Below are 57671 nucleotides of genomic sequence, written 5' to 3'. Positions count from 1 at the left end.
CGAGTGATAACTAGAACACATAAAAGGCAAAAGGTTTAAAAGCCGGGGTTAGAAAATGACGATTGGTGGTGCCTGGAAAAGATCGCAGCCTGCGGCAGCTCCTACAGGGAAATGCGATCTTCTGTAGGAGCTGCCGCAGGCTGCGATCTTTTAACGCGCCTTGGGCGTCGCCACTTTATCGCGCAGATACACCGGCTGTGCCTCGTCGGCCACGATCGCCTCACCACGTTCCCAGGCGAACCGCGCCAGGGTCAGCAAATCTTCAGCGTGAGGCAGCATGCCTGCGTCCTGCCCAATCAGGTTGACGGCGATACGCTCGCCATAACCCCAACCAGTGCCGGCGCCGAACCACTCGCCGCCGACATCGGCCGGCAATGCCGCGGACTCCGGCGGCAGTACCGCTTCGGCGCCCACCAGGCGCATCTCCCCGGCCGTTTCGCGGTAGCACCCCCAATACACTTCATCCATGCGCGCATCGATGGCAGCAGCGACCTGAGTGGCGCCGTGTTCGCGCAATGCACGTTGCGCCAGCACGGCCAGGTTCGACACCGGCAGCACCGGGCGATCCAGAGCAAACGCCAGGCCTTGCACCACGCCGATGGCGATGCGCACACCGGTGAAGGCTCCCGGGCCACGACCGAACGCAATGGCATCGACCGCTTGCAGGGTGGTGCCAGCATCGGCCAGCAATTGCTTGATCATCGGCAACAGCTTCTGCGCGTGCAGGCGCGGGATCACCTCGTAATGGCTCGTGACCTTGCCGTCATGCAGCAAGGCAACGGAGCAAGCTTCAGTCGCGGTGTCCAGGGCCAGCAAGGTGCTCATCGATGTATCCGTAACAAGAGGTCAGAAAAAGTGCGTCAGTATAAACAACTACGGCCCGCAAGCGGGCCGTGGAAGATGAAGCGATTCAGACTTTTCAGCTCAAGGCTTCAAGCACCTTGGCGGTGATCGCTTCAACCGAACCGACGCCTTCGATATGGCTGTACTGCGGCTTGCCATTGGCGGCCGACAGCTTCTGGTAGAAATCCACCAGCGGCTTGGTCTGGGAGTGGTAGACCGACAGGCGATGACGCACGGTTTCTTCGGTGTCGTCCTTGCGCTGTACCAGCTCTTCACCGGTGATGTCGTCCTTGCCGGCGATTTTCGGCGGGTTGTAGACGATGTGGTACACGCGGCCGCTGGCCTCGTGAACACGACGACCGGCGATACGCTGGACGATTTCTTCGTCCTCGACGGCGATTTCAACCACTGCGTCCAGCTCGACGCCGGCAGTCACCAGGGCTTCAGCCTGGGGAATGGTGCGCGGGAAGCCGTCGAACAGGAAACCGTTGGCGCAGTCGGACTGGGCGATGCGGTCCTTGACCAGTGCGATGATCAGGTCATCGGACACCAGGCCACCGGCATCCATGATGCTCTTGGCCTTGATGCCCAGCTCGGTGCCGGCCTTGACCGCTGCACGCAGCATGTCGCCGGTGGAGATTTGCGGAATGCCGAATTTTTCGGTGATGAACTTAGCCTGAGTACCTTTACCGGCCCCGGGAGCTCCCAGCAGAATGACGCGCATCGATGTGCTCCTCAATTTTTTATATGGATAACGTCAGATTCGCCTCGTGGGGCCAATCTCAAAAAAAGGGTCGTGGCCGCCCAAACGGCCAAAGGCTGATCAAGATACACAGCAGGCTGCGCCCACACAAGACGCCAAAAGTCGGAGAAACCGCTGCCTCCTGCGACCATTGCGCACGGTTCCCCAAGTCGCAACCCCAACATTAACTGTCGCCTGACAGCACTTTTCAACCCGTCCTGCAGCGGCATCCGCCTCACCTGCCGAATGCCTGACCCCACGGCAAAAACCTTAGCCGGTGTTACGCAAACCTGCGGCAATCCCCGCGACAGACACCAGCAGGGCCTGTTCTACCGGGCTGCCCTGCGCTACATCCTGCAATCGTGAACGGGCCAGCAACTCGGCCTGCAATAGATGAAGCGGGTCGAGGTAGGTGTTACGCAAGCGGATGAATTCAAGGGTCGCTGGGCTATGTGCCAGCAGCTGCGACTGCCCGGTCAGGCCGAGAACGATGGAGCACGCCTGCGACAATAGGTCGCGTAAGTGCGCACCCAATGGCAACAGATTCGGCTCCACCAGACGCTCGTCATAGGACCGGGCAATGTCGGCATCCGCCTTGGCCAGGACCATCTCCAGCATATCGATGCGGGTGCGGAAGAACGGCCATTGCTCACGCATCTGCCCCAGCAGTTCACCTTCACCCCGCTCCAGTGCCTTGCTCAGGGCGGCTTCCCAACCCAGCCAGGCCGGCAGCATCAGCCGCGTCTGGGTCCAGCCGAAGATCCACGGAATCGCCCGCAGGCTTTCGATCCCCCCGGCCCGGCGCTTGGCCGGGCGACTGCCCAGGGGCAAACGACCGAGTTCCTGTTCCGGCGTGGACTGGCGGAAATACTCCACGAACTGCGGATTTTCCCGCACCACGGCGCGGTAAGCGCTGACACCATCGGCGGCCAGTTCGTCCATCAAATGGCGCCACTCGGGCGTCGGTGGCGGCGGCGGCAGCAAGGTCGCCTCAAGCACGGCGGCCAGGTACAGGTTGAGGTTTTGCTCGGCGATGTCCGGCAAGCCGAATTTGAATCGAATCATTTCACCCTGTTCAGTGGTGCGGAACCGCCCCGCCACCGAACCCGGCGGCTGCGACAGGATCGCCGCGTGGGCCGGTCCGCCGCCACGCCCCACGGTGCCGCCGCGACCGTGGAACAGCAGCAGCTCCACTTGTTGTTCGCGGCAGATATCCACCAGTCGTTCCTGCGCCCGGTACTGCGCCCAGGCCGCCGCGGTGGTGCCGGCGTCCTTGGCCGAATCGGAATAGCCGATCATCACTTCCTGCGGCCCTTGCAGACGCGAGCGATAGCCCGGCAACAGCAGCAGTTTCTCGATCACCGGGCCGGCGTTGTCGAGATCGGCCAGGGTTTCGAACAGCGGCACCACGCGCATCGGCCGCAGCACGCCGGATTCCTTGAGCAACAATTGCACCGCCAGCACATCGGAAGCGGCACCGGCCATCGAGATCACATAGGAACCGAGGGACGCCCCCGGTGCAGCGGCAATTTCCCGGCAGGTCGCCAGCACCTCGGCGGTATCGGCGGAGGGCTTGAAGTACGCCGGCAGCAACGGCCGGCGGTTATTCAGTTCACGTATCAGGAAGGCGATGCGTTCTTCCTCGCTCCAGTCCTCGTAGCGCCCCAGGCCGAGGTAGTCGGTGATTTCGGTCATGGCTGCGGTGTGTCGCGACGAGTCCTGGCGCACATCCAGACGAACAAGGAACAGACCGAAGGTCACCGCCCGACGCAGGCAGTCGAGCAACGGTCCGTCGGCGATCACGCCCATGCCGCATTCATGCAGCGAGTGGTAGCACAGCTCCAGCGGGTCGAGCAGTTCGCGGTTGTTTTGCAGCACGTCGGCCGGTGCCGGCGTGGGTGTCGACAGCGAGGTGTGCGCCCAGTTGCGCGTCGCCCGCAGGCGTTCGCGCAACTGTTTGAGCACTGCCCGGTAAGGTTCGGCGCTGTCACCCGCCTTGGCCTTCAATTCATCGCTGGCCTGCTGCATCGAGAGCTCAGCCGCCAGGTGATCGACATCGCGCAGGTACAGATCAGCCGCCATCCAGCGCGCCAACAGTAAAACCTCTCGGGTAACCGCCGCCGTCACATTGGGGTTGCCGTCGCGGTCGCCGCCCATCCACGAGGCAAAGCGAATCGGCGCCGCCTCCAGTGGCAAGTGCAGGCCGGTAGCAGCATGCAGGGCCTGGTCGGCCTTGCGCAGGTAATTGGGAATGGCCTGCCACAGCGAATGCTCGATCACCGCGAAACCCCACTTGGCTTCGTCCACCGGTGTCGGACGCGTGCGGCGGATTTCCTCGGTGTGCCAGGCTTCGGCGATCAGGCGCTGCAAGGTGGTTTTGATCTGCTCGCGCTCGGCACTGGTCAAGTCGCGGTGATCCTGAGCCGCCAGTTGCGCGGCGATGGCGTCGTACTTCTGGATCAGCGTGCGGCGCGCGACTTCGGTCGGGTGCGCGGTCAGCACCAGCTCAATCTCCAGTCGCCCCAATTGCCGGGCCAGTGCTTCGGCACCATGGCCCTCGGCGCGCAGGCGAGCGAGCAATTCGGGCAACACCCGGGCTTCGAACGGCGCCGGTTGAGACGCCTCCCGACGGTGAATCAATTGGTATTGCTCGGCGATATTGGCCAGGTTGAGAAACTGATTGAACGCCCGCGCTACCGGCAACAGTTCATCTTCGGTCAACTGGTTGAGGCTGGCGCTGAGCTCGGCGTCCATGGAGCCGCGCCGGTCCGCCTTGGCGCCCTTGCGGATCTGCTCGATCTTGTCGAGAAAACCATCGCCATACTGTTCACGAATGGTGTTGCCCAACAGCTCACCCAACAGGTGAACGTCCTCGCGCAAGCGTGCATCAATATCGGTCATCAGCAGGTCTCCAGCAAAAAATCCGGGCGGCTTGGAACCTAGAGAGTGCCGCCCCAGACAGGTTCTTACAAGCAAGACGACGAAGGGCCTTCAAACCTTGCCTGTTGAAGCTAGTCTGAAGATAAACCGTACAACGGCTGTCGCCGGCCAACGCCGGACACTCACCCTGCCCGCCACGAGCGGTCGCGCCATGAGGTCACTATGAAAATCCGCGAGCTTGCCCACCACTGGGAAGAAAACGCCAAGGGTCGCCTGACCGACACCGGCTACTCGATTCATCTGGATGTGGAGTCTGCCGCACGGCTGGCCGCGCTCGTCGAGATGTACCCCAAGCGGCATCCCGAAGAACTGCTCGGCGATCTGATCGGCGCCGCGCTCGAAGAGCTGGAAAGAAGCTTTCCGTACGTCAAAGGCTCGACCGTGGTCGCCACTGACGAAGAAGGTGATCCGCTGTACGAAGACATCGGGCCGACCCCGCGTTTTCTGGCGCTGTCCCGCCGGCATCTGCACGATATGTCAGTGCCTGACGACAAACAGAAACACTGAGGTTGCCTTGAACCCTGTGGGAGCGGGCTTGCTCGCGAAAGCGGTGTATCAGTCAACATTATTGTTGAATGTTAAACCTCATTCGCGAGCAAGCCCGCTCCCACATTGGCCCGTATTTCACTTCAAGAATTGCGTTACTCCGGGCCTGTAAAAGGTCCGGTATACCGCTGTGCGTGACGCAAATCTCCGACTTAGAGCCCTGTCGATTCGGTCAAAGTTTTTTCGATAGCTGGCTAAATTCTCTGAACTTTCAAAAAAAGCCTCGGGTCAACCCAAGTAACCATGCCTGGGACGAGCGTTTCAAAACACCCCGCAATTGATGGCTTCAGCGCCCTGCCCAGGATGGATTCAACGCTTTTCAGGAGTTAGCCCAATGGAGTTGAAGACCATGAAAACCCGAACCGGCACATCCTCGTTCACTCATTCGCGCGGCCTCCAGCTGGCGGCGCTGGCCCTCGGCAGCAGCCTGATCCTGGCCGGTTGCGCCGGCAACCCGCCGACCGAGCAGTACGCGGTGACCCAATCGGCCGTCAACGACGCCGTGAGCGCCGGCGGCACCGAGTTCGCCGCTGTGGAAATGAAGTCGGCCCAGGACAAGCTCAAGCAAGCCGAAATCGCCATGCACGACAAAAAATATGACCAGGCCCGGATGCTCGCCGAACAGGCCGAGTGGGACGCTCGTGTCGCAGAGCGCAAGGCCCAGGCGATGAAGGCCGAACAATCCGTGAAGGACGCGCAGAAAGGCGTTCAGGAATTGCGTCAGGAAAGCCAGCGCACCGTTCAGTAAGCGGCGCGGCCCCACGCATTCCCACTCGACTAAAAGGACGAAATCATGAAACGCAATCAACTGATGATCCCTGCCCTGCTGGCTGCCACCGTAGCCCTGGCGGCCTGCTCCACGCAGCCCAACGCCAACCTCGAACAGGCCCGCACCAACTACACCGGCCTGCAGGCCGACCCGCAGGCCAGCAAAGTCGCAGCTCTGGAAACCAAGGAAGCCAGCGATTATCTGGACAAGGCCGACCAGGCCTACAGGGACAAGGAAGACGCAGCAAATGTTGACCAGCTTGCCTATCTGACCAACCAGCGGGTTGAAGTGGCCAAACAGACCATTGCCCTGCGCACCGCTGAAGCCAATCTGAAAAACACCTCGGCACAACGGGCCGAGGCCCGCCTGGCAGGCCGCGATCAGCAGATCAAACAACTGAAGGACAGCCTCAACGCCAGGCAGACCGAGCGCGGGACGCTGGTGACCTTCGGGGATGTGCTGTTCGCCACGGAAAAGGCCGAACTGAAATCCAACGGCCTGATGAACATCAACAAACTGGCGCAGTACCTCCAGGAAAACCCCGACCGCAAAGTGATTGTCGAGGGTTATACCGACAGCACCGGTACGGCGTCGCACAACCAGTCGCTGTCGGAACGTCGTGCGGACTCCGTGCGAGCAGCCCTGGTGAAGATGGGCGTCGATCCGGCGCGTATCGTTGCGCAGGGGTACGGCAAGGAGTATCCGGTGGCGGATAACTCAAGCACCTCGGGCCGGGCGATGAACCGTCGGGTGGAGGTGACCATTTCCAATGACAATCAGCCGGTGATGCCGCGTTCGGCGGTGAGCGCGAACACTCAATAGCTGGCCGGTGAATCAAACAAAAGCCCCGCCTGATCTGTTCAGCCGGGGCTATTTGTTTTTACGCCGCTGGTCGTCACTGTTATTTCTGACAGCAGATAAAACTCCTCGCAAAAGTTATGAAGGGTCCTCAGAACTTTGAGGAAGGAACCATGAAACTGTCAGCTGCTTTATTACTGCCCTATTTGATCGCAACTACAATGGCTTACGCGAACACACCAGATGCCATGGACGACGATGCGATTCTCACCGACATCCCCTTGCCTAAAGCCGGCGTTAATCAGCGGCCCGTTGTTGGGGAAAAAACAGTCTTGTTGGTGGCAACACACTGGCTAGACAGTAAAGAAGTCGATATGCGAAAGCTTTATGCAGATACCGCATCGGAGGAACCCGGATCTTACAGTGATTACCTAAAACAATCCTCGATGGGAAAGTTAACGCTTAAATGGACAACAATTTCGGTCAGAATCGACAAACCATACCCTCAAAACTTCAGCGGCGCTCTTAGTGACGCTGAAGAAGCCGCCCTGAAGCAGGGTTATGATCAAAAATCATACGACTATTTTTTTGTTCTCGAAAACAGCGTCAGTGGAGGTCAAGCATATATGCCGGGAAGGGCATTGATTGTGCGAGGGCAGTATAAGGGCCACCACAGGGGGGGGCACTACATATGGGCACATGAGTTCGGTCATAACCTCGGATTCAACCACGGAGAAACCTACACGAAATGTCCAAAAGACAACGATACGGTCTTTGCTCCCGATCAATGCGAGATCGCCCCGGCTATCCCCGCAACCGACACCGGGGACCCGGTATCACAGGGCAGAGGCCTCTATCCTGCAAATTATCGCTGGTATGCCAGTTGGCTGGATAACTCACAGGTGGCGGTAATCGAGCGCTCAGGCCTATATCGCCTGGGTGTACTGGGCCAAAGTGGACCGCAACTGTATCTCATCAATCGCACTGGATTGACGCCCAGGCAAATCGCGCTTGAGTACCGCCAGCCCACCCACTACGACAATTTCCCGCCGACTGATAATCGAGCGAACGGTGTTTGGGTGAGGTACACAACCATGGGAGGGACCGTAAAAAACTTACAGCTCGATGCTACACCGGAAACTGCCACGACGAGTGACCCAACATTACAACCGGGAAGAACATTGGTTGACGACAGCGCCAAAATAAAAGTCAAGGTTTGCTCCACTGATACATCGGGTGCCTCGATAGCTGTCTCCGTCGGCGGAGAAACATTACCTGACTGTGATCCCCCAACATAAGTATCCACTGCAGGATGCAATTACCGGTCCTGTCCCGATGTTTTCCGGCGACTCTTCATTACCAGGGGTCACAACTACTGTAATTACAGGGACTGGTACATTGGAAAGCCTGTCACTAACAGACAGGCCTTCCTCATCCTCAGCTAAAAACCCTAGGGCTCCAGCTTCTGCGGCGTCTCCTGCCCCATGCAACGCACGGCTTTTTTCTTGCTGTCGACCAGCACGCCGGTCAGGCCTTTCTGTTCCATGTCAAACAGCACCAGCACGCCATCGATGCACTGCGCCACTTGCGCGGCCGGCTCCAGTGAGACTTTGTAGTCTTCGCCCGGAATCGTCTTGAGCATGGTGAATTCGTTGAGCAGCAACGCATCCTCGGGCTTGGCGAAATGCAGGTAGCCGTACCACCACAGGGCACCGACGGTGCCAAGGATGCTGCAGATACCGGTGATGATCAGCGGGATTGCGTTACGTTCTTCACTCATTGCGGACTCTCTGGTGGTTCATCTTCAGAATTCGGGGGTGCCGGGTAATTGGGGATTTCACCCAGGCGGCGCAGGCCGTTGAAATGCTGCGGGTCATCGAGATAGCGCAGCATGACGTTACGCCAGACCGGGTCGGCGAACGTCTGCACATGACCGCCACGAGTCAGTTGCAGCACCCGCGGCGGCGGCGCAGCTTGATACAGTCGGATGCCGTTGGAAAGAGGCACGATCGGATCGTCGATGCTGTGGTAGATCAGTTTCGGCACATCTTTAAGCTGCGCCATGGAGTTGATCGCGCTGTCGCCGTCCGGTACCAGCCAAGATAACGGCACCTGGAACGTCCAGAACACCCATGAATTACTCAGCGCATAGCGGCCGACACTGCGATAACTGGCGGGCACACCGTCGAGGACGAAAGCCTTCAGTTGCTTCTGCCGTTGCGGGTGCTGGACCAGGTAATGCACGGCCATCGAGCCACCGAGACTCTGGCCGAGCAGGATCAGCGGCTTGCCTTGAACCTGCGGCGCCTTGTCCAGCCAGGCGAACGCCGCATCGATGTCCTGGTAGATGGCCGGCAGGCTCGGTTCGCCTTCGGACAGGCCGTAACCGCGATAGTCCAGAAGCAATACCTGGTAACCATTTTTCGGCAACCAGAAGCTGCCGCCGAGATGCATGGGCAGGTTTCCGCCATTGCCGTGCAAGTGCAGCACCGTGCCCTTGACCTCAACCCCCTGCTTCACCGGCAGCCACCAGGCATTCAGCTTGAGGCCATCGGCGGTGTTCAGAGTGACGGTGCGGTATTCAAGCCCGGCCTTTTCCGGGGTGAACAACTGGCCGGGTTCCGGATAGAACAGCAGCGAGCTGCAACCGCTCAAGGTCAGGAGAAGGCAGAGGATGCCGAGGATTCTCATCCGTTGAAACCTCGCAGAAAAGGGGTGGAACACGGTTCAATGTGGGAGCGGGCTTGCTCGCGAATGCGGTTTAACATTCAACATCTCAGTTGGCTGACACACTGCCTTCGCGAGCAAGCCCGCTCCCACATTCGGATCTCACCAGCCTTAAAGGATATTGGAATAATCCGCCTCGATCCGGTCCAGGCTCAGGTGGTTGAGGAAGTTGGAGAAGCACATCCACGCCGACAACGCGTTCATGTCGCGGAACTGTTCCGGCAGGTACTTGGGCGGTACCACCAGGCCTTCGTCCACCAGCTGACGCAAGGTACGCATGTCTTCCAGGGTGGTCTTGCCGCAGAACAACAGCGGTATCTGCTCCAGCTTGCCTTTGCGCACGGCCAGTTGAATGTAGTTGTAAATCATGATGAAGCCCTTGAGGTAGGACAAGTCTTTGGTAAATGGCAGACCTGTCGGCACCGAGCCGCGGAACACGCGGCTGGCGTTGCTGTAGCTCTCGGGCATCTCGAAGCCTTGTTCACGGAAGAACTCGAACACCTGCAGGAAATCCGCGCCCTCCTCCACCATGTGAATCGCGCGAGTGCGGTTGGTGAGCTTGCGCAGGCGACTGGGGTAGGAGGCGAAGGTGATGATCTCCATCAGGATCGCCAGGCCTTCCTGGGTCACCGTCGACGAGGGCGGGCCTTTGGCCAGGAAGGTGCAGATCGGCTGGTTCAGGCCGTTGAGGGTGGTGCCGACGTGCACCAGCCCTTCGTGGACCTCCAGGGCGCGCACATCGCGCTGGTTGAACATCGCGTCGGAGCGGATCTTGATGTAGTCGGCGCCGGCCGCCGCATCGGCGACGATGCCGTCGGACTCGAACACCCGAATGGTTTCCTCGGCTTCGCCAAACACCTTGTTCAACCGGTGCTGCAACAGGTCGACCGCCTCCTTGGCCGTCAGCGTCTTCGGTTCGTCCTTGAGGTCGCCACGGCCGTCGATGTTGTTCAGGTATTCGGACAGCATCATGCCCAGGTCGGACAGGGTCGGGTCGCCGGCATGGAACGCGTCGGACGCGGCGCCGTACAATTCCTGGGAAATCAGGCCGAAATCCTCGGTACCGCGCGCTTCGAGCATGCGCACCACCATGCGGTACTCCTTGCACATGCGCCGCATGATCTGGCCGACGGGGTTGAACTGGCCGAGCTGGCGGGTGATGTCGCGCTCGATGTTCTGGAACTCCAGCTTCACTTTGCTGGAGTCGAACGCCAGCGGCCGGTTGAGGTAGTAGTCGCGGTCCACCGCCGGCATTTCCTTGCCCTTGGCCTTGAGGAAACCCTTGCGAATGTTGTCGTCCCATTTGACCGCATCGAGTACGCGGATCGGCGTCTGTGCCAGCACGATGCGATCGGACAAAATGCGTATCGACTGTTGGTAATCGTCCACGCGAAACTCCTGTAGAAACCTGTGGGTGCTGCTTACTTGGCTTTGGCCTGGCGCTGATAGCGCACCGCTTCGACGAACACATCGGAATTGGCCGGGTCGTCGAGGTAGGCGGCGACTTGATCCATGTGGCTGTCGATCAATACGCCATCGCCATCGCGGGTCTGGAAACTTTCTCCGCTCAGGACTTTTTGCTTGATGGCCTGATTGATCTGTTCGAGGTCGAGGTTGTAAACCACCAACTCATGTTTGTCGGTCAGCTCAAAACCGCCGAGGGTGAAGTACCCTCCGAACTGCGCCGGCACCTTCGCCGACAGGTACCAGCGGCTGCCATGACGCGACACCGTGAAAGGATAGGCCTCCCGCTCCCCGGGCCTGGCCCGGTAATAGCTGACGGCCTGATAACGATTGTCGCCAATGCGAGTCAGTTCGAGGTTGAGCGCTTCGCCCCAGGCATTGGTGCTGGTCCATTTGCCGAGTAATCCTTTGGGCGCGGGGTCGCTTGCAGGCAGCGGCTCCTTGAAGGACACCAGACAGCCACTGAGCAGCAAGAACGACAAGGCGATCACAACGACACGCCAGGCTTTCATTCAATACTCCCTTTGAACACACACCGCCCTAAGGTGGACACATTCCCCTGTGGGAGCGAGCTTGCTCGCGATGACGGTGTGTCAGACAACATTAATGTTGAATGGTAAACCGCTATCGCGAGCAAGCTCGCTCCCACAGGGGAAAGCACCAGCCGGGACTACACCGACGCCAGCACCAGGTGCATGTAGCGCGTCAGGATGCCGAGCATTTCCTCTTCGGCGGCAGGCTCGTCTACGTTGAGCAGGCCCTGATATTCCATCCGGCCGATAATCGCCGTCAACACCTTGGCATCCTGATGCGGCTCGCGCGAGCCCAGCACCTGGAACAGCTGGCAAGAGCCCTGCAACAGGATTTGCTGATGCGAACGCACCAGTTCGGCCAGGCGCGGGTTGAGCAACGCTTCCTGGCGGAACGCCTGCTCGGCCATCAGGTGTTCGCGGCGATTGATCAGTTGCCGGTGAACGTAATCGGTCATCAGCCGTGCAATATCGTCCGCCAGTTTCGAGCGCGCCTGCGGGCTGCCATCGCCACTGGCGATCATGTCACGCAGCAGGCCCTCGTTGTTCACCCACAGCTTGCCCATGTACGCGGCACTGCGTTCCACGTATTGGGCGAAGGTATCGGTTAGCAGGTCATCGATATCCTTGAAATAGTAAGTGGTCGCCGACAACGGCACCTGCGCCTCGGCAGCCACCGCACGGTGCCGTACGGCGCGCACGCCATCGCGCACGACAATGCGCATCGCGGCGTCGAGAATGTCCTGTCGACGCTGCTCACTGCCCTGTCGGCTGGCCTTGCGACCCTGGTACTGAACACTTTCAGCGACCGCAGTGGCGATACCCGCTGCACCTTCTTGAGCCATTGCACGAATCACGACAGGTATTTCCTCTCAGATGAAACTAACAAGTTGATACGTTTGTACCAGACAGGCAATAAAAAAGCCGCCTGAAAAGGCGGCTTTTTAGTCGAAACACTTACGCTTGCGGCCGCATGTGCGGGAACAGGATCACGTCGCGGATCGACGGGGAGTTGGTCAGCAGCATCACCAGACGGTCGATACCGATGCCTTCACCCGCCGTTGGCGGCATGCCGTACTCCAGCGCACGCACGAAGTCAGCGTCGTAGTGCATGGCTTCGTCGTCGCCGGCGTCCTTGTCGGCCACCTGGGCCATGAAGCGCTCGGCCTGGTCTTCCGCGTCGTTCAACTCGGAGTAGGCGTTGGCGATTTCACGACCACCGATGAACAGCTCGAATCGGTCGGTGACGTTCGGGTTCTCGTCGTTACGACGTGCCAGTGGCGACACTTCGAACGGATACTGGGTAATGAAGTGCGGCTGTTCCAGCTTGTGCTCGACCAGCTCTTCGAAAATCATCACCTGCAGCTTGCCCAGGCCTTCGAAGCCCAGCACCTTGGCGCCGGCTTTCTTGGCAATGGCGCGAGCCTTGTCGATGTCGTTCAGGTCGTCAGCGGTCAGCTCGGGGTTGTACTTGAGGATCGAGTCGAATACCGACAGGCGCACGAACGGCTCGCCGAAGTGGAACACCTTGTCGCCGTACGGCACGTCGGTGCTGCCCAGAACCAGCTGAGCCAGTTCACGGAACAACTCTTCGGTCAGGTCCATGTTGTCTTCGTAGTCGGCGTAGGCCTGGTAGAACTCCAACATGGTGAATTCAGGGTTGTGACGAGTCGAAACGCCTTCGTTACGGAAGTTGCGGTTGATCTCGAACACTTTTTCAAACCCGCCGACAACAAGCCGCTTGAGGTACAACTCAGGCGCAATGCGCAAGAACATTTCCATGTCCAGCGCGTTGTGGTGGGTTTCGAACGGCTTGGCTGCCGCGCCGCCCGGAATGGTCTGCAGCATCGGCGTTTCCACTTCCAGGAAGTCACGCTTCATCAGGAAGCTGCGGATGTGGGCGATGACTTGCGAACGCACGCGGAACGTCTGGCGCACGTCTTCGTTGACGATCAGGTCAACGTAGCGCTGGCGGTAGCGCTGTTCGGTGTCGGTCAGGCCGTGGTGCTTGTCCGGCAGCGGGCGCAGGGATTTGGTCAGCAGGCGCACGTTGGTCATTTCAACGTACAGGTCACCCTTGCCGGAACGGGCCAGGGTGCCTTCGGCGGCAATGATGTCGCCCATGTCCCAGGTTTTCACCGCGGCCAGGGTTTCTTCGGACAGGGTCTTGCGGTTGACGTAGACCTGGATACGACCGGTCATGTCCTGGATCACCATGAACGAGCCACGGTTGAGCATGATACGACCGGCAACCTTGACCGGGATCGCAGCCTCTGCCAGCTCTTCCTTGGTCTTGTCCGCGTACTGTTTCTGCAGTGCATCGCAGTAGTTTTCGCGGCGGAAGTCGTTCGGGAAGGCATTGCCCTTGGCGCGCTCGGCAGCAAGCTTTTCCTTGCGCAGGGCGATCAGGGAGTTTTCTTCCTGTTGCAGGGCTTGCGGGTCGAGTTCTAGGTCGCTCATGTCTTTAAATATTCCATCTGGTTCGTTTTCCCCGGCCTGCGGCCGGGGATCGCCGGCAAGCCGGCTCCTACAGGTGATCGCGGTGTGTCAGTAACTTACAGCCCGGACTTCAGGCTCGCTTCCAGGTATTCGTCGATGTCGCCATCGAGCACCTTGTCACAGTCGCTGCGTTCGATGTTGGTGCGCAGATCCTTGATCCGCGAGGCATCGAGCACGTACGAACGGATTTGATGACCCCAGCCGATATCGGACTTGGTGTCTTCCAGCGCCTGGGACGCCGCGTTGCGCTTCTGCATTTCCTGCTCGTACAACTTGGCCCGCAGCATTTTCATGGCGGTGTCCTTGTTGGCGTGCTGGGAACGTTCGTTCTGGCAGCTGACCACGGTATTGGTCGGTACGTGGGTGATACGTACGGCCGAGTCGGTGGTGTTTACGTGCTGACCACCGGCACCCGAGGAACGATAGGTGTCGATCCGCAAGTCTGCCGGGTTGATTTCGATTTCCACCTTGTCATCGATCTCTGGCGAGACGAACACCGCGGAAAACGAGGTGTGGCGACGGTTGCCGGAGTCGAACGGGCTCTTGCGCACCAGGCGGTGCACGCCGATCTCGGTGCGCAACCAGCCAAACGCGTATTCGCCCTTGATGTGCACGGTCGCGCCCTTGATCCCGGCGACTTCACCGGCGGACAGTTCCATGATGGTCGCGTCGAAACCACGTTTGTCGGCCCAGCGCAGGTACATGCGCAGCAGAATGTTGGCCCAGTCCTGGGCTTCGGTGCCGCCGGAACCGGCCTGGATGTCCAGATAGGCGTTGTTCGGGTCCATTTCGTGGCTGAACATGCGACGGAATTCCAGCTTGGCCAGACTTTCCTCGAGTCGGGCCAGCTCGGCGACGACATCGTCCACTGCACCTTCGTCGTTTTCTTCGACGGCCATGTCCAGCAGGTCGCGGCAATCGGCCAGACCGGTGTTCAGTTCGTCCAGGGTATCGACGATTTGCGCCAGCGCAGCGCGCTCGCGGCCCAACTCCTGGGCGTATTCTGGTTTGTTCCAGACACTCGGATCTTCAAGCTCGCGATTGACTTCGGTCAGACGCTCATGCTTTTGATCGTAGTCAAAGATACCCCCGAATGGTTTCGGAGCGCTCGGACAGGTCCTTGATGGTGTTCAGGATCGGGTTGATTTCCATGACGGGCAGCACTCGTTGGCGAACTTTTGAAAGCCGGCGAGTATACCGGGAAACAGCCGAAAACGGCAGTCCGCTTGGCCGAAATGCCAAGTCCCTGTAGGAGCGAGCTTGCTCGCGAGAAACGCTCAGGCACCGCGTTTATTCAGATAGCCGTCGTCATCGTTAACGGCCATCGCGAGCAGGCTCGCTCCTACAGGGGGGAGGCTGTTCAGCCGATCCCCACCTGATTGCGCCCATTATTCTTCGCCAAATACAGCCCCTTGTCCGCCGCCAGGATCAGGTCGCGGCAGTTGCTGCCCGCTTTCGGGGTGATGGTCGACAGGCCGATGCTGATGGTCAGGCTCGACCCTTCGGTTGGCGAGTTATGCGGGATCTTCAGGGCTGCCACGGTCTGGCGCAGCTTCTCGGCGACAAGCCGCGCGCCGCCCTGGGAGGTGTTGGGCAGCACCAGGGCAAACTCTTCGCCGCCGTAGCGGGCCGGCAGGTCCGAAGGCCGGGCACTGGCCTCCTTGATCGCCGTGGCAACCTTGCGCAGGGCTTCATCGCCTTCCAGGTGGCCGAAGCTGTCGTTGTAGGTCTTGAAGTAGTCGACATCGATCATCAGCAACGACAACTGGCTCTGCTCACGCAGCGAGCGGCGCCACTCCAGTTCCATGTACTCGTCGAAGTGTCGACGGTTCGACAATCCGGTCAGACCATCGGAGTTCATCAGGCGTTGCAGGACCAGGTTGGTGTCGAGCAGTTGCTGCTGGCTGACCCGCAACGCGCGGTAGGCCGCGTCCCGTTGCAGCAACGTCATGTAGGACCGCGAGTGATAGCGGATGCGCGCGACCAGTTCGATGTTGTCCGGCAGCTTGACCAGGTAATCGTTGGCCCCGGCCGCGAAGGCCGCGCTCTTGATCAGAGGGTCTTCCTTGGTCGACAGGACGATGATCGGAATGTCCTTGGTCGCCGGGTGATTGCGGTATTCGCGCACCAGGCTCAGGCCATCAAGGCCGGGCATGACCAGATCCTGCAGGATCACCGTCGGCTTGATGCGCACCGCGTGGGCGATGGCCTGGTGCGGGTCGGCGCAGAAGTGGAAATCGATATTCTCTTCGTTCGACAGGCCGCGGCGCACGGCTTCGCCGATCATGGCCTGATCGTCCACCAGCAACACCATGGCGGCGTTTTCGTCGGTCTTGAAGTCGTCGAGCTGTAATTCATTCATGTGCGGTCACCTGAGTACTACTTGAGCCAGGAATGAGGAAAAATGTGCTCATTTGGCGAAAATCTCCAGCAATCGTGGCGCTATCTTGTCCAGCGGGCGAATCTCCACGGCAGCGTCGATGGCTGCGGCCGCCTTCGGCATGCCGTACACCGCACTGCTGCCCTGGTCTTGTGCGATGGTCAGGTAGCCCTGTTGGCGCATGAGTTTAAGCCCCTGGGCGCCATCACGCCCCATGCCGGTGAGTAAAACCCCCACGGCGTCACCGTTCCAGTAACTGGCCACGCTTTCGAAGAACACATCGATGGAGGGCCGGTAGATTTCGTTGACCGGTTCGGCGGTGTAGGCCAGCGTGCCGTTTTTCAGCAAGCGAATATGGTGATTGGTGCCGGCCAGCAATACCGTGCCGCTTTGCGGCTTCTCGCCTTCCTCGGCCAGGCGCACGTTGAGGCCGCTGGCGCTGCCGAGCCATTCAGCCATGCCGGCGGCAAACACCTGGTCAACGTGCTGCACCAGCACGATGGCCGGAGAGAAATCGCGCGGCAGGCCCTTGAGCAAGACTTCCAGCGCCGCCGGCCCACCGGCAGATGATCCAATGGCGATCAGGCTCTGGCGTGAGCCCGAACTGCGCAACGGTGCCGGCGCCGGGCGCGGGCGGTTGCCCTTGTCGCCGATCAGCCAGCCAATGTTAATGATCTTGCGCAACAACGGCGCAGCTGCCTCCTGGGCATTGCCGGCGCCGACGGTCGGGGTGTCGACTACGTCCAGCGCACCGTGGCCCATGGCCTCGAACACCCGGTGCACGTTCTGCTGGCGATCCACGGTGACGATGACAATGGCGCACGGGGTCTCGGCCATGATCCGCCGCGTGGCCTCGACGCCATCCATCACCGGCATGATCAGGTCCATCAGGATCAGGTCCGGCGTGTCCTGCGCGCACAGGCGCACCGCTTCGGCGCCATTGCCGGCGACCCAGACCACCTCGTGTGTCGGCTCGAATGCCAGGGCGCGGCGCAGGGCCTCCACCGCCATGGGCATGTCGTTGACGATTGCGATCCTCATGCCCGCGCTCCTCCGATGAGCTCGACCACTGCATCGAGCAAGGCGTCGTCATGAAAACTGGCCTTGGCTAGATAATAGTCGGCGCCGGCATCCAGTCCACGGCGCCGGTCCTCCTCACGATCCTTGTAGGACACCACCATCACCGGCAGCGATTGCAGGCGATTGTCCCGACGCAGCAACGTAACCAGTTCGATGCCGTCCATGCGCGGCATATCAATGTCGGTGATCAACAGATCGAAATCCTCCGAACGCAACGCGTTCCAGCCGTCCATGCCGTCTACCGCAACCGCCACGTCGTATCCGCGATTGAGCAACAGCTTGCGCTGCAACTCTCGCACGGTCAGGGAATCGTCCACCACCAGAATTCGTTTGCGGGCCGCCTCGACCACCTGATTGCTGTGGCGGGCGATGCGCTCCAGGCGCCCGGTGTTGAGCAGTTTTTCCACGGACCGCAGCATGTCTTCGACATCGACGATCAACACCACCGAACCGTCGTCGAGCAGGGCCCCGGCGGAAATGTCCTGCACCTTGCCCAGACGTTCATCCAGCGGCAGCACCACCAATGTCCGCTCACCGATAAACCGCTCCACGGCCACGCCGTAGATCGCATCGCGCTCGCGAATCACCACGACTTTCAGGGTTTGCCCGCTGTTCTGGCTGGCCGGGCGATGCAGCAACTGGCTGGCCGCCACCAGCCCGACATGCCGGCCTTCGTACCAGAAATGCTGGCGACCTTCGACCTGCACGATGTCCGCCGGCTCCAGATCACACATGCGCTCTATGTGCGCCAGCGGAAAGGCATAGGCCTCGTCGCCGACTTCCACCACCAGACTGCGCACCACCGACAGGGTCAACGGCACTTCAAGATGGAAACGACTGCCCTCGCCCGCCGTCTGCTCCAGCACCACCGCGCCGCGCAATTGCCGGACCATGTGCTGCACCGCATCCAGGCCGACGCCACGACCGGACACCTCGGTGACCCTGTCGCGCAGACTGAAACCGGGCAGGAACAGGAACGTCAGCAGCTCTTCTTCACTCAACTGCGCGGCGGTTTCTGCGGGGGACAGATTTCGTTCAACGATACTGCGACGGACCTTTTCCAGATCCACGCCGTTACCGTCATCGCTCAATTCAAGCACCAGCAAACCAGCCTGATGCGAAGCGCGCAGGCGAATCAAACCTTCTGCCGGCTTGCCGGCCAGCAGGCGTTGTTCCGGGAGTTCGATGCCGTGGTCGACCGCGTTGCGCAGCAGGTGAGTCAGCGGCGCCTCGAGCTTTTCCAGCACGTCGCGATCGACCTGGGTCTTCTCGCCTTCAATTTCCAGTCGCACCTGTTTGCCCAGGTCGCGCCCCAGATCACGGACCATGCGCACCTGCCCGGTCAGCACATCGGCAAAGGGCCGCATGCGACAGGCCAGCGCCGTGTCGTACAACACCTGCGCCCGCTGACTGGCATGCCAGGCGAACTCATCGAGTTCGGCGTTCTTTTCCATGAGCAATTGCTGGGATTGCGCGAGCAGGCGCCGCGCATCCTCAAGGGCTTCCTGGGCTTCCAGGCTCAAGGCGTGATCCTTGAGGTGAACGTTGAGATTCTCCAGCGCTCGCAGGCTGTTGCTCTGCATGCGCTTGAGTCGTTGCATGGTCGCCAGGTGCGGTTTGAGGCGCTGGGTTTCCACCAGGGATTTGCTCGACAGATCGAGCAGGCTGTTCAGGCGCTCGGCGGTGACGCGCAACACACGTTCGCCATTTTCGGTGGTGCGTTTGGTCTTGCGCAGGGCGGGCGCCGCAGGCGGTTCGACGACAGGCGCCGGCGGCTCGACCTCGGGCGCGGGTGCTTCGAGCATGAGCTCGGAGATAATCCGTTCTGCCATAACCGGTTCGGCAGGCGCAACCAGCAGCGCTGTCGGATCCAGCAAGCGTGCCATCAAGGATACGTAAGCCTCAATGTCCGCGGCCTGCGGGTTGTTGTCCGGCGTGGCGATGCGCATCAGCAGATCGGTGCCTTGCAGCAACGCATCGATGTGTTCGGGGCGCAGCGACAGGCGCCCTTCCTGGGCACTGACCAGGCAATCTTCCATCACGTGGGCGACGCTGACCCCGGCATCGACGCCCACGATCCGCGCCGCTCCCTTGAGCGAGTGCGCCGCACGCATGCACGATTCAAGCTGATCGGCCAGGGTCGGATCGCGCTCAAGCGCCAGCAGGCCGGCACTCAAGACCTGGGTCTGGGCTTCGGCCTCCAGGCTGAACAGCTCCAGCAAAGAGGCGTCGCGCATTTGCTCGGGGGTCATGTGAGGCTCCGGGTCACGGCGGACAACAGCTGTTCTTCATCCAGCCAACGCAGGCTGCGACCTTTGAATTGCAACACGCCACGGGTGTATCTGGCGCTGGCCTGGGCCCCCGAGCGCGATGCGCTATCGAGGATATGCTCGTCGATGGCGTGAATCCCGTCGACTTCGTCCACCGGCACCACCACCGGCCCGCCGTGGGCCGCGATAATCAGCATGCGCGGCATGACCCGCGCGCCCGGTGCCACATTGCCGGTTCCGTCGAGCCCGAGCAGTTCCACCAGCGACAGGCAGGCAACCAGCGCGCCGCGCACATTCGCCACGCCGAGCAAGGCCCGGGAGCGCTGGTGCGGCAAAGAGTGAATCGCCTGCAACGGCGACACTTCCACCAGGCTGCGCGTGGCCAGGCCCAACCACTCTTCTCCCAGACGGAACATCAACAACGAGCGGGTTTTCACCTCACTCTCGAGCCCGACGGACACTGGCCCGCGCTCTTGCTGCTGCAAGGCATAACGATCGAGCAGACGCGTCGCGGCGGCCGAATACACCGCACAATTGCGGCAATGAATATGTTCGGCCAGCAACGGGCAGGACTTGTCGCCGTGGATACCGATGCGGTTCCAGCAATCGTCGATGACCTGGGCATCCCGGGTGACGCTGAAGGTGTCGGAGGCGATCATCGTTTACGCTCACTGTCGGCGGCGCGTGCGCTGCGGGCGGCACGTTCCTGCAATCGTCTGGCCCCCGCCGCGTCACCCTGGGCCTGCAGCAAGGCGGCCAGATGCATCAACGCTTCGGGATGTTGCGGTTCGAGGTACAACGCCTTGCGATAAAAGCCCTGGGCTTCCAGGACGTTTCCCGCTACATCACTGAGCAGTCCCAGCCAATAGAAGACCTGGGCTACCGGTTCATGACTGCGCAAATAGCTGTCACACGCAGCCTTTGCCTCGGCGCTTTTGCCTTCGTTGGCCAGCCCGGCGATGTTCGCCAGCAGCACGGCCGTATCGGCGCCAGAGGATTTCGGCACAGGCGCCAATGGCACAACAGCGGCGAACGGACGACTGCGCACCGGCGCAGTTGGTCGATTGCGCAACGGTTGCGGCACAGGCAAGGGGGTTGGAACGAATGTCGGCAGGGGTTCAGGCTCCGCAGTCCCTTGTCGACTGAAGGCGAAGGACTGCGCGATACCGATCGAGCGCATCCCCAAACGCCCCAGCAGACTGCCTTCGGCCGGGCCGATAAACAGCACGCCGTCATCATGGGTCAGGCGCTTGAGCACTTCAAAGACTTGCTTCTGGGTCGGCTGGTCGAAATAGATCAGCAGGTTGCGACAAAACACGAAATCGAATGGCGGTTCACCAGCCAGCAAGGCCGGGTCCAGCAGATTGCCGACCTGCAAGCGCACCTGTTCCTGCACACGCGGGTCCAGGCGATAGCCGTCGCCTTCGGCAATGAAATGGCGGTCGCGGAACGCAATGTCCTCGCCCCGAAAGGAATTCTTGCCGTACAAGGCTCGCCTGGCTTTATCCACCGACAACGGGCTGACGTCCATGCCGTCGACCTTGAACTGGTGCGGCTTGAGCCCGGCATCGAGCAACGCCATGGCGATTGAGTACGGTTCTTCACCGGTGGAACACGGCAGGCTGAGAATCCGCAGTGCGCGCAGGTTGTTGATTTCAGCCAGACGCTTGCTCGCCAGTTTCGCCAGAGTGGCGAAGGACTCCGGATACCGGAAGAACCAGGTTTCCGGAACGATCACCGCTTCGATCAATGCCTGTTGCTCGTCCCGTGAGCCCTGCAAGGTGAGCCAATACTCATCGGCCGAGGCTGCTTGCGCAGCCACGCTGCGCTGGCGCACCGCCCGCTCGATGATTGCCGGCCCCACCGAGGTCACGTCGAGTCCGATTCGCTCCTTGAGGAAGTCGAAAAAACGCTGATCGCTGCTCATGGCCGCACCTCCAGCAGCGCCGGATCCATTGGCGGCGAAGGAAACAACAAGGCGCGCACCTGATCGTTCAGCAGATCACTGACCCGCACCCATTGCAGCAAGCCTTGCTCGTCCTTGCGCACCGGCCCCAGGTAAGGCGCCTGGCGATTGTCCAGGCCGTAGGGCTGAAAATCCGCCGGATCGCAGCGCAAGGTGTCGGTCGCCTGTTCCAGAATCAGCCCGAGCAGCTGTGTCTCGCCGGTTTCATCCGGGCAGTAGTTGACCAGCACCAGCCGGGTGCTGGTACGGGCCTGTGCCGGCGCGCCAAACGTCAGCGCACTCAGGTCGATCACCGGCACCACGGCGCCCCGGTAGGCGAACACCCCGGCGACCCAGGCGGGGGCATGGGCAATGGGCTTCAAGGGCAGGCGCGGCAGCACTTCAGCCACTTCGACAGCCTTCAAGGCATAGCGCTCGCTGCCGATGCGAAACACCAGAAACAATGCATGCAGCGCCTGCTTCACGGCAGAGCGCTTGGCCGTGATTTCGCTCATCAGACTTTGAATCGCGAAACGCCGCTGCGCAGCCCGACGGCCACCTGGCTCAGTTCATCGATGGCGAAACTGGCCTGGCGCAGAGACTCGACCGTCTGGCTGCTGGCATCACCCAACTGCACCAGCGCATGGTTGATCTGCTCGGCACCGGTAGCCTGGGCCTGCATCCCTTCGTTGACCATCAGCACCCGCGGCGCCAGCGCCTGGACCTGATGGATGATCTGCGACAATTGCTCGCCGACCTGCTGCACCTCGGACATGCCGCGACGCACTTCTTCGGAGAACTTGTCCATGCCCATGACCCCGGCCGATACCGCTGACTGGATCTCGCGCACCATTTGCTCGATGTCGTAGGTGGCCACCGCCGTCTGGTCCGCCAGGCGCCGTACTTCGGTGGCGACCACGGCAAAACCGCGCCCGTACTCACCGGCCTTCTCGGCCTCGATGGCGGCGTTGAGCGACAGCAGGTTGGTCTGGTCGGCCACCTTGACGATGGTCACTACCACCTGATTGATGTTGCCGGCCTTCTCGTTGAGGATCGCCAGCTTGGCATTGACCAGATCGGCCGCGCCCATCACCGAGTGCATGGTTTCCTCCATGCGCGCCAGCCCCTGTTGCCCGGAGCCGGCGGCCACGGAAGCTTGATCGGCGGCGGTTGAAACCTCGGTCATGGTGCGCACCAGATCCCGGGAGGTGGCGGCGATTTCACGGGAGGTCGCGCCGATTTCCGTGGTGGTGGCGGCGGTTTCCGTGGCAGTTGCCTGTTGCTGCTTGGAGGTGGCGGCGATCTCGGTCACCGAGGTGGTCACCTGCACCGAAGAACGCTGGGCCTGGGACACCAGCGAAGTGAGCTCGGTCATCATGTCGTTGAAACCGGTCTCTACCGCACCGAACTCGTCCTTGCGCTCCAGGTTCAGGCGGTTACTGAGGTCACCGGTGCGCATGACTTCGAGGATCTGCACGATACGGTTCATCGGCGCCATGATCGCGCGCATCAACAACAGACCGCAGAGACCGGCGGCCAGCACCGCCACCAGCAGGGAAATGCCCATGATGGTTTTTGCGGTGAGCACCGCATCATCGATGGCCGCAACATCCTGGTCCGCCACTGCTTTGTTATGACGCAGAATCTCACTGAGCTTCGTTCGACCAGCCGTCCAGACCGGGGTCAGTTCTTCATTGAACATTTTGATGGCTTCCGCGTCCTGGTTGCGTTTATGCAACTCGGCAACGGCAAGCAGGGTCCGGTGGTAATCCCTGTGGATGGTTTCGAACGCGCCGAACTCGACCTTGTCTTCTTCCGTCGTGATCGTTTGACGATAAAAATCCATCTGCTCTTGCAGACGCGCGGAAAAATCCTTGAAGTCCGACGCATCCATGTCGGTGAAGCCCTGTCCCTGCTCCAGTCCCAGCATCCTCATCATCCGCAAATAACTGTCGGACCAGGCGCCGCGGATCATCGAGCTGTAATACAACCCGGGCAGAGCATCCTCACGAACGCTGGCTTCGCTGGTTTCGATCTTCAGAAGCCGCGAATACGAGACAACCACCATCAGCAGCATGATGGCGATAATTACCGCAAAGCTCGCCAAAATGCGTTGGCGTAACGTCCAGTTCTTCACAGTCAATCCTCGGGCCTGATTCGAAATGCGGGGAGTATAGCCGAGGGCTGTGTTTCATTTATAAGACAGATGCAATCCACTTCCCATCCCGTTGAAAAAAGCGGGATTGGCTCAGGGTGGGACTGTCCGCTAATTGAGGGAATGGGTGTTAGGGGTGATTGGGTAGAATCGGGCGACGGATCGGCCATTGGGGGTGTGGCGTGGCTGAAAACCAGGACCCTGTGGGAGCTGGCTTGCCAGCGAAAGCGTCGTGTCAGACAACCGATTACCGACTGAATGACCGCCTTCGCTGGCAAGCCAGCTCCCACAATTACATCGAAGCCTGGCGAACCTGCTTCTCCAGCTCAACCTTCAACCCCGGCTCCAGCTTGAGTTGCCGCGCCAGTTCATCCAGGTAGGACTTTTCCATGAAGTTCTCCTCGTCGACCATCATCACACTCGCAATGTACATCTCGGCGGCAGTCTCCGGCGTGCGCGCGGCACGGGCGACGTCGGCAGGGTCCAGCGGCTTGTTGAGTTCGGCGTGCAGCCAGTGTTGCAGCTCCTGATCATTGTCGAGCTTGATGAACTCGCCCTCGATCAGCGCGCGCTCACGCTCGTCGACATGCCCGTCAGCCTTGGCCGCGGCCACCAGCGCCTTGAGAATCGCCTGGCTGTGCTGCTCGACTTGCGCGGCAGGCAAGCGGTCGAGGGTTTGCGGTTCAGTTTCTGGCGCAGTGCCCTGCTGGGCCTGCCAGTTGCCGTAGGCCTTGTAGGCCAGCACCCCCAACGCGGCGAGGCCGCCGTAGACCGCAACCTTGCCGCCGACCTTGCGGGCTTTCTTGCTGCCGAGCAGCAAGCCCATGGCGCCTGCCGCCAATGCCCCGCCGCTTGCGCCGGAGAGCAAACCGCCGAGGGCACCGGTGCCACCGCTCGCGCCTTTTTGCTGTGAGCCACCGGCCTTGTTCTGAAGCAGGTCCTGACCGGACTTGAGTAGTTGATCGAGCAATCCACGGGTGTTCATTTGCTGCCTCCACAGGACGTTTAGCCTGAAATCAAGGGCACCAGCCTAGATCGAAAGTGCCGACGCCCCGTGCGCGAGAGTGCTTCCAGATGTTGCATCGCCAGGGCACCTGGCGCTGACCATCGAAAAAAAAGATATACACTCCAACAAATCGATAAAAACAGCCCACCGGGTGCCTCCCCCATGATGACCTTGCGTCAGATCCGCCATTTCATCGCTGTGGCCGAGACCGGTTCGATCTCCGCCGCCGCACAAACCGCGTTCATTTCCCAGTCGACCCTGACCCTGGCCATCCAGCAGCTGGAGGAGGAAATCGGCGTCAGCCTGTTCAGCCGCCACGCCAAGGGCATGACCCTGACCCACCAGGGCCATCAATTCCTGCGTCAGGCGCACTTGATCCTGGCCACCGTGGATAACGCCAAGCGCAGCCTGCAACAGAGCACTGACCAGGTCGCCGGGCAATTGATCGTCGGCGTGACCAGCCTGGTGGCCGGTTATTACCTGGCGGATTTGCTCACTCGCTTCCAGCGCGCCTACCCCAACGTGGAAATCCGCGTAATGGAAGATGAACGCCCGTACATCGAGCATTTGCTGGTCAGCGGCGAGATCGATGTCGGCGTGCTGATCCTCTCCAACCTCGAAGACCGCCACGCCTTGCAGACCGAAGTGCTGACCCACTCGCCGCACCGGCTATGGCTGCCGGCCCAGCATCCATTGCTGGAACACGACAGCATCAACCTCGCCGATGTGGCCCGCGAGCCATTGATTCAACTGAACGTCGATGAAATGGACCGCAATGCCCAGCGCATGTGGTCGGCAGCCTCTTTGCAACCGCGCATTACCCTGCGCACGGCCTCGACCGAAGCAGTGCGAAGCCTGGTGGCCGCCGGATTGGGCGTATCGATCCAGCCCGACATGACCTATCGCCCGTGGTCGCTGGAGGGCGACATCATCGAAGCACGGCCGATTGCCGACCTCAGCCAGACCCTGGATGTCGGCCTCGCCTGGCGTCGCGGCACGGCGCGACCGGCGCTGGTGGACCCGTTCCTGACGGTCGCCCGCGAACAACCCCATGGCGGGCGCAAGCCATCTATTTAATCGAACGCTGCCTTCAGTATTTAGTATTTGTTGTCCTCGGGCCCGCGAACTAGTCTTGTTACATCTATATAAGACGGCCGGGTCCCAACCACTGGGAACACCATGGCCACACAAGAAAAGAGAACCCGAAAAATGGCTGGCGCGCAGACCCCGTTGTTCACCGCATTGTTGATCGATGGTGAATTAGTCGCCGGTCAGGGCTGTGTCGAGCCGATTCTCAACCCGGCCACTGGCGAAGTCATCACGCAAATCGCCGAAGCCAGCACCGAGCAAGTCGAAGCCGCGATCCTCGCCGCCCACCGCGCCTTTGCTGGTTGGTCACGGACCACGCCACAACAACGTTCGAACCTGTTGCTGGACATCGCCAACGCCATCGAAAAAAACGCCGACCTGCTGGCCCGCCTCGAATCCATGAACTGCGGCAAGCCGTTGCACCTGGCCCGTCAGGATGACCTGAGTGCCACGGTCGACGTGTTCCGCTTCTTCGCCGGCGCCGTGCGTTGCCAGACCGGCCAGCTCAGCGGCGAATACCTGCCGGGCTACACCAGCATGGTGCGCCGCGACCCTATCGGGGTGGTGGCGTCGATTGCGCCGTGGAACTACCCGATCATGATGGCCGCGTGGAAAATCGCCCCGGCCCTCGCCGCCGGCAACACCCTGGTATTCAAACCGTCGGAACACACGCCGTTGTCGATCCTGGCCCTGGCACCCGCGCTCGCCGAGATCCTGCCACGGGGTGTGATCAATATCGTTTGCGGGGGTGGCGAAGGCGTCGGCAGCCACCTGGTGAGCCACCCTAAAGTGCGCATGGTGTCGCTGACCGGCGATATCGTCACCGGGCAAAAAATCCTCCAGGCCGCATCAAAAACCCTCAAGCGTACCCACCTCGAACTCGGCGGCAAGGCTCCGGTGATCGTCTGCAACGATGCCGACATTCAGGCCGTGATCGAAGGTGTGCGCACTTATGGCTACTACAACGCCGGTCAGGATTGCACCGCCGCTTGCCGCATTTATGCCCAGGCCGGGATTCACGACCGTCTGGTGGCCGAGCTCGGCGCGGCCGTCAGCAGCCTGCGCTTTGCCGGCAAACGCGACTCCGACAACGAAATCGGCCCGCTGATCAGCACCCGCCAGCGCGACCGCGTGGCCAGTTTTGTCGAACGCGCCCTCGGCCAGCCGCACATCGAGCGGGTGACCGGCGCGGCCGTGCATTCCGGCGCCGGCTTCTATTACCAGCCGACCCTGTTGGCCGGCTGCAAGCAAAGCGATGAGATCGTCCAGCGCGAAGTGTTCGGACCGGTGGTCACCGTGACCCGTTTCGATGAACTGGAACAAGCGGTGGACTGGGCCAACGATTCGGAATACGGCCTGGCGTCGTCGGTCTGGACCCAGAACCTCGACAAGGCCATGCAGGTCGCAGCGCGCCTGCAGTACGGCTGCACCTGGATCAACAGCCATTTCATGCTGGTCAGCGAAATGCCCCATGGCGGCCTGAAGCGTTCGGGCTACGGCAAGGACCTGTCCAGCGATTCGCTTCAGGACTACAGCGTGGTGCGGCACATCATGGCCCGCCATGGCGAGCATCTCTGACTACGCTAATAACAAGCCACCAACGGCATGCTTCACCACGTTCAAAACACTGCCCCGACCATAATTAAAGAAGAGGGAATTCCCATGTTCGTGCACAAGACCGCACTGCTCAGTGCAATCACCACCGCGCTGCTGGCCAGTGCCAGCCTCCAGGCCGCCGAGCCGCTCAAAGCTGTCGGGGCTGGCGAGGGCCAACTGGATATTGTGGCCTGGCCTGGCTACATCGAACGTGGCGAGAGCGACAAGGCCTACGACTGGGTGACCGGTTTCGAGAAGGAAACCGGCTGCAAGGTCAACGTCAAGACCGCAGCCACTTCCGATGAAATGGTCAGCCTGATGGCCAAGGGCGGTTACGACCTGGTGACGGCGTCGGGCGACGCCTCCCTGCGCCTGATCGTCGGCAAGCGTGTGCAGCCGATCAACACCGCGTTGATCCCGAACTGGAAAAACCTCGACCCGCGCCTCAAGGATGCCCCCTGGTACGTGGTCAACAAGCAGACCTACGGCACCCCCTATCAGTGGGGCCCGAACGTGCTGATGTACAACACCAACGTGTTCAAGACCGCGCCCACCAGCTGGGGCGTGCTGTTCAATGCCGAAAACCTGCCGGATGGCAAGCCGAACAAGGGTCGCGTGCAAGCCTATGACGGCCCGATCTACATCGCCGACGCAGCGCTGTACCTCAAGACCGCCAAACCGGAACTGGGCATCCAGAGCCCGTACGAACTGACCGAAGCCCAGTACAAGGCCGTGCTCGACCTGCTGCGCGCCCAGCAGCCGTTGATCCACCGCTACTGGCACGACACCACCGTGCAAATGAGTGACTTCAAGAACGAAGGCGTGGTCGCCTCCGGCGCCTGGCCGTATCAGGTCAACGGCCTGATGAACGAGAAACAGCCAATCGCCTCGACCATCCCGAAAGAAGGCGCCACCGGTTGGGCCGACACCACCATGTTGCACACCGAGGCCAAGCACCCGAACTGCGCCTACAAGTGGATGGACTGGTCGCTGCAACCGAAAGTCCAGGGCGACGTAGCGGCGTGGTTCGGCTCGTTGCCAGCAGTCCCGGCGGCGTGCAAGGAGAGCGAACTGCTCGGCGCCGAAGGCTGCAAGACCAACGGTTTCGACCAGTTCGACAAGATCGCCTTCTGGAAAACCCCGCAGGCTGAAGGCGGCAAGTTCGTGCCGTACAGCCGCTGGACCCAGGACTACATCGCGATCATGGGCGGCCGTTAAGCCCTCTTCTCAAGATCAAAAGATCGCAGCCTGCGGCAGCTCCTACAGCGACCGCAGGCGCCGAAGATCCGAAGCCTTCTGCAAATCCTGTAGGAGCTGCCGAAGGCTGCGATCTTTTCGATGCCACAACTGATTCAAATTTTTAGAAAACGCGCCTTTTTGGAGCACCGCACCATGACGCTTGCAGTCCAGTTCACCAACGTTTCCCGTCAATTCGGCGAAGTGAAAGCCGTAGACCGGGTTTCCATCGACATCCAGGACGGCGAGTTCTTCTCCATGCTGGGGCCTTCCGGCTCGGGCAAGACCACCTGTTTGCGCCTGATCGCCGGTTTTGAACAACCGAGCGCAGGCTCCATCCGCATTCATGGCGAAGAGGCCGCCGGCCTGCCGCCGTACCAGCGCGACGTGAACACCGTGTTCCAGGATTACGCGCTGTTCCCGCACATGAACGTTCGCGACAACGTCGCCTACGGTTTGAAAGTCAAAGGCGTGGGCAAGGCCGAACGCCTGAAGCGCGCCGAAGAAGCGCTCGATATGGTGGCCCTCGGCGGCTATGGCGACCGCAAGCCGGTGCAGCTCTCCGGCGGTCAGCGCCAGCGTGTGGCCCTGGCCCGCGCTCTGGTCAACCGTCCTCGCGTACTGTTGCTCGACGAGCCACTCGGCGCACTCGACCTGAAACTGCGCGAGCAAATGCAGAGCGAGCTGAAAAAACTGCAACGCCAGCTCGGCATTACCTTCATCTTCGTCACCCACGACCAGACCGAAGCACTGTCAATGTCCGACCGCGTGGCGGTGTTCAACAAGGGCCGCATCGAACAAGTCGACAGCCCGCGCAACCTGTACATGAAACCGGCCACTACCTTCGTCGCCGAATTCGTCGGCACCTCCAACGTGATCCGCGGTGATCTGGCGAAGCAAATCAGTGGCAATCCGCAGCCGTTCTCGATTCGCCCTGAACACGTGCGTTTCGCCGAAGGTCCGCTGGCCAGCCACGAAATCGAAGTCACCGGCTTACTCCACGACATCCAGTACCAGGGCAGCGCCACCCGCTATGAACTGAAACTGGAAAACGGCCAGACCCTGAACATCAGCCAGGCCAACAATCAGTGGCTGGACACCAGCGCACAACACCAGACCGGGCAGCGCATCAGCGCGCGTTGGGCACGCGAAGCCATGATCCCGTTGCACGACACCGTTGCAGGCGGGGTGTGAGATGAACACCGTAGCCATCCCTCAATCTCCGGCCAGCGGCTCGCTGCTGCGCAGGTTTTCCAATCTGCTGTATCGCCGGCCGAATTTTTACCTGTCGCTACTGCTGGTACCGCCGCTGCTGTGGTTCGGCGCGATCTACCTGGGCTCGTTGCTTGTTCTGCTGTGGCAAGGTTTCTACACCTTCGATGACTTCACCATGGCGGTCACCCCTGACCTGACCCTGGCGAACTTCACCGCGCTGTTCCAGCCGTCGAATTTCGACATCATCCTGCGCACCCTGGGCATGGCGATAGTCGTGTCGATTGCCAGCGCCATCGTCGCGTTCCCGATTGCCTACTACATGGCGCGCTACACCACGGGCAAGACCAAGGCGTTTTTCTACATCGCGGTGATGATGCCGATGTGGGCCAGTTACATCGTCAAGGCCTACGCCTGGACGCTGCTGCTGGCCAAGGGTGGCGTGGCGCAGTGGTTCGTGCAGCACCTGGGGCTGGAACCGGTCCTGCAGTTCGTGCTGGGCATTCCGGGCGTTGGCGGCAGCACCTTGTCGACCTCGCACCTGGGCCGCTTCATGGTGTTCGTCTACATCTGGCTGCCGTTCATGATCCTGCCGATCCAGGCTTCGCTGGAACGCCTGCCGCCCTCGCTGCTGCAAGCCTCCGCCGACCTCGGGGCCAAGCCGCGCCAGACCTTCATGCAAGTGATTCTGCCGCTGTCGATCCCGGGCATTGCCGCCGGTTCCATCTTCACCTTCTCGCTGACCCTGGGCGACTTCATCGTGCCGCAACTGGTCGGCCCGCCCGGCTACTTCGTCGGCAGCATGGTCTACGCCCAGCAAGGCGCCATCGGCAACATGCCAATGGCTGCCGCGTTCACCCTGGTGCCAATCGTGCTGATCGCCATCTACCTGTCCATCGTCAAACGTCTGGGGGCCTTCGATGCACTCTGAAAAAGCATCTCTCGGGCTACGCATCGCGGCCTGGGGCGGATTGGTGTTCCTGCACTTCCCGATCCTGATCATCTTCCTGTACGCCTTCAACACCGAAGACGCGGCGTTCAGCTTTCCGCCCAAGGGCTTCACTTGGAAGTGGATCGGCGTGGCGTTCTCCCGGCCGGACGTGCTCGAAGCCATCAAGCTGTCGTTGCAAATCGCCTCGATTGCCACGCTGATCGCCATGGTCCTTGGCACGCTGGCTTCGGCGGCACTGTACCGCCGGGACTTCTTCGGCAAGCAAGGCATCTCGCTGATGCTGATCCTGCCGATTGCCCTGCCGGGGATCATCACCGGGATCGCGTTGCTGGCAACCTTCAAGACACTGGGCATCGAGCCGGGGATGTTCACCATCATCGTCGGCCACGCGACCTTCTGCGTGGTGATCGTCTACAACAACGTCATCGCCCGCTTGCGCCGTACGTCCCACAGCTTGATCGAGGCCTCAATGGACCTCGGCGCCGACGGCTGGCAAACCTTCCGCTACATCATCCTGCCGAACCTCGGCTCGGCGTTGCTGGCCGGCGGCATGCTGGCGTTCGCCCTGTCGTTCGACGAAATCATCGTCACCACCTTCACCGCCGGCCATGAACGGACCCTGCCGCTGTGGCTGCTCAACCAGCTGAGCCGCCCACGGGACGTGCCAGTGACCAACGTCGTGGCGATGCTGGTGATGATCGTGACCATGCTGCCGATCCTTGGCGCCTATTACCTGACCCGTGGCGGTGAAAGCGTTGCGGGCAGTGGCGGCAAGTAACTGACAACTCAATCCCTAATATGGAAACCGAGTCCTGTGGGAGCGGGCTTGCTCGCGAAGAGGCCATCACATTCAACAATGATGGCGACTGATAAACCGCTTTCGCGAGCAAGCCCGCTCCCACATTTTGGCCGGTTTCCACAGAGAAAAAACAACAGTTCCGAAGAGGACAACGCCATGCAAACCAAACTCTTGATCAACGGCCAACTGCAAGTCGGCGAAGGCCCCGCCCAACCGGTGTTCAACCCTGCGCTGGGTCGTGTGCTGGTGGAAATCAACGAAGCCAGCGAAGCCCAGGTCGATGCCGCCGTGCGTGCTGCCGACGCCGCCTTCGACAGCTGGTCGCAGACCCCGCCGAAAGAGCGTTCGCTGCTGCTGCTCAAACTCGCCGATGCCATCGAGGCCCACGGCGAAGAGCTGGCCAAGCTGGAATCGGACAACTGCGGCAAGCCTTACAGCGCCGCGCTGAACGACGAGATCCCGGCGATTGCCGACGTGTTCCGCTTCTTTGCCGGCGCCAGCCGCTGCATGAGCGGCTCGGCCGGTGGCGAATACCTGCCGGGCCACACCTCGATGATCCGCCGCGACCCGGTGGGCGTGATCGCCTCCATCGCGCCGTGGAACTACCCGCTGATGATGGTCGCCTGGAAAATCGCCCCGGCCCTGGCCGCCGGTAATACCGTGGTGCTCAAACCGTCGGAACAGACCCCGCTGACTGCGCTACGCCTGGCCGAACTGGCGTCAGACATCTTCCCGGCCGGCGTGCTCAACCTGGTGTTCGGCCGTGGTCCTAGCGTCGGCAGCCCGCTGGTCACCCACCCGAAAGTGCGCATGGTGTCGCTGACCGGTTCGATCGCCACCGGCTCGAACATCATTTCCAGCACCGCCGACAGCGTCAAACGCATGCACATGGAACTGGGCGGCAAGGCTCCGGTGATCATCTTCGACGACGCCGACATCGACGCCGCCGTCGAAGGCATCCGCACCTTCGGGTTCTACAACGCCGGCCAGGACTGCACCGCCGCCTGCCGCATCTACGCGCAGGAAGGCATCTACGAGAAATTCGTCGAAAAACTCGGCGCCGCCGTCAGCAGCATCAAGTACGGCTTGCAGGACGATCCGTCGACCGAACTCGGCCCGCTGATCACCGCACAACACCGCGACCGCGTCGCCGGTTTCGTCGAACGCGCCATCGCCCAGCCGCACATTCGCCTGATCACCGGCGGTAAAGCGGTGGACGGCAATGGTTTCTTCTTCGAACCAACGGTGCTGGCCGACGCCCAGCAGGATGACGAAATCGTGCGGCGCGAAGTGTTCGGGCCGGTGGTGTCGGTGACCAGGTTCAGCGATGAAGCGCAGGTGCTGGGCTGGGCCAACGACTCGGACTACGGCCTGGCCTCTTCAGTGTGGACCGCCGACGTCGGCCGCGCCCATCGCCTGTCGGCGCGCTTGCAGTACGGCTGCACCTGGGTCAACACGCACTTCATGCTGGTCAGCGAAATGCCCCACGGCGGTCAGAAGTTGTCCGGGTATGGCAAGGACATGTCCATGTACGGGCTGGAGGATTACACCGTTGTGCGGCATGTGATGTTCAAGCATTAACCGCGAAAAGATCGCAGCCTTCGGCAGCTCCTACAAAGAGCGCCGTACACCCTGTAGGAGCTGCCGCAGGCTGCGATCTTTTCAGCAGACACAAGGATGATGTCGGCGATTTACATCAAGGATTCACCGCAACACCAAAAAACAATAACCACCGATCCTGGCGGTGCCCTCAAGGCCTCGTCACGGTTTCGGACATCCGAAATCTGCCGATTTTCCGGAGCAAACACACATGAGTGCATCACCCGATCTCTCTGCAGTCCTTGCCGACAGCGATGCCGAGCAACTGCGCAAACTGGGTTACACCTCCAACTTCAATCGCAGCATGAGCCTGTGGGAAAACTTCGCCCTGGGCTTCACCTACCTGTCCCCGGTCGTCGGGGTTTATACCCTGTTCGGCCTGTGCCTGGCCGCGGGCGGGCCACCGATGTTCTGGGCTTATCTGCTGGTCGGTTGCGGCCAGTTGCTGGTGTGCCTGATCTTCGGCGAGGTGGTTTCGCAGTTCCCGATTTCCGGCGGCGTGTACCCGTGGGCCCGCCGCCTGGTGGGCAAGCGCTGGGCGTGGATGGTCGGCTGGATCTACTCCATCGCCCTGTGCGTGACAATCGCTGCGGTCGCCGTTGGTGCCGGCCCGTACCTGGCCGCGATGATGGGTTTTGAACCGAACAACAACACCAACATTGTCATCGCCCTGGTGCTGACGCTGTTCGCCACCCTGGTCAACCTCAGCGGTACCAAAGTACTGGCGCGTATCGCCATGTTCGGCTTCCTCTGCGAACTGGTGGGCGCAGTGATCGTCGGCGTTTACCTGCTGATCTTCGAGCGTCATCAATCGATCAGCGTGTTGTTCAACACCTTCGATATCAGCATCGACGGCTCGTACCTGCCGGCGTTCCTCACCGCTTCTCTGGCAGGGATGTTCCTGTACTACGGTTTCGAGGCCTGCGGCGATGTGGCCGAAGAAACCCCGAACCCGAGCAAGCAGATCCCGGTGGCGATGCGCATGACCATCTACATCGGCGGCATTGCGGCGATGTTCGCTTGCCTGGCGCTGATCCTCGCGGTGCCAGACATGCAGGCCGTGATCAATGGCACCGACAAGGACCCGGTCAGCACCATCCTCAACAACGCGTTCGGGCCAGTGGGTTCGAAAGTGGTGATGGGCGTAGTGATGATTTCCTTCATCTCCTGCGTCATCAGCCTGCAAGCGGCGGCCAGTCGCCTGCTGTATTCCTACGCCCGTGACGAAATGGTCATCGGCAGCCGACTGCTGAAGAAGATTTCCCCTGCGACGCAAGTTCCGGTTGCCGCACTGTTCGTCTCCGGTGTCCTGCCGGCGCTGATCATCATCCTCGGCTTCTTCCTGCAGGATGCGGTCGCCACCATCGTCAGCTTCGCGGCCATCGGCATCTACCTGGCGTTCCAGATGATCGTGCTCGCGGCCCTGTACGCCCGCATGAAAGGCTGGAAACCGAGCGGCAAATTCACCCTCGGCGCCTGGGGCTGGGCGGTGAACATCGGCGCACTGGTCTATGGTGTCGGGGCCATTATCAACATGGCCTGGCCACGGACACCGGATGCCGCGTGGTACATCAACTACGCCATGGTACTGAGCACGGCCATCGTCATTGGCTTGGGCCTGCTCTACATGTGGATCGCCAAGCCGTATGACCACGGCACCGCCCCGGCGGGCGATGCCTGGAAAGTCAGCCGGTAACGGCATTCGCCCCGGTGCCGTCGTGGCGCCGGGGCGATCTGAAAAACCAACAAGGATTGAATATGGATATCACTCGCCGCGACTTTCTCAACGGCGTCGCTGTCACCATCGCTGCCGGCATGACCCCTCTGCAACTTCTCCAGGCCGCCCCTGACGGGCGCTACTACCCTCCAGCACTGACCGGCCTGCGGGGTAGCCACGTCGGCTCGTTCGAAATGGCCCACCAGATGAGTTGGGAGAAAAAGGTCTTCGACACCGACAAGCTGCCGATCACCGAGGAATATGACCTGGTGGTGGTAGGAGGCGGCCTCAGCGGACTGTCCGCTGCGTGGTTCTACCGTGAGAAACATCCGAAAGCGCGCATCCTGATTCTGGAAAACCACGACGACTTCGGCGGCCACGCCAAGCGCAACGAATTCTCCGCCGGTGGTCGCATGATCATCGGCTACGGCGGCAGTGAAGCCTTCCAGTCGCCGAATCATCTGTACAGCCAGGAAGTGAACGGCCTGCTGAAGAAGCTCGGGGTGAACATCAAACGCTTCGAGACCGCGTTTGACCGCCAGTTCTACCCGGGCCTGGGCCTGTCACGCGGGGTGTTCTTCGACAAGGAAAACTTCGGCGAAGACAAACTGGTGACCGGCGACCCGACACCGATGGTGGCCGACGACATCGCCCCGGAACAGTTGCACGCCCGCTCCATCCCGGATTTCATCAACGACTTCCCGCTGCCGCAAGCCGACCGCCAGGCGTTGATCGCCTTGCACATGACGCCCAAGGATTACCTGCCCGGCAAAACCACCGAGGAAAAAACCGCGCACCTGGAAGCCATCAGCTACCAGGACTTCCTGCTCAAGGACGTAGGTCTGTCGGCCCAGGCGGTGAAGTATTTCCAAAGCCGCACCAACGACTTCATGGCCCTGAGCATCGATGCGGTCGCTGCGTCCGACGCCTACTCAGTCGGTTTCCCAGGCTTCGGCGCGATGAACCTGGAGCCGATCAGCGAAGAAGCCCGGGCGGAAATGGAAGAGCCCTACATCTACCACTTCCCCGACGGCAACGCCTCGCTGGCGCGCTTGCTGGTGCGCAGCCTGATCCCGGCCGTGGCAACGGGGCACACCATGGACGATATCGTCCTCGCCCCGTTCGACTACGCCAAACTCGATCAGGCCAAAGCCCCGGTGCGCATCCGCCTCAACAGCACAGCGGTGAGCGTGCGCAACGTCGGCAGCGGCGTGAACGTCGGCTACAGCCGCGGCGGCCAGCTCAGCCAGGTGCGCGGCAAGCACTGCATCATGGCCTGCTACAACATGATCATCCCGTACCTGCTGCGCGACCTGCCGCCGGAGCAATCCCACGCCCTGAGCCAGAACGTGAAGTTCCCGCTGGTGTACACCAAGGTCGTGATCCGCAACTGGCAGTCGTTCCAGAAACTCGGTGTGCATGAAATCTATGCGGCGACCCAACCCTACAGCCGGATCAAACTCGATTACCCGGTAAGCATGGGCGGCTACGACCACCCGAATGACCCGACGCAGCCGATCGGCCTGCACATGGTCTACGTGCCCACCAGCCCCAACAGCGGCATGAACGCCCGCGACCAGGCCCGCGCCGGCCGTGGCCGCCTGTACGGCCAGAGCTTCGAACAACTGGAAGCGCAACTGCGTGACCAGCTGCAACGCATGCTCGGCCCTGGCGGCTTCAACCACGAAACCGACATCCTCGCCATCACCGTCAACCGCTGGTCACACGGCTACGCGTACTTCTCCAACAGCCTGTACGACGATGCCGACGAAAGCGAAAAACTGATGAACCTGGCCCGTCAGCCGGTTGGACGGGTGAGCATCGCCAACTCGGACGCGGCGTGGAGTGCGTATGCCCATGCGGCGATCGATGAGGCGTATCGGGCGGTGGGGGAAGTAGGTTAAGCAACGGTATTTGAGCTCCACGGATGGCCATTCCCGGCGATCCGTGGAGTCGGAGAACTTCAGACGGCATCGTCGTTCAGAACGTCAACCAACACGCTCCTGTCCCCCTTAGCAATGCCATCAACTCATCAGTTTGCAATTTGATATCGGCTTTGCCGCGCACCTCGTCGAAGCGATCCTGAGCATCACTCTTGCGTTTCTCGTCACCGTCGTCAGCCACAGATTTACTCCCATCGTCCAAACTTTCGCCTCCTATCCCGGATCCGATTAATTTACGGAAATACCGCGACACAGGAACATTGTCTCTGTAAAGAGTGCAAAAACAGATAACTCCTACAGACGCAACCCGCACGAAAAAACGTCGTTTCCTACAACAAGCGTCGCCAGAGTAGACTTGGCGCCGCGAGCGCCTGACCGATAGGCTTCAATCCGTCGCTGCCAAATCAGCGGCCCGGAGTCGAAGCCGGAACATATCAACATGGCGCATCCGCGCCCCCATATGAGCTGGGGCATTTTTTTGCCTTTCAGTTTCGCGTTATGGCGGGCCGTGTGGCGCGGGCCTCTCGGCTTCCATGTTGATCGAGAATGTTCCGACTTCGAACGCCCCACGGTCCGCCACCCAAATCTTTCGAAGGATTAGTGGCGGCTCCTTTTTCAACATGGAGTCGAAAAATGCACAAGCACACATCACATCCGACTGAAATTCCTTCCTGCTTCATCCCTAAAGTCTTCACCCGCCACAACCGCTTCCTCCATGCCTTCATGCAAAACAACCAAGCCTGGTTCTGCGCCCAGGATCTGGGTCGCTTGATGGGCAAACCACTCAATGAACGCCTGACCCTGAAACTCGATCCCGACCAACGTCGCAGCGTCTGTCTGCTCAAGGACGGCAAAACGGTCGAAACACTGATGGTCAGCGAATCAGGCATGTACGCCTTGCTGGTTCACCACTTCGTCCCGGAAAACCGCAACCTGCGCCAGTGGTTGAGCAACGAAGTCATACCCTCGCTGCGTGATGTGAAATCAGAGCCTGTGGAAAACCTGCCAAGCCTGAGTTCCTTGAATTGGGCGGGAGTTTCGGTGCCCTTGCTGCATTACCAACATCACGCCTGGATCAAGTGGCGAGACATGCCTGAGTTGATGCAGGTGCAGCGCCCCTTCCCAATCGCTGGCACTTGCCGTTGAAGGGATAAATCGAGCTGATCAAAAAGGGACAGACTTCACAGTCCGTCCCTTTGGTTTGAGTCCTCTCAATTAATTGTCCTGCTGAATGAGCTATATCCACATGAACGAGACTCACAGCGTCAAACGAAACATCATCGAAATGATTCCATGTGATAGCTCTTTTGCAGAAGCGTATCTCCATAAGCTCGACCAGCAATCTGTCCGACAGCAAGCAATAGACGCTGGCATAGCCGACGCTGATGCAAGCAGGTTAACCAGCCTGGCCACCGTGAAGGCCAAATGGCTCTCACGGTAACCCGCCCTGCTTCAAAACCGCGAAACACTCCTCATCGCATCCACCAGATACCTCATCGCGATCCTGTCGCTCTCCGACAACTCCCGATACCGCTCCACCAGTTTCATTTCCTCGTTATTAAGCCGGCGCCTGCGTCGCCCGATGGCCAGGCACGGAAAGATTCCCAACATTTCGGTGATGCCTTGTACTTTCGACATGGACGATGTCCTTCTCTATACGTCAAAGAAAACTGCAAAAAACTGCATCGCCCTATCCCTTTTTCAGCAGCCGCTGGGTGCCCGCTGAACCGCACCGGTCCGAAGGGCATAAACCGGTCATGTGCACAGAATAGAAATATTCCGGGCGCTGAAAAGCGGTTTTTAGAGTAATTAGTCGAAAAAAGCAGAAATGCCCTGTAAATCAGAAACCCCTGTCGGAATTGTTTCCCGACATGTCTTGTTTCATTGCCGAGCCAGCGCTGTGCCATCAATCAATTCTGCTCTGCAATCGAACGGTTTAAGCTGTCGGGCATCTGTTCTACAGTCCGTTGCGTTTGGCCGAAGGCATGTCCGAACCGTATTTTCTGATCCAGCACGTGCCAGGAACGGCGCGGGATTGCTCACGACAGGTTGTATTTATGCACCGCAGGAACTTGCTCAAAGCCTCCATGGCCATCGCGGCCTACACCGGTTTGTCCGCCACGGGCCTGTTGGCCGCCCAAGCCTGGGCCGCCAGCGGCGGCACAGCTGATGGCGAGGCCAGCGCATTCGATTTCGAGGCGCTGAAGCTCCAGGCCAAACAGCTCGCCAGCAATCGCTACCAGGACACCAAGCAACAGTTGCCGCCGACCCTGGCGAGCATGACGCCGCAGAACTTCAATGCGATCCGCTACGACGGCAATCATTCGTTGTGGAAAGAACTCAAGGGTCAGCTGGACGTACAGTTCTTCCACGTCGGCATGGGCTTCAAGCAGCCGGTGCGCATGTACAGCGTCGATCCGAAAACCCGGATGGCCCGCGAGGTGCATTTCCGCCCGTCGCTGTTCAACTATGAAAACACTACGGTCGACACCGCACAGCTCAAGGGCGACCTGGGTTTCTCCGGCTTCAAGTTGTTCAAGGCCCCGGAACTGGACAAGCACGACGTCGTGTCCTTCCTCGGCGCCAGTTACTTCCGTGCGGTGGACGCCACCGGCCAGTACGGCTTGTCGGCCCGTGGGCTGGCCATCGACACCTACGCCAAGAAACGTGAAGAATTCCCCGACTTCACCAAGTTCTGGTTCGAGACTCCGGACAAGGACAGCACCCGCTTCGTGGTCTACGCCCTGCTCGACTCTCCAAGCGCCACCGGTGCCTACCGCTTCGATATCGATTGCCAGGCCGAGCGCGTGGTGATGGAGATCGATGCCCACGTCAACGCACGTACCGCCATCGACCAACTGGGCATCGCACCGATGACCAGCATGTTCAGCTGCGGCACCCACGAGCGCCGCATGTGCGACACCATTCACCCGCAAATCCACGACTCCGACCGCCTGGCCATGTGGCGCGGCAACGGCGAGTGGATCTGCCGCCCGCTGAACAACCCGGCGACCCTGCAATTCAATGCCTTCGCCGACAAGGACCCGAAAGGTTTCGGCCTGGTGCAGACCGACCACGAGTTCGCCAGCTATCAGGACACCGTCGACTGGTACAGCCGCCGCCCGAGCCTGTGGGTCGAACCGACCACCGCATGGGGCGAAGGCTCGGTCGATCTGCTGGAAATCCCTACCACCGGCGAGACCATGGACAACATCGTCGCCTTCTGGACCCCGAAGAAACCGGTGGCTGCCGGCGATTCGCTGAACTACGGCTACAAGCTCTACTGGAGCGCATTGCCGCCAGTCGGAACGCCGTTGGCACGGGTCAACGCCACCCGTTCCGGGATGGGCGGTTTCACCGAAGGCTGGGCGCCGGGCGAGCATTACCCACCCGTCTGGGCCCGTCGTTTTGCCGTGGACTTCACCGGTGGTGGCCTGGACCGCTTGCCTGAAGGCACAGGCATCGAGCCGGTGGTCACTTGCTCGAACGGCGAGGTCAAGGATTTCAGCGTGCTCAAGCTCGATGACATCAAGGGCTACCGCATCCTGTTTGACTGGTACCCGACCAATGACAGCGTGGAGCCCGTCGAACTGCGCCTGTTCATCCGCACCAACGACCGCACACTGAGTGAAACCTGGTTGTACCAGTACTTCCCGCCAGCGCCGGACAAACGCAAGTACACCTGATGATCGGGTAGCACCCCGCCACCATTCGGTTTTCCGAACGCGACCTGCGGGTCGGTTCGGTTAACCGGATCGTTCCACTGAAATTCCAGCGCAAGAAAAATTTAATTTCCTTGCAAATCAATACTTTGACTAATATCGACTGGTCTGGCACGAGTCATGCTCTACACTTCTTCGACGAATGTCCTTTGCGCTCACTCATCGTAGCGCTCAGGTGTTTTGCAGCACAAAAGGGCCGATGAACTGGCTCCATAAAAAAAACAAAGTCGAGGAAAATTTGATGCGCATCGTTCCCCATATCCTGGGCGCAGCCATTGCTGCCGCTCTGATCAGCACTCCGGTTTTCGCCGCCGAACTCACCGGCACCCTGAAGAAGATCAAAGAGTCCGGCACCATCACCCTGGGCCATCGCGACGCTTCCATTCCGTTTTCCTATATCGCGGATGCTTCCGGCAAACCGGTCGGCTACTCCCACGACATCCAGCTGAAAGTCGTCGAAGCCCTGAAAAAAGACCTCGACATGCCGAACCTCCAGGTCAAATACAACCTGGTGACTTCGCAAACCCGTATCCCGCTGGTGCAGAACGGCACCGTGGACCTCGAGTGCGGTTCCACCACCAACAACGTCGAGCGTCAGCAGCAGGTTGACTTCTCCGTCGGCATCTTCGAAATCGGTACTCGCCTGCTGTCCAAGGCAGACTCCAAGTACAAGGATTTCCCTGACCTGGCCGGCAAGAACGTCGTGACCACCGCCGGCACCACGTCCGAGCGCATCCTCAAGGCGATGAACGCCGACAAGCAGATGGGCATGAACGTCATCTCCGCCAAAGATCACGGCGAGTCGTTCCAGATGCTGGAAACCGGCCGTGCCGTTGCGTTCATGATGGACGACGCCCTGCTGGCCGGTGAAGCGGCCAAGGCCAAGAAGGCAAGCGACTGGGCCGTGACCGGTACTCCACAGTCCTACGAAATCTACGGCTGCATGGTGCGCAAAGGCGACGAGCCGTTCAAGAAGGCTGTGGATGACGCCATCAAGGCCACCTACGCATCGGGCGAGATCAACAAGATCTACGAAAAATGGTTCATGCAGCCGATCCCGCCAAAAGGCCTGAACCTGAACTTCCCGATGAGCGACGAACTCAAGGCCCTGATCGCCAATCCGACTGATAAAGCGGCTGACGACAAGAAGTCCTGATTTCTGACTAACCTTATCCCCTGAAAGGGCCTTAGCCCTTCCAGGGGAATGCACTCCCTGCTGGCATTTCTGGAAACACTCGAACCGGTGGCTGTCGAGCCGAGCGCGTGTGCCTGTCCCCCGAGGACAGGCGGGAACGGAGCTTCCCCCAAGCGGGCATTTGTACATCGATCGAATCCGAGGGGAGACCCTAATGAATTACAACTGGGACTGGGGCGTGTTCTTCAAGTCCACCGGCGTGGGCAGCGAGACCTATCTCGACTGGTACGTGTCCGGTCTGGGCTGGACCATCGGCATCGCCATCGCGGCCTGGATCATCGCCCTGACACTGGGCTCGATCCTGGGCGTCATGCGTACCGTGCCGAACCGCATCGTATCGGGCATCGCCACCTGCTACGTCGAACTCTTCCGTAACGTGCCTCTGCTGGTTCAGCTGTTCATCTGGTACTTCCTGGTACCCGACCTGCTGCCGGCCGACCTGCAAGAGTGGTACAAGCAGGACCTGAACCCGACCACCTCGGCCTTCCTCAGCGTCGTCGTGTGCCTGGGCCTGTTCACCACCGCCCGGGTTTGCGAACAGGTGCGCACCGGTATCCAGGCCCTGCCCAAAGGCCAGGAATCCGCGGCCCGCGCCATGGGTTTCAAGCTGCCGCAGATCTACTGGAACGTGCTGCTGCCCCAGGCTTACCGGATCATCATTCCGCCGCTCACCTCGGAATTCCTGAACGTCTTCAAGAACACTTCCGTGGCGTCGCTGATCGGCTTGATGGAATTGCTCGCGCAGACCAAACAGACCGCCGAGTTCTCCGCCAACCTGTTCGAAGCCTTTACCCTGGCCACGCTGATCTACTTCACCCTGAACATGAGCCTGATGTTGCTGATGCGCCTGGTCGAGAAGAAAGTCGCCGTACCGGGCCTGATCTCCGTAGGGGGTAAATGATGGAATTCGATTTCTCGGGCATCATCCCGTCCCTGCCGGGTCTGTGGAACGGCATGGTCATGACCCTCAAGCTGATGGCCATGGGCGTGGTCGGTGGCATCATCCTCGGCACCATCCTGGCGTTGATGCGCCTGTCCCACAACAAGCTGCTGTCGAACCTCGCCGGCGCCTACGTCAACTACTTCCGCTCGATCCCGCTGCTGCTGGTAATCACCTGGTTCTACCTGGCGGTACCGTTCGTGCTGCGCTGGATTACCGGCGAAGACACCCCGATCGGCGCGTTCGCCTCGTGCATCGTGGCGTTCATGATGTTCGAAGCGGCGTACTTCTGCGAAATCGTCCGTGCCGGTGTGCAGTCGATTCCAAAGGGTCAGATGGGCGCTGCCCAGGCCCTGGGCATGTCCTACGGCCAGATGATGCGCCTGATCATCCTGCCGCAGGCGTTCCGCAAGATGACACCGCTGTTGCTGCAGCAGAGCATCATCCTGTTTCAGGACACCTCGCTGGTCTACGCCGTCGGCCTGGTGGACTTCCTCAATGCTTCGCGCGCCAGTGGCGACATCATTGGCCGCTCCAATGAGTTCCTGATTTTCGCGGGTCTCGTGTACTTCATCATCAGCTTTGCCGCCTCGCAGCTGGTCAAGCGTCTGCAAAAAAGGTTCGCCGTATGATCTCTATCAAAAGCATCAACAAGTGGTATGGGGACTTCCAGGTTCTGACTGATTGCAGCACCGAGGTCAAAAAAGGCGAAGTGATCGTGGTGTGCGGGCCATCCGGTTCCGGCAAGTCGACCCTGATCAAGTGCGTCAACGCCCTGGAACCCTTCCAGAAGGGTGACATCGTGGTCGACGGCACCTCCATCGCCGATCCGAAGACCAACCTGCCGAAACTGCGTTCGCGCGTTGGCATGGTGTTCCAGCATTTCGAGCTGTTCCCGCACCTGACCATCACCGAAAACCTGACCATCGCGCAGATCAAGGTGTTGGGCCGCAGCAAGGAAGAAGCCACCAAGAAAGGCCTGCAACTGCTTGAGCGCGTCGGCCTCTCGGCTCACGCCCACAAGCACCCGGGCCAATTGTCCGGTGGTCAGCAGCAGCGCGTGGCGATTGCCCGTGCGCTGGCGATGGACCCGATCGTCATGCTGTTCGACGAACCGACCTCGGCGCTGGACCCGGAAATGGTCAACGAAGTGCTCGACGTGATGGTGCAACTGGCCCACGAAGGCATGACCATGATGTGCGTGACCCACGAAATGGGCTTCGCCCGTAAAGTGGCCGACCGGGTGATTTTCATGGACCAGGGCAAGATCATCGAAGACTGCAAGAAAGAAGAATTCTTCGGTGACATCAATGCCCGCGCCGAGCGTACGCAGCACTTCCTCAACAAGATTCTGCAGCACTAAGAAAAACACCGCTCCAACTTGTGGGAGCGGGCTTTTGTGGCGAGGGGGCTTGCCCCCGTTGGGTCGCGTAGCGGCCCCGGTAGTTTAAAGTCAGACCGCATGCAATGGGTTTACGACTGCTTCGCAGCCGAACGGGGGCAAGCCCCCTCGCCACAGAGTCAGCCCCACAGGAATCTGTGGGGGCTGAAGATTTGCGTTGTGGTTGACCCAAGGCATCTGTGATGAAATGCGACCCTAATCTTTATCGCGCAGCGTCGCCGTCACTCGCCGTGAAACCCCGTCTGGTTCGTCATTTGTTCCTGCCGCCACTGATCATCGCCATGATGATCGGCCTGGGCTATATCGGCTTCTGGATCAGTGAGCACTACGGCATTCGCAGCCTTGGCGAGAACGGCCAGCGTCAGCTGGAACTGCACGCCCGTGCCGTCGAAAGCGAAATCAGCAAATACACCTACCTGCCCAGCCTGCTGGAGCTCGAAACCAGTGTTTCGCAGTTGCTGGCCGACCCGACCCCGGAACACCGGCAAACGGTCAACGATTACCTCGAAGGCCTGAACCGGCGCAGCCGCAGTCGGGCCATCTACGTGATGGACACCACCGGCCGCGTCATGGCCACCAGCAACTGGCGCGATGTCGACAGTTACCTGGGTGAAGACCTGTCCTTTCGCGCCTATTTCCAGAACGCCGTGCGCGGTCAGCCGGGGCGTTTCTACGGCATCGGCAGCACCAACGGCGAACCCGGTTACTACCTGGCCCATGGCCTGGAAGAACACGGCAAGATCATCGGCGTCGCGGTGGTCAAGGTGCGTCTGGAAGCCATGGAAGAGCGCTGGCAACGGGCGCGCCTGGAAGCCTTCGTCAGCGACGAGAACGGCATCATCATTCTCTCCAGCGATCCGGCTCGACGCTTGAAATCGGTGGTACCGCTGAGCGAAGAAACCAAGGAAAAACTTGCCCGCAGCCTGCAGTACTACTGGTTCCCGCTCAATGAATTGCAACCGCTGGCCCGGGAAACCCTGTCCGAAGGCGTGGAAAAACTCACGTTCCCGGCCAACAGTGAACTGGTGTCTGACGATGAAAACATCAGCTACCTGTCGCAAACCCGGCCCTTGAGCGATACACCGTGGAATTTCACCCTGCTCACGCCGCTCCAGGACTTGCGCCGCGAAGCGATCAACCAGGGGATTCTGGTGGCCGTGGCGTTTGCCCTCTGCGCCTTTCTGTTGATCGCCTGGAACGAGCGGCGCAAGGTGATCGCCACCCGCCTCGCGGCCCGGGAAGCCTTGCAGGAAGCCAACAACCAGCTGGAACGTCGGATTACCGAACGCACCACCGACCTGCGCGCCAGCAACGAACGGCTCAAGGGGCAGATCCGCGAACGCCGGCACGCCGAAGAGACCTTGCGCCGCGCCCAGGATGAACTGGTACAGGCCGGAAAACTCGCGGCCATCGGCCAGATGTCCACCAGCATCGCCCACGAACTGAACCAGCCGCTGGCGGCGCTGCGCACCTTGTCCGGCAATACCGTGCGCTTCCTCGAACGCGGCCAGCTCGATGTCGCCAGCACCAACCTCAAGACCATCAACGAACTGATCGACCGCATGGGCCGCATCACCGCCAGCCTGCGCTCGTTCGCCCGGCGCGGTGACGACAAGGGTCAGGCCTGCCTTGGCAAAGCGGTGGACGCGGCCTTGCAATTGCACGGCGCACGGGTGGAAAACACACCTCTGCAATTGCACCGCCATTTTGACGCTGTGCAGGTACAGATCGATCAGACCCGCCTGGAGCAGATTCTGGTCAACCTGATCGGCAACGCCCTCGACGCCATGCAAGCGCAGCCGCAACCCGAGCTGTGGCTCGAAGGCGAAACCTTCGATGGCAAATACCGCCTGCGCGTGCGTGACAACGGCCACGGCATCGACGCCGAAGCACGCAAGCACCTGTTCGAACCCTTCTTCACCACCAAACCCGGCGAACAGGGCCTGGGCCTTGGCCTGACCCTTTCCGCCAGCCTGGCCGCCGCCACCGGCGGTCACCTGGGTGTAGAGCACCCGGCCAGCGGTGGTACCGCATTCGTCCTCAGTTTACCGTTGGTAAGCCCCACTCCCGCCGAGCCAATATGAACAACGACCTTAGTGTATTGATCGTCGAAGACGACCCCCATGTGCTGCTCGGCTGCCAGCAGGCGCTGACCCTGGAAGACATTCCCTGCATTGGCGTGGGCAGCGCCGAAGAAGCCCTGGAGCGGGTCGGCGACAACTTCGCCGGCATTGTCGTCAGCGACATTCGCCTGCCGGGCATCGATGGCCTGGAGTTGCTGACCCGGCTCAAGGAGCGCGACCGCAGCCTGCCGGTGGTGCTGATCACCGGCCACGGCGACATCTCCATGGCCGTCGGTGCGATGCAGAAAGGCGCCTACGACTTCATGGAAAAGCCGTTCTCCCCGGAGCGCCTGGTGGACGTGGCCCGCCGCGCTCTCGAGCAACGCAGCCTGGCGCGGGAAGTGTCGTCGCTGCGCCGGCAACTGGCCGAGCGCGACTCCCTCGAAGGGCGGATCATCGGGCGCTCGCCGGCCATGCAGAACCTGCGGGAACTGATCGCCAACGTCGCCGATACGTCGGCCAACGTGTTGATCGAAGGCGAGACCGGCACCGGCAAGGAACTGGTCGCGCGCTGCCTGCATGATTTCAGTCGGCGGCACACCAAACAGTTCGTCGCCTTGAACTGCGGCGGCCTGCCGGAGAACCTCTTCGAAAGCGAAATCTTCGGCCACGAAGCCAACGCTTTTACCGGTGCGGGCAAACGGCGGATCGGCAAGATCGAACACGCCGACGGCGGCACGCTGTTCCTCGACGAAGTGGAAAGCATGCCCCTGCCCTTGCAGATCAAATTGCTGCGGGTATTGCAGGAGCGCACCCTCGAACGCCTCGGTTCGAACCAGAGCGTGGCGGTGGATTGCCGCGTCATCGCGGCGACCAAGTCCGACCTCGTCGAGTCGAGCAAGGCCGGCGAATTCCGCAGCGACCTGTACTACCGCCTCAACGTGGTGACCCTGGAACTGCCGCCGCTGCGCGAGCGCCGCGAGGACATCCTGCAACTGTTCGAGCACTTTCTGCAGCAGTCGTCCCTGCGCTTCGACCGCGCGGTGCCGGAGCTGGACAACCAGACCCTTTCAAACCTGATGAGCCACGACTGGCCGGGCAACGTGCGTGAATTGCGCAACGTTGCCGAGCGCTTTGCCCTGGGCCTGCCGGCGTTCAAGAAAACCGGTGCCGGCGGCAGCAATCAAGGCCTGGCGTTTGCCGAAGCGGTGGAAGCCTTCGAGCGCAACCTGCTCAGCGATGCCTTGCAACGCAGCGGCGGCAACCTGACCCAGGCCAGCCAGGAACTGGGCATGGCCAAGACCACGCTGTTCGACAAAGTGAAAAAGTACGGCCTGAGCCATTGAGCTGCGTGGACCTGATTCTCAAAACACCCCTGGGCGCGGCGGTGGTGGTGAGCCTCGCTGGCCTGGCTACGCTTTCACAGAGAAATACATTCTCCTGTGGGAGCGGGCTTGCTCGCGAAAGCGGTGTGTCAGTCAACTCAAATGCCAACTGATACTTCCTCTTCGCGAGCAAGACCGCTCCCACATTGGACCGAGGGAGTTAGAGGAGATTGTGATCAGCCACAGGCTCGATCTGCGCCCAGTGCGAAGTGTCTTCACGGTGCTCGCGCAAGTACGGCAACACCGCCCCCAGCAACGGCGCCTTGAACGCCTCCTGGAAACGATGGGCCAGGCCCGGAATCAAGACCAACTGACTGCCACGCAGATGCGCCGCCAGATGCACCCCGTGCATCACCGGCAGCAAGGGGTCGGCCGTGCCATGGACCACCAGCGCCGGCACCCGCAACCGGTTGAGCAGCGCGACCCGGCTCGGCTCGGCGAGAATGGCCATGATCTGGCGTTTCACGCCCTCGGGATTGAACGCCCGGTCATAGGACTGCGCCGCCTGATGCAACAACACCTGACGATCATCGCTCACCCTCGGGCTGCCCAGCGCCGCCAGCAAGTCGGCCTGTTGTTCCAGGGCCACCTCGCGATTCGGTGCACCCCGCCGGGCCAGCAATTGCACCAGCGCCGCACTCGGCGCCGGCAAGCCTTCGGCCCCGGAGCTGGTCATGATCAGGGTCAGGCTCTCGACCCTCTGCGGGGCCATGGCCGCCATGTGCTGGGCGATCATCCCGCCCATGCTGGCGCCCAACACGTGGAATTGATCGATGTGCAAGGCATCCATCAAGCCCAGGCCATCGTCGGCCATGTCGGTCAGCGAGTACGGCGACGACACCGGCAAGCCGAGTTTGTAGCGCAGCACTTCGAACGTCAGGTTGGCTTCGGCCGGTGCTTGCCGCCAGGTCGAGAGGCCGACATCGCGATTGTCATAGCGAATCACCCGGAACCCCTGCTGACACAGGGCGACCACCACCTCGTCCGGCCAGTGGATCAACTGGCCGCCCAGGCCCATCACCAGCAGCAAGGCCGGATCCGACGCACGACCGATGCTCTGGTACGCCAGGCTTACCTGGGCCAGATCCACCCGTTCGGTCGGAACATTGACGTCACAACGCGAGGCCGCCAACGACGGCAGGCCGAACAACAGCGCGGCCAGAAATATGATTCGTGAAAAGAATGCAGCACCCATGAAAAAACACCAAAACGCAGAACCCCAGTAGAGCGCGAGTCTGATGAAGTTTGTTCAAGCGCGCTGCCACAGTTCCATGACAGTTTGATGAAGAGCGCCGGGCGGTCATCCGGCGTCACACCCGGTTTGGCGATAACTATGTACCACCCCTCCTCCTGCCGACTGCCGCCTAATGCCCGTACCGCCGGCACGGCCCGGCTTTCTGGAGATTCATCGTCATGGTTGACGAAACCACCCCCCTTACGGCCGATTTCGGCCTCATCTACCCATTGCCCGCCAACCCGGACCAGGGCCTGAGCCTGAGCGCCTCGGCACGCTGGGAAGAATGCTGCGAGCAGTGGCTCAGCCTCATGGCGCAAAGCTCGCAAGCCCAGCTCGACACCGCTTGGTGGAGCGCACGTGCGCTCGGCACCGATCACTCGCGTCGGGAGCAAGCCATCCGCTTGTATCGCCAGCATTTCGAGGCGTCGAGCCAATGGGCGTTTGCCCAAGGCATCCTCGATGCCGGGCAGATCAAAACGTTACTGACGCTCATCGACCCGCCAGCGCCAACACCAACACCAACGCCTGACCAGCACCCCGTGTACGTCGAACAGCTGAGTCTCATAGATGACAATGGCCTGTCTACCCCGCTGTCGGGCGCGCTGGTCATCACCCGGGATACCGATCAACCGGTCGCTCAGCTGTTGTATCTGCCTTCGCACTCATCCGCCTGGATGACCTTTCAAAGCCGGATTGAACTGGAGCGCTGGTTGACCGAGCATCAACCACAGCGGTTCGACCAGCCCCGGCTGTCGATGGACAAGGGCAGCGTCGATTACACGGTCCTCGACACAGCTGTGCTGCGCACTGGCGCCGAAGCCCTGTTGTCCCGATTGTCCGTCGCCCCCGCGGACCGGCCCGGCGATGCTGCCGTGCTGGCCGCGCCCCCCGACCTGCCACTGGTGGAGACAGACGACAACGCGGCCCTGTTCGGCCAGCTCAGCCCCGATATTCCCTTGGGCGTGCGTCACCGCGCGCTGGCACAACAGCGGACGGCCCTGGAGAGTCTGCTCGGCGATGACTTTTCCGGTGATGCCAAGGATCCACGTCTGCAACGCCTGCAACAGCAACTCGAGACCCTCAGCGCTGCCGAGCAGGCCAGCAGCGCCGCCGCGACGGCGCTACTGGACGCCGCCGATGGCCTCAAATGGCTGGAGCTGCGCCACCAGCCGGGCCCGCATTACGCAGCCCTGCTCCAGGCACGCCAAGACGGTTTGCGCGCCGAAGCCGAACTGCAATTGAGCCTGAATCAGATCAACAGTGAAGAGCATCAATGGCTCATCAGTGTGCTGGATGCCCCCGATCAGCCCCGAGCGGCCGACCTGGTGGTCGCGCGGCTGGAACTGTCGGCAACCGACACCGAAGGCGACACCCGCCGCACGCAAACCGAGGAACTGGACGGCGTTCTGCTGTTTGCCAAACCCTCGGCGCTGCTGGCAAATTCGACCGACAGCCTGTTGCTGTACTGGCCCGGACGCTTCGGTGGACTGCAACGGTTTGCCTCTCGACAGCTGCTGGAACAGTCGCTGTTCAAATGCCCGGTCAACGACCCTGCCCTGACAGTGCACGTTTTGCCGCTGAGCGGCTCGCCGTTTGAATACGCCCTGCAAATCCAGCTCCACAGCTGTGAACAACAAGCGGCCCGGATCATTGCAGCCAATCCTGTTCCGCTTCGTACCAGCCAGCGTGCGGCCGAACTGGAAAAACTGCGCGAGCAGACCCTCGTCTGCCTGACTGTCCCCCAATCCGCCGCCCGGGACTGGGTGTACGCACGCATCGTCGAGCAAAACCAGAGCAGTGCGCTGGCCGCTCAATTGCCGTCGTGGCATCGCGAACTGCCTGCCGTGCAGCGTGACCGGCTCAAGACGCTGTTCAAATCCTGGATCGGCGCGATGCAGCGCTCCCACGCGTGGCTCGAACGTGAACTGCCGCCACGGGAAGCCTTCGCCATCAAGGCTGTCGACGCCCGGCTGCGCGTGGAATTCGACCTCACTCAACGGGTGGAGGTGCAGCTCGACGTTCCCGATTCCACGCTGTGGCAGAAAGTGGTGACTGAAGGCGCCGCTCCAGGCACCCCTCAACAAAATGTGCTGGTCGCCAGCGAGCAGCGCAGCAAGCTGTCCCTGGGTGAGCTGGCGCTGGGCAACATCGATCAGGAAATGTGGTGGCGACTGTCGTTCATGCAGGTCGAGGTCAGCGGTGCCGACGCCGCACAACAGCAGAAACTGAAAGGCGCCATCACGACGTCCTGGCTGAGCAAGCTGGTCACCGAGCTGGATCTGGCCGGGCAATATGAAAGGCTGATCCGCGAGACGTTCCTCGGCACCTCGACGGCATCGATGTTCAGTAATGAACATCGGCGCGAATGCCTGAGTGAGCCGTGGCGCCTGATGCTTCGCCTGCAAGGCGAATTCGCCGAGTTGGCAAAGGACATCGATGCCAACGGCCGGCAAGTGCTGGAAATCGCCATCGACGCCAACAGCCGTGAAGCCTTTGCCAGCGACGGCAAGCGCATCGAGTTGCTGCCCGCGCACCTGACCGTGGGCGGCAAGGACACCCACGCCCAGGGACCGAGCACCTTGACCGGCGTCACCTTTATCGTGGAACACGTCAGCGGCCTGACCCTGCTGTATCTACCCGACAGCCCCGACGGCGTTTATCTGCGCCAGTTCGATAGCCTTGAACAGGCGCGGTTGCGCCTGTTCAACGATTGCCTGCGCAGCTCGATGGTCAACTACCTGGCCGGCCGGGCCTTGACGGGCGATGTCGCCCACCACGTCAGCCGGATCAACCAGGCCCAATTGAAAAACCTCGACGGGCTGATCGGCGTCGGTACGCCCTGGCCAGCCAGCACCTCCCTGGCAGCGCACCTGCTGAATGTGCACATGGGCCGTTTGCTGGAGGCCCATCGGGCGACGTCACGCTCCAATGATGCGTTGTACCTGGAGCAGGTCGCCTTGAAGTCCGGCGCAATGTTCAATTACCTGAAAATGGCTGTGGGCATGTTGCCCTTCGTCGGTACGACCATCGCCCTGTACGACGCCTGGAACAGCGCCAACCTGGCGGTGGCGGCCTTCCTGCGCGGCGATGTCGGCCATGGCCTGGCCGAGGTGGAGGCGGTGCTGTTGTCGCTGATCGACGCGGCCATGGACATTCTCCCCGGCACCACTGCCACCCCCGGTGTCGCTCGCGTCGCCACGCGCAATCGTCAGTGGCGGGCGCTGGGCAAAAGTCCGCGGGCCCTGCAGGTATCGACGCAACCCCAGGCGCGGCGGTCGCTGGAGCGCTTCAAGGGTTATGAATATGAAAAACCGATTTCCCTCGCGGACCTGCAACCGGGCAGTGAAGGCATTTATCGCAACGTGTATCGCCACGCCGACGGCGACTTCATGCTCAGCCAGGGACGAATCTATCGCATCGAGCTGGAAGGCGAACCACCCCGCTGGCGTTTGAGCGGCACCAGCAGCCGGACCTACAAGCAGCCAGTCGCCCTCGATGAGTCAGGCCACTGGAACACCCACTACGCGGTGTACGGCACCGTGATCGAGGGTGGAGGCGTGGGCGGTGGCGCGGTGCTCGGGCACATGGCCGACGGGCTTGACCCACTCTGGCCTGCCGCCATTCGCCGCTGGCTGCCGCGCTGGTGGACGGACCGCGCCTTGCGCCGGCAATTGACCCTGACCAATACCGCCGACGCCTACTCGCTACGGCTCGATACCCAGACCCGCAGCAGCAACACCCTGCTTGAGCACTACTTCGGCCTCGAACTCCAGCAGCGCCCGGCCCTTCGCTCCCGTGCCGATGTCGCCTGCGCGAACGATATCGACCTTGCCCAGGCCCAATACCTGAATCTCGATGAGCTGATGCTGTATAGCCATGGCCGCAAACGCGTGCAGATCGAAGACATCCAAAGCCGCTGCGCCTGGATCATCGTCGACCGTTCGGTGCGGCGGATCGGCCTGGCCAAGGAACGGCTGGTGGAACACCTCAATCGTATCGATCAGCTGATCGCCCGGTCAGATGCCACAGCGATCACCGATACCGCCGCGCACTTGCAGTTCATGGCGCAACGCAAGGAGGTCCGCAAAGCCTTTCTCAAAGATTTCGATCAGCTGCATACGACGGTCGAGGAAGCCAATCGCTGGAACCGCCGTATCACTAACCCGGCGCAAAAAAAGGAGATTGCGAAGGCCATGACGAACGTGAATGAGAAACTCAGCGAGGCCAATCACTACTACCTGAAAACGGCGCACACCCTGGAAATCATCACCCGTTATGACGCGGTGACCGACCTGTCCTGGATGTACTTCCACGTGCAGTTGAAAACAGCCCGCAACAAGGTCGGCCGCGCGCTGCTGACGCAACATCAGCTACCCCAGGTGAGCGCCAGCGTCAGTCAGCGCAGTAAAGTCCTCAAAGACTGCCTGGCCACCTATACCGAGTTCCGGCGTCAGCTGGGCGCCTGGACCCTCGGCTATCCGCAGCATTTGGACCTGGAACAGGTCACCGCGTTTCTGGACAACCTGGACAAGGTTGAAGATTTTGCACGCCGGGCCACCAAGACGCCCCCTTCGGTGGCACCTAAAGAAGGCCGGTCCGGACAGCAACTGTTCGAGACCGAAGACAACCAGTTGCTGATCGGCATCGCCAGCACCGACGCCGTCACCCGACAAAAGCGCATCACCATCGAAGGGGTCGATGGCCACACGGAAACCTGGCTGCCGCGCTCAAGCGGCAAATATCGCCTCAGCGAGCCAACCGGTTCCGTGCAGCCGGAACTGCCCACTGATGTCGGGCCACTGCTGACAGAAGCCAGAAACAGGCTGGAGGCGGCAAACGCCTATACCCGCAAAGTCGAAGGCTATGCGCGGCAGGACATGCTCCCGGTCGACCTTGAGCACATGATGGGCAGCGAGGCCACGGAGTTGACCATGCGTGCCCAGGCCATCGAACGCTTATCCCCCACCGATGCCGTAGCGCTGCAACTGCGCAATCGGGCGGATGAGATGTTGCGCACGGGGCGCACCCTGCGCATCAATCAAAGCATGAGCAGCAAAACCCCGACCGAAGGCTATCTGGACTATCTGCTTGAACAACAAGTGGTGGACATCCGCAAGGAAGGTGGCTTGCGCGACCTGGGCAAACGCGCCGACGGACGACGGGATTTCCTGCAGGAGTACGAAGTGCGCGACCTGCGCAACGAACCGGCGCAAACCCTGTGGTACGCGCACTTCCACTACACCTCGGCCCAGCCTCAGTTCAGCGACTTCGTCAAAGGCCATCTGAAACTGCCGGAACAACGCAACCTCGGCCTGAAATGGCAGCAGGACGTGGCCGCCAGCGGCGGTACGGTCGAGGCGATCTGGCGCGGCGACATCGGCAAACCGCTGGGCAACAAACACTTTTCCACGCTGTAAAATGACAACGACGGGGCACGCAATGTGCCCCGTCGTGGACAGCGGCACCAACATGAGACAAACTCAACCTTTTCGGTTTATCTACAAGTTTTACTCATGGAGCCTCCGGTGCTTGAAATCCGTCACCTCAAGACCCTGCACGCCTTGCGCGAAGCCGACAGCCTGGTGGACGCAGCCGATCGCCTGCACCTGACCCAGTCGGCCCTGTCTCACCAGTTCAAGGAGCTGGAAGAGCGCATGGGCATGCCGTTGTTCGTGCGCAAGACCAAACCGGTGCGCTTCACCAGCGCCGGTTTGCGCCTGCTGCAATTGGCCGACGCCACCTTGCCATTGCTGCGCGCCGCCGAACGCGACATCAGTCGCCTGGCCGGGGGCACTGCCGGGCGCCTGCACATGGCCATCGAATGCCACAGTTGCTTCCAGTGGCTGATGCCAACCATCGACCAGTTCCGCGATGCCTGGCCGGAAGTCGAGCTGGACCTGGCCTCGGGCTTCTCCTTCGCCCCGCTGCCGGCCCTGGCCCGTGGCGACCTGGACCTGGTGGTGACCTCCGACCCGCTGGATCTGGCCGGGATCACCTATGTACCGCTGTTCACTTATGAAGCGATGCTCGCGGTGGCCAACCAGCACCGCCTGGCCGGCAAGGCCTATATCGTCCCCGAAGACTTGCTCCCGGAAACCCTGATCACCTACCCGGTGGAACGGGACCGGCTGGACATCTTCACCCGCTTCCTAGAACCCGCCGACATCGAACCGGCCCAGGTCCGCACCTCGGAACTGACGGTGATGATGATGCAACTGGTGGCCAGCGGTCGTGGCGTGTGCGGCATGCCCCATTGGGCGCTGCATGAATACAGTTCGCGGGGTTATGTGAAAGCCAAGCGGCTGGGTGAGAAGGGTTTGTTCGCCACGCTGTATGCGGCGATCCGCGCCGACATGCTCGATGCACCGTACATGCGCGACTTCTTGCTGACGGCCAAGGACACGTCGTTTTCGACGCTGGACGGCGTTAGTGCGGTTCGCTGAAATGCAATCAAATGTGGGAGCGGGCTTGCTCGCGAAAGCGGTGTATCAGCCAACATCATTGTTGAATGCAAGACCGTATTCGCGAGCAAGCCCGCTCCCACAAGGGATCTTGGTGATCCTTAGAGCTCGCGCCACATGTGGATCTTGTCGAAGTAATCCTCCCCCACACGCACGGCCATCGGTTCCAGGCCGAACTGGACGAAACCGCAGCGCCGGTAGAGGTTGAACGCGGCATCGTTGCCGGCGGTGACGGTCAACTGGATCAGGCGCAAACCTGCATGGTGCTGCGCCTCGGCCAATGCCGCCTGAACCAGTTCATAGCCGAGCCCACGCTGGCGGACCCCGGGGGTCACGTACATGCCAAACAGCGTCACCTTGTGCCGGGCCTTCTCCCGAGACTCGAAGGCAAGGCCGACAATGCCGGCCAACCGGCCGTCCTCGAACGCCCCGAGCACCACGTCCAGCTTGCTCGTCAGACGCGACTCCCACCAACCCAGCGGCATCGCCGCCCGCTCACGCACACTCGAGGTAAAGGCTTGCGGGTGCAGGTCGAAGGCTTCGAGCATCAGTGCCCGGTAGTCCAGGGCATGGCTGGCGTCCAGTCGCTCGATCCACATCCTCAGGCCATCCGTTTTTGCTCAAGCATCAGCCGCAGCGCCAGCCCCGACAATACGAAGCCCATGAAATAGCGCTGCATCGCCAGCCAGGTCGGATTGTTGACGAACCACGAGGCGATACCTGCGGCAAACATGGCGATCAGCAGGTTGACGCAGAAGCTGACGCTGATCTGGGTCAGGCCGAGGATGATGCTCTGGCTGAACACCGAACCGTGCTCCGGCGTGATGAACTGCGGAAACACCGACAGATAGAACACCGCGATTTTCGGGTTCAGGGCACTGGTCAGAAAGCCCATGGTGATCAGCTTGCGCGACGAATCCGGGGGCAACTGCTGGGCCTCGAACGGCGAGCGCGCACCGGGTTTGACCGCCTGCCAGGCCAGCCACAACAGGTACAGCGCACCGGCCCACTTCAACACCTCATAGGCCATCGGCACCGCCAGGAACACCGCGGTCAGACCGGCGGCCGCAGCAAACAGGTGCACGAAAAAACCCGCGACCACGCCGAGCAAGGAGATCACCCCGGCCTTGCGCCCCTGGCAGATCGAACGGGAGATCAGGTAGATCATGTTCGGCCCCGGGGTCAGTACCATCAGCAACGCGGCAGCAGCAAAAATCAGCAGGTCTTGGAGCGGGATCATGGGCGAGGTCCTTTGCGTGATGATCAGGCGATCGCAGTCAGCGATGCCCGATAAAACGGCAGGATCCGGTCCCTTGTCAATGGCGCCAGACAGACACCGCCGTCGGTCACCGGGTCGATCCAGATCACCTCTTCGATCTCCGCCGCCGGGGTGACCTCTGAATCAATCTTCAGCTGAAACAGCTCGGCGTGTACGACAAAACCCGGCTCGTTGGCCGCCGGTGCCGAAAAGTGACCGAGGTAAACGGCCTGCGCCGGGTCGATATCCAGACCCAGTTCTTCCTCCAGCTCCCGGGCCAGGGCATGAACCGGCAATTCATGGGGTTCGATCTTGCCACCGGGCTGCATGAACGCCGTGGTACCGCGCTTGCGCACCAGCAACGTGCGACCGTCAGGACCGATCAGCAGGGCTGCGGCGATGCGGATGGTCCGGGAGGCAGGTATGGAAAACGTCGTCATAAACAAAAGGCCTTTGACTCAAAAGCGCTAAGGATCACATGTCCGCCCTGTAGGAGCGAGCTTGCTCGCGATGGTCGTGAACGAAAACGCGTAGAACCAGTTGCCCATCGGCGCCCTCAGGTTTATCGCGAGCAAGCTCGCTCCTACAGTTTCCTTTACGTGGCTTCCTGGAAATCCATCTCCGGCGGCTGCCGACGGAAACCGCCGGTCAAGACCGCCAGGTACAACACGCCGATCGCCAGCCAGCTCAACCCCAGATAAACCGCCAGGTGATCGAGGCTGACCATCAACCACAAATCCGCTGCCAGGCCGATGAACGGGAAAGCACGGCCCAACCGGCGATGAACCCGAGTTTCGGGCTAATGGCCTTGCGCACATAGCTATAGGCCGAGCCGGCCACCGGGAAGGCCGAGGCCATGCGGCCGTAGCTCATTGCGGTGAAGAACATCGCCACCAACGCCGCGAGGTACGCGGCCGGTACCATGCCGACGGTAGATTGAGCGAGGATGCCAAAGGTGCCGATCACAATGATCGGCGTCATGCAGGCGATGCCAAAAAGCACCACCGCCCCCAGTGACAGGGTGCGTTGCAAACGAGCCATGAGCGACTACTCCGAATTTTATTGGATTTATGGCAGAGCCGAGTTCGGCGCAAATTACGGGTGTTGCGTTGTTGTTCTTCGATGAATGATCAAGCAGGCATGTCGTTTGGGAGGGCCTCTTCGCGAGCAA

At 61.0% G+C, this 57671-nt stretch carries 48 protein-coding genes and 1 pseudogene; 23 read left to right on the top strand and 26 right to left on the bottom strand.

The features are described 5' to 3' along the window. Window positions 1-150: 150 nt before the first annotated feature. The 3 genes from tsaB to ppc form a co-directional block, all read right to left on the bottom strand. On the bottom strand, window positions 151-825 hold the full coding sequence (gene tsaB / locus KSS91_RS06160; protein WP_217837351.1) for a tRNA (adenosine(37)-N6)-threonylcarbamoyltransferase complex dimerization subunit type 1 TsaB: 675 nt from the start codon (window positions 823-825) through the stop codon (window positions 151-153). Between the two features lie 94 nt (window positions 826-919). Further along, window positions 920-1567 (bottom strand): adenylate kinase, encoded by a 648-nt coding sequence (adk, locus tag KSS91_RS06155; RefSeq protein WP_015093734.1) that lies wholly within the window; start codon window positions 1565-1567, stop codon window positions 920-922. Window positions 1568-1855: 288 nt separating this feature from the next. Beyond that, entirely contained in the window at window positions 1856-4486 is a 2631-nt protein-coding gene (gene ppc / locus KSS91_RS06150; RefSeq protein WP_217837350.1) for a phosphoenolpyruvate carboxylase, read from the bottom strand. A gap of 201 nt (window positions 4487-4687) precedes the next feature. Here ppc and KSS91_RS06145 point away from each other — a divergent pair, with 201 nt between their 5' ends. The 4 genes from KSS91_RS06145 to KSS91_RS06130 all read left to right on the top strand — a co-directional run bounded on the left by KSS91_RS06145 (window position 4688) and on the right by KSS91_RS06130 (window position 7936). Further along, window positions 4688-5032 (top strand): hypothetical protein, encoded by a 345-nt coding sequence (locus tag KSS91_RS06145; RefSeq protein ID WP_015093732.1) that lies wholly within the window; start codon window positions 4688-4690, stop codon window positions 5030-5032. Between the two features lie 373 nt (window positions 5033-5405). Beyond that, window positions 5406-5819, top strand: coding sequence for a DUF4398 domain-containing protein (locus KSS91_RS06140; protein WP_007975021.1), 414 nt, complete (start codon window positions 5406-5408; stop codon window positions 5817-5819). A 45-nt stretch (window positions 5820-5864) separates the two neighbouring features. Continuing rightward, the gene (lptF, locus tag KSS91_RS06135; protein ID WP_217837349.1) at window positions 5865-6662 is read left to right on the top strand and encodes a lipotoxin F family OmpA-related lipoprotein LptF; all 798 of its coding nucleotides are present in this window, start codon (window positions 5865-5867) and stop codon (window positions 6660-6662) included. 149 nt (window positions 6663-6811) lie between these two features. Then, a complete protein-coding gene (locus KSS91_RS06130; RefSeq protein WP_217837348.1) occupies window positions 6812-7936 on the top strand; it encodes a zinc metalloprotease in 1125 nt (374 codons plus the stop codon). A 152-nt stretch (window positions 7937-8088) separates the two neighbouring features. Here KSS91_RS06130 and KSS91_RS06125 read toward each other — a convergent pair whose 3' ends face one another. The 15 genes from KSS91_RS06125 to KSS91_RS06055 all read right to left on the bottom strand — a co-directional run bounded on the left by KSS91_RS06125 (window position 8089) and on the right by KSS91_RS06055 (window position 24673). Continuing rightward, window positions 8089-8418 carry a PA3694 family proteiin gene (locus KSS91_RS06125; RefSeq protein WP_007975029.1) on the bottom strand — a complete coding sequence of 110 codons (330 nt, stop codon included), beginning with the start codon at window positions 8416-8418 and terminating at the stop codon, window positions 8089-8091. Further along, entirely contained in the window at window positions 8415-9329 is a 915-nt protein-coding gene (locus tag KSS91_RS06120) for an alpha/beta hydrolase (protein WP_217837347.1), read from the bottom strand. The genes KSS91_RS06125 and KSS91_RS06120 overlap by 4 nt, the downstream gene beginning before the upstream one ends. A gap of 147 nt (window positions 9330-9476) precedes the next feature. After that, a complete protein-coding gene (locus KSS91_RS06115) occupies window positions 9477-10754 on the bottom strand; it encodes a flavohemoglobin expression-modulating QEGLA motif protein (protein WP_015093729.1) in 1278 nt (425 codons plus the stop codon). A 32-nt stretch (window positions 10755-10786) separates the two neighbouring features. Then, on the bottom strand, window positions 10787-11341 hold the full coding sequence (locus tag KSS91_RS06110) for a hypothetical protein (protein WP_217837346.1): 555 nt from the start codon (window positions 11339-11341) through the stop codon (window positions 10787-10789). A gap of 158 nt (window positions 11342-11499) precedes the next feature. Beyond that, on the bottom strand, window positions 11500-12216 hold the full coding sequence (locus tag KSS91_RS06105) for a TetR/AcrR family transcriptional regulator (protein WP_041474790.1): 717 nt from the start codon (window positions 12214-12216) through the stop codon (window positions 11500-11502). 100 nt (window positions 12217-12316) lie between these two features. Beyond that, window positions 12317-13819, bottom strand: coding sequence for a lysine--tRNA ligase (gene lysS, locus KSS91_RS06100; RefSeq protein ID WP_007992008.1), 1503 nt, complete (start codon window positions 13817-13819; stop codon window positions 12317-12319). A gap of 95 nt (window positions 13820-13914) precedes the next feature. Beyond that, window positions 13915-15010 (bottom strand): peptide chain release factor 2 gene (gene prfB / locus KSS91_RS06095; protein ID WP_095965010.1). Its coding sequence is split into 2 segments (ribosomal slippage): window positions 13915-14937 and window positions 14939-15010, totalling 1095 coding nucleotides; the frame shifts between segments, so codons are not numbered across the junction. A gap of 208 nt (window positions 15011-15218) precedes the next feature. Next, on the bottom strand, window positions 15219-16220 hold the full coding sequence (locus KSS91_RS06090) for a response regulator (protein WP_126049610.1): 1002 nt from the start codon (window positions 16218-16220) through the stop codon (window positions 15219-15221). Window positions 16221-16268: 48 nt separating this feature from the next. Further along, complete coding sequence (locus tag KSS91_RS06085; RefSeq protein WP_015093723.1) at window positions 16269-17279, bottom strand: chemotaxis response regulator protein-glutamate methylesterase; 1011 nt, start codon at window positions 17277-17279, stop codon at window positions 16269-16271. Continuing rightward, complete coding sequence (locus KSS91_RS06080) at window positions 17276-19570, bottom strand: hybrid sensor histidine kinase/response regulator (protein ID WP_217837345.1); 2295 nt, start codon at window positions 19568-19570, stop codon at window positions 17276-17278. The genes KSS91_RS06085 and KSS91_RS06080 overlap by 4 nt, the downstream gene beginning before the upstream one ends. Continuing rightward, the gene (locus tag KSS91_RS06075; protein ID WP_126049604.1) at window positions 19567-20247 is read right to left on the bottom strand and encodes a chemotaxis protein CheW; all 681 of its coding nucleotides are present in this window, start codon (window positions 20245-20247) and stop codon (window positions 19567-19569) included. Before KSS91_RS06075 ends, KSS91_RS06080 begins: the two co-directional genes overlap by 4 nt. Then, entirely contained in the window at window positions 20244-21515 is a 1272-nt protein-coding gene (locus KSS91_RS06070) for a CheR family methyltransferase (RefSeq protein ID WP_217837344.1), read from the bottom strand. Before KSS91_RS06070 ends, KSS91_RS06075 begins: the two co-directional genes overlap by 4 nt. Beyond that, window positions 21512-22048, bottom strand: coding sequence for a chemotaxis protein CheW (locus KSS91_RS06065; RefSeq protein ID WP_217837343.1), 537 nt, complete (start codon window positions 22046-22048; stop codon window positions 21512-21514). Before KSS91_RS06065 ends, KSS91_RS06070 begins: the two co-directional genes overlap by 4 nt. Then, complete coding sequence (locus tag KSS91_RS06060) at window positions 22048-23670, bottom strand: methyl-accepting chemotaxis protein (protein ID WP_217837342.1); 1623 nt, start codon at window positions 23668-23670, stop codon at window positions 22048-22050. Before KSS91_RS06060 ends, KSS91_RS06065 begins: the two co-directional genes overlap by 1 nt. Window positions 23671-23980: 310 nt before the next feature. Then, entirely contained in the window at window positions 23981-24673 is a 693-nt protein-coding gene (locus KSS91_RS06055; protein ID WP_217837341.1) for a tellurite resistance TerB family protein, read from the bottom strand. Window positions 24674-24856: 183 nt separating this feature from the next. Between KSS91_RS06055 and KSS91_RS06050 the strand changes: the two genes are divergently transcribed. The 9 genes from KSS91_RS06050 to KSS91_RS06010 all read left to right on the top strand — a co-directional run bounded on the left by KSS91_RS06050 (window position 24857) and on the right by KSS91_RS06010 (window position 36798). Then, window positions 24857-25771: a LysR family transcriptional regulator gene (locus tag KSS91_RS06050; protein ID WP_007975056.1), complete on the top strand. Its 915-nt coding sequence runs from the start codon at window positions 24857-24859 to the stop codon at window positions 25769-25771. A 102-nt stretch (window positions 25772-25873) separates the two neighbouring features. Next, window positions 25874-27361 (top strand): gamma-aminobutyraldehyde dehydrogenase, encoded by a 1488-nt coding sequence (locus KSS91_RS06045; RefSeq protein WP_217837340.1) that lies wholly within the window; start codon window positions 25874-25876, stop codon window positions 27359-27361. An 84-nt stretch (window positions 27362-27445) separates the two neighbouring features. Then, window positions 27446-28597, top strand: a complete 1152-nt coding sequence (ydcS, locus tag KSS91_RS06040; protein WP_217837339.1) for a putative ABC transporter substrate-binding protein YdcS — start codon at window positions 27446-27448, stop codon at window positions 28595-28597. Window positions 28598-28771: 174 nt separating this feature from the next. Beyond that, window positions 28772-29809, top strand: coding sequence for an ABC transporter ATP-binding protein (locus KSS91_RS06035; protein WP_015093714.1), 1038 nt, complete (start codon window positions 28772-28774; stop codon window positions 29807-29809). A 1-nt stretch (window position 29810) separates the two neighbouring features. Beyond that, window positions 29811-30758 (top strand): ABC transporter permease, encoded by a 948-nt coding sequence (locus KSS91_RS06030; protein ID WP_007975063.1) that lies wholly within the window; start codon window positions 29811-29813, stop codon window positions 30756-30758. Continuing rightward, complete coding sequence (locus tag KSS91_RS06025; RefSeq protein WP_015093712.1) at window positions 30748-31557, top strand: ABC transporter permease; 810 nt, start codon at window positions 30748-30750, stop codon at window positions 31555-31557. Before KSS91_RS06030 ends, KSS91_RS06025 begins: the two co-directional genes overlap by 11 nt. 177 nt (window positions 31558-31734) lie before the next feature. Then, entirely contained in the window at window positions 31735-33159 is a 1425-nt protein-coding gene (locus KSS91_RS06020) for a gamma-aminobutyraldehyde dehydrogenase (protein WP_217837338.1), read from the top strand. A gap of 229 nt (window positions 33160-33388) precedes the next feature. Beyond that, window positions 33389-34873, top strand: a complete 1485-nt coding sequence (locus KSS91_RS06015; RefSeq protein WP_217837337.1) for an APC family permease — start codon at window positions 33389-33391, stop codon at window positions 34871-34873. A 62-nt stretch (window positions 34874-34935) separates the two neighbouring features. Beyond that, window positions 34936-36798: an NAD(P)-binding protein gene (locus KSS91_RS06010; protein ID WP_217837336.1), complete on the top strand. Its 1863-nt coding sequence runs from the start codon at window positions 34936-34938 to the stop codon at window positions 36796-36798. A gap of 76 nt (window positions 36799-36874) precedes the next feature. Here KSS91_RS06010 and KSS91_RS06005 read toward each other — a convergent pair whose 3' ends face one another. Then, window positions 36875-37018, bottom strand: coding sequence for a hypothetical protein (locus tag KSS91_RS06005; protein WP_217837335.1), 144 nt, complete (start codon window positions 37016-37018; stop codon window positions 36875-36877). Between the two features lie 452 nt (window positions 37019-37470). On the opposite strand from KSS91_RS06005, the gene KSS91_RS06000 reads away from it, so the two are divergent. Then, window positions 37471-37983: a BRO-N domain-containing protein gene (locus tag KSS91_RS06000; RefSeq protein ID WP_217837334.1), complete on the top strand. Its 513-nt coding sequence runs from the start codon at window positions 37471-37473 to the stop codon at window positions 37981-37983. 306 nt (window positions 37984-38289) lie between these two features. Here the strand turns inward: KSS91_RS06000 and KSS91_RS05995 are convergent, their stop codons facing one another. After that, window positions 38290-38475, bottom strand: coding sequence for a hypothetical protein (locus KSS91_RS05995; RefSeq protein WP_007975077.1), 186 nt, complete (start codon window positions 38473-38475; stop codon window positions 38290-38292). Window positions 38476-38894: 419 nt separating this feature from the next. Here KSS91_RS05995 and KSS91_RS05990 point away from each other — a divergent pair, with 419 nt between their 5' ends. From KSS91_RS05990 to aauR, 7 genes are all read left to right on the top strand, one after another. Further along, window positions 38895-40523, top strand: a complete 1629-nt coding sequence (locus tag KSS91_RS05990) for a glucan biosynthesis protein D (RefSeq protein WP_015093703.1) — start codon at window positions 38895-38897, stop codon at window positions 40521-40523. Window positions 40524-40800: 277 nt separating this feature from the next. Continuing rightward, window positions 40801-41715, top strand: a complete 915-nt coding sequence (locus KSS91_RS05985) for a glutamate/aspartate ABC transporter substrate-binding protein (RefSeq protein WP_126049574.1) — start codon at window positions 40801-40803, stop codon at window positions 41713-41715. 193 nt (window positions 41716-41908) lie between these two features. Further along, on the top strand, window positions 41909-42655 hold the full coding sequence (locus KSS91_RS05980; protein WP_015093701.1) for an amino acid ABC transporter permease: 747 nt from the start codon (window positions 41909-41911) through the stop codon (window positions 42653-42655). Then, entirely contained in the window at window positions 42655-43326 is a 672-nt protein-coding gene (locus KSS91_RS05975) for an amino acid ABC transporter permease (RefSeq protein WP_015093700.1), read from the top strand. The genes KSS91_RS05980 and KSS91_RS05975 overlap by 1 nt, the downstream gene beginning before the upstream one ends. Then, window positions 43323-44057, top strand: coding sequence for an amino acid ABC transporter ATP-binding protein (locus KSS91_RS05970; protein ID WP_057716227.1), 735 nt, complete (start codon window positions 43323-43325; stop codon window positions 44055-44057). Before KSS91_RS05975 ends, KSS91_RS05970 begins: the two co-directional genes overlap by 4 nt. A 221-nt stretch (window positions 44058-44278) precedes the next feature. Beyond that, window positions 44279-46180 carry a two-component sensor histidine kinase AauS gene (gene aauS / locus KSS91_RS05965; protein ID WP_217837333.1) on the top strand — a complete coding sequence of 634 codons (1902 nt, stop codon included), beginning with the start codon at window positions 44279-44281 and terminating at the stop codon, window positions 46178-46180. Then, the gene (gene aauR / locus KSS91_RS05960) at window positions 46177-47505 is read left to right on the top strand and encodes a two-component response regulator AauR (RefSeq protein WP_015093697.1); all 1329 of its coding nucleotides are present in this window, start codon (window positions 46177-46179) and stop codon (window positions 47503-47505) included. Before aauS ends, aauR begins: the two co-directional genes overlap by 4 nt. 199 nt (window positions 47506-47704) lie before the next feature. Here the strand turns inward: aauR and KSS91_RS05955 are convergent, their stop codons facing one another. Then, the gene (locus KSS91_RS05955) at window positions 47705-48739 is read right to left on the bottom strand and encodes an alpha/beta fold hydrolase (RefSeq protein ID WP_217837332.1); all 1035 of its coding nucleotides are present in this window, start codon (window positions 48737-48739) and stop codon (window positions 47705-47707) included. A 218-nt stretch (window positions 48740-48957) separates the two neighbouring features. On the opposite strand from KSS91_RS05955, the gene KSS91_RS05950 reads away from it, so the two are divergent. Next, window positions 48958-54198, top strand: a complete 5241-nt coding sequence (locus KSS91_RS05950; RefSeq protein WP_217837331.1) for a dermonecrotic toxin domain-containing protein — start codon at window positions 48958-48960, stop codon at window positions 54196-54198. 108 nt (window positions 54199-54306) lie between these two features. Next, the gene (gene metR, locus KSS91_RS05945) at window positions 54307-55224 is read left to right on the top strand and encodes a transcriptional regulator MetR (RefSeq protein ID WP_015093694.1); all 918 of its coding nucleotides are present in this window, start codon (window positions 54307-54309) and stop codon (window positions 55222-55224) included. Between the two features lie 119 nt (window positions 55225-55343). Here metR and KSS91_RS05940 read toward each other — a convergent pair whose 3' ends face one another. The 5 genes and pseudogenes from KSS91_RS05940 to KSS91_RS05925 form a co-directional block, all read right to left on the bottom strand. Continuing rightward, window positions 55344-55841: a GNAT family N-acetyltransferase gene (locus KSS91_RS05940; protein ID WP_217837330.1), complete on the bottom strand. Its 498-nt coding sequence runs from the start codon at window positions 55839-55841 to the stop codon at window positions 55344-55346. 2 nt (window positions 55842-55843) lie between these two features. Further along, on the bottom strand, window positions 55844-56482 hold the full coding sequence (locus tag KSS91_RS05935) for a LysE family translocator (protein WP_015093692.1): 639 nt from the start codon (window positions 56480-56482) through the stop codon (window positions 55844-55846). A 23-nt stretch (window positions 56483-56505) separates the two neighbouring features. Next, a complete protein-coding gene (locus tag KSS91_RS05930; protein ID WP_217837329.1) occupies window positions 56506-56940 on the bottom strand; it encodes an NUDIX hydrolase in 435 nt (144 codons plus the stop codon). Between the two features lie 155 nt (window positions 56941-57095). After that, window positions 57096-57227 (bottom strand): hypothetical protein, encoded by a 132-nt coding sequence (locus KSS91_RS28725; RefSeq protein WP_256589444.1) that lies wholly within the window; start codon window positions 57225-57227, stop codon window positions 57096-57098. 35 nt (window positions 57228-57262) lie between these two features. Beyond that, window positions 57263-57541, bottom strand: a pseudogene (locus KSS91_RS05925) (amino acid permease); the annotation flags it as partial. Between the last annotated feature and the right edge of the window lie 130 nt (window positions 57542-57671).

The sequence above is a fragment of the Pseudomonas azerbaijanorientalis genome (genome assembly GCF_019139795.1).
Taxonomy (GTDB): Bacteria; Pseudomonadota; Gammaproteobacteria; order Pseudomonadales; family Pseudomonadaceae; genus Aquipseudomonas; species Aquipseudomonas laurylsulfatiphila.
The sequence above is the reverse complement of the archived record's forward strand: the minus strand, read 5'-3'. Positions and strand labels throughout refer to the sequence as shown.

Bases quoted from the DNA above. Each gene is read 5' to 3' on its own strand.
- tsaB (WP_217837351.1), bottom strand. From the start codon at position 825: ATGAGCACCTTGCTGGCCCTGGACACCGCGACTGAAGCTTGCTCCGTT.
- adk (WP_015093734.1), bottom strand. From the start codon at position 1,567: ATGCGCGTCATTCTGCTGGGAGCTCCCGGGGCCGGTAAAGGTACTCAG.
- ppc (WP_217837350.1), bottom strand. From the start codon at position 4,486: ATGACCGATATTGATGCACGCTTGCGCGAGGACGTTCACCTGTTGGGT.
- KSS91_RS06145 (WP_015093732.1), top strand. From the start codon at position 4,688: ATGAAAATCCGCGAGCTTGCCCACCACTGGGAAGAAAACGCCAAGGGT.
- KSS91_RS06140 (WP_007975021.1), top strand. From the start codon at position 5,406: ATGGAGTTGAAGACCATGAAAACCCGAACCGGCACATCCTCGTTCACT.
- lptF (WP_217837349.1), top strand. From the start codon at position 5,865: ATGAAACGCAATCAACTGATGATCCCTGCCCTGCTGGCTGCCACCGTA.
- KSS91_RS06130 (WP_217837348.1), top strand. From the start codon at position 6,812: ATGAAACTGTCAGCTGCTTTATTACTGCCCTATTTGATCGCAACTACA.
- KSS91_RS06125 (WP_007975029.1), bottom strand. From the start codon at position 8,418: ATGAGTGAAGAACGTAACGCAATCCCGCTGATCATCACCGGTATCTGC.
- KSS91_RS06120 (WP_217837347.1), bottom strand. From the start codon at position 9,329: ATGAGAATCCTCGGCATCCTCTGCCTTCTCCTGACCTTGAGCGGTTGC.
- KSS91_RS06110 (WP_217837346.1), bottom strand. From the start codon at position 11,341: ATGAAAGCCTGGCGTGTCGTTGTGATCGCCTTGTCGTTCTTGCTGCTC.
- lysS (WP_007992008.1), bottom strand. From the start codon at position 13,819: ATGAGCGACCTAGAACTCGACCCGCAAGCCCTGCAACAGGAAGAAAAC.
- KSS91_RS06090 (WP_126049610.1), bottom strand. From the start codon at position 16,220: ATGAATGAATTACAGCTCGACGACTTCAAGACCGACGAAAACGCCGCC.
- KSS91_RS06085 (WP_015093723.1), bottom strand. From the start codon at position 17,279: ATGAGGATCGCAATCGTCAACGACATGCCCATGGCGGTGGAGGCCCTG.
- KSS91_RS06080 (WP_217837345.1), bottom strand. From the start codon at position 19,570: ATGACCCCCGAGCAAATGCGCGACGCCTCTTTGCTGGAGCTGTTCAGC.
- KSS91_RS06075 (WP_126049604.1), bottom strand. From the start codon at position 20,247: ATGATCGCCTCCGACACCTTCAGCGTCACCCGGGATGCCCAGGTCATC.
- KSS91_RS06070 (WP_217837344.1), bottom strand. From the start codon at position 21,515: ATGAGCAGCGATCAGCGTTTTTTCGACTTCCTCAAGGAGCGAATCGGA.
- KSS91_RS06065 (WP_217837343.1), bottom strand. From the start codon at position 22,048: ATGAGCGAAATCACGGCCAAGCGCTCTGCCGTGAAGCAGGCGCTGCAT.
- KSS91_RS06055 (WP_217837341.1), bottom strand. From the start codon at position 24,673: ATGAACACCCGTGGATTGCTCGATCAACTACTCAAGTCCGGTCAGGAC.
- KSS91_RS06050 (WP_007975056.1), top strand. From the start codon at position 24,857: ATGATGACCTTGCGTCAGATCCGCCATTTCATCGCTGTGGCCGAGACC.
- KSS91_RS06045 (WP_217837340.1), top strand. From the start codon at position 25,874: ATGGCCACACAAGAAAAGAGAACCCGAAAAATGGCTGGCGCGCAGACC.
- ydcS (WP_217837339.1), top strand. From the start codon at position 27,446: ATGTTCGTGCACAAGACCGCACTGCTCAGTGCAATCACCACCGCGCTG.
- KSS91_RS06035 (WP_015093714.1), top strand. From the start codon at position 28,772: ATGACGCTTGCAGTCCAGTTCACCAACGTTTCCCGTCAATTCGGCGAA.
- KSS91_RS06030 (WP_007975063.1), top strand. From the start codon at position 29,811: ATGAACACCGTAGCCATCCCTCAATCTCCGGCCAGCGGCTCGCTGCTG.
- KSS91_RS06025 (WP_015093712.1), top strand. From the start codon at position 30,748: ATGCACTCTGAAAAAGCATCTCTCGGGCTACGCATCGCGGCCTGGGGC.
- KSS91_RS06020 (WP_217837338.1), top strand. From the start codon at position 31,735: ATGCAAACCAAACTCTTGATCAACGGCCAACTGCAAGTCGGCGAAGGC.
- KSS91_RS06015 (WP_217837337.1), top strand. From the start codon at position 33,389: ATGAGTGCATCACCCGATCTCTCTGCAGTCCTTGCCGACAGCGATGCC.
- KSS91_RS06010 (WP_217837336.1), top strand. From the start codon at position 34,936: ATGGATATCACTCGCCGCGACTTTCTCAACGGCGTCGCTGTCACCATC.
- KSS91_RS06000 (WP_217837334.1), top strand. From the start codon at position 37,471: ATGCACAAGCACACATCACATCCGACTGAAATTCCTTCCTGCTTCATC.
- KSS91_RS05995 (WP_007975077.1), bottom strand. From the start codon at position 38,475: ATGTCGAAAGTACAAGGCATCACCGAAATGTTGGGAATCTTTCCGTGC.
- KSS91_RS05990 (WP_015093703.1), top strand. From the start codon at position 38,895: ATGCACCGCAGGAACTTGCTCAAAGCCTCCATGGCCATCGCGGCCTAC.
- KSS91_RS05985 (WP_126049574.1), top strand. From the start codon at position 40,801: ATGCGCATCGTTCCCCATATCCTGGGCGCAGCCATTGCTGCCGCTCTG.
- KSS91_RS05980 (WP_015093701.1), top strand. From the start codon at position 41,909: ATGAATTACAACTGGGACTGGGGCGTGTTCTTCAAGTCCACCGGCGTG.
- KSS91_RS05975 (WP_015093700.1), top strand. From the start codon at position 42,655: ATGGAATTCGATTTCTCGGGCATCATCCCGTCCCTGCCGGGTCTGTGG.
- KSS91_RS05970 (WP_057716227.1), top strand. From the start codon at position 43,323: ATGATCTCTATCAAAAGCATCAACAAGTGGTATGGGGACTTCCAGGTT.
- aauS (WP_217837333.1), top strand. From the start codon at position 44,279: ATGAAATGCGACCCTAATCTTTATCGCGCAGCGTCGCCGTCACTCGCC.
- aauR (WP_015093697.1), top strand. From the start codon at position 46,177: ATGAACAACGACCTTAGTGTATTGATCGTCGAAGACGACCCCCATGTG.
- KSS91_RS05955 (WP_217837332.1), bottom strand. From the start codon at position 48,739: ATGGGTGCTGCATTCTTTTCACGAATCATATTTCTGGCCGCGCTGTTG.
- KSS91_RS05950 (WP_217837331.1), top strand. From the start codon at position 48,958: ATGGTTGACGAAACCACCCCCCTTACGGCCGATTTCGGCCTCATCTAC.
- KSS91_RS05940 (WP_217837330.1), bottom strand. From the start codon at position 55,841: ATGTGGATCGAGCGACTGGACGCCAGCCATGCCCTGGACTACCGGGCA.
- KSS91_RS05935 (WP_015093692.1), bottom strand. From the start codon at position 56,482: ATGATCCCGCTCCAAGACCTGCTGATTTTTGCTGCTGCCGCGTTGCTG.
- KSS91_RS05930 (WP_217837329.1), bottom strand. From the start codon at position 56,940: ATGACGACGTTTTCCATACCTGCCTCCCGGACCATCCGCATCGCCGCA.
- KSS91_RS28725 (WP_256589444.1), bottom strand. From the start codon at position 57,227: ATGGTCAGCCTCGATCACCTGGCGGTTTATCTGGGGTTGAGCTGGCTG.